The 57,456-nt window shown below is 72.2% G+C and carries 50 protein-coding genes (2 of these 50 only partly in view); 20 read left to right on the top strand and 30 right to left on the bottom strand.

Annotated elements, in window-relative coordinates; translation table 11 throughout:
- From ACIQPT_RS23305 to ACIQPT_RS23295, 3 genes are all read left to right on the top strand, one after another.
- Positions 1–191, top strand: the 3' portion of a protein-coding gene (locus ACIQPT_RS23305) for a gamma-glutamylcyclotransferase (protein WP_007458837.1). It extends 247 nt beyond the left edge of the window; 191 of the gene's 438 nt are visible here — the last part of the coding sequence; its start codon lies beyond the left edge, outside the window; its stop codon occupies positions 189–191.
- 127 nt (positions 192–318) lie between these two features.
- The gene (locus ACIQPT_RS23300) at positions 319–1,143 is read left to right on the top strand and encodes a purine-nucleoside phosphorylase (RefSeq protein ID WP_401158033.1); all 825 of its coding nucleotides are present in this window, start codon (positions 319–321) and stop codon (positions 1,141–1,143) included.
- A 296-nt stretch (positions 1,144–1,439) separates the two neighbouring features.
- A complete protein-coding gene (locus ACIQPT_RS23295; RefSeq protein ID WP_401158031.1) occupies positions 1,440–3,080 on the top strand; it encodes a phospho-sugar mutase in 1,641 nt (546 codons plus the stop codon).
- A 91-nt stretch (positions 3,081–3,171) separates the two neighbouring features.
- On the opposite strand, the gene ACIQPT_RS23290 is transcribed toward ACIQPT_RS23295, so the two are convergent.
- From ACIQPT_RS23290 to ACIQPT_RS23245, 10 genes are all read right to left on the bottom strand, one after another.
- Positions 3,172–4,044, bottom strand: coding sequence for a phosphate ABC transporter ATP-binding protein (locus ACIQPT_RS23290; protein WP_401158030.1), 873 nt, complete (start codon positions 4,042–4,044; stop codon positions 3,172–3,174).
- A gap of 55 nt (positions 4,045–4,099) precedes the next feature.
- On the bottom strand, positions 4,100–5,047 hold the full coding sequence (locus ACIQPT_RS23285; protein ID WP_401158028.1) for a sortase: 948 nt from the start codon (positions 5,045–5,047) through the stop codon (positions 4,100–4,102).
- Between the two features lie 116 nt (positions 5,048–5,163).
- Positions 5,164–6,645: a hypothetical protein gene (locus ACIQPT_RS23280; RefSeq protein ID WP_401158026.1), complete on the bottom strand. Its 1,482-nt coding sequence runs from the start codon at positions 6,643–6,645 to the stop codon at positions 5,164–5,166.
- 143 nt (positions 6,646–6,788) lie between these two features.
- Positions 6,789–7,712: a hypothetical protein gene (locus ACIQPT_RS23275; RefSeq protein ID WP_401158024.1), complete on the bottom strand. Its 924-nt coding sequence runs from the start codon at positions 7,710–7,712 to the stop codon at positions 6,789–6,791.
- A 326-nt stretch (positions 7,713–8,038) separates the two neighbouring features.
- Positions 8,039–10,570: a hypothetical protein gene (locus ACIQPT_RS23270; RefSeq protein WP_401158023.1), complete on the bottom strand. Its 2,532-nt coding sequence runs from the start codon at positions 10,568–10,570 to the stop codon at positions 8,039–8,041.
- 20 nt (positions 10,571–10,590) lie between these two features.
- On the bottom strand, positions 10,591–12,351 hold the full coding sequence (pstS, locus tag ACIQPT_RS23265; protein WP_401158021.1) for a phosphate ABC transporter substrate-binding protein PstS: 1,761 nt from the start codon (positions 12,349–12,351) through the stop codon (positions 10,591–10,593).
- Positions 12,348–13,727: a phosphate ABC transporter permease PstA gene (gene pstA, locus ACIQPT_RS23260; protein ID WP_401158019.1), complete on the bottom strand. Its 1,380-nt coding sequence runs from the start codon at positions 13,725–13,727 to the stop codon at positions 12,348–12,350. The genes pstS and pstA overlap by 4 nt, the downstream gene beginning before the upstream one ends.
- A gap of 21 nt (positions 13,728–13,748) precedes the next feature.
- Complete coding sequence (gene pstC, locus ACIQPT_RS23255; RefSeq protein ID WP_401158017.1) at positions 13,749–14,807, bottom strand: phosphate ABC transporter permease subunit PstC; 1,059 nt, start codon at positions 14,805–14,807, stop codon at positions 13,749–13,751.
- Positions 14,808–14,868: 61 nt separating this feature from the next.
- Complete coding sequence (locus tag ACIQPT_RS23250; RefSeq protein ID WP_401158016.1) at positions 14,869–15,258, bottom strand: hypothetical protein; 390 nt, start codon at positions 15,256–15,258, stop codon at positions 14,869–14,871.
- A gap of 190 nt (positions 15,259–15,448) precedes the next feature.
- On the bottom strand, positions 15,449–16,087 hold the full coding sequence (locus ACIQPT_RS23245) for a PH domain-containing protein (protein ID WP_401158014.1): 639 nt from the start codon (positions 16,085–16,087) through the stop codon (positions 15,449–15,451).
- Between the two features lie 134 nt (positions 16,088–16,221).
- Between ACIQPT_RS23245 and deoC the strand changes: the two genes are divergently transcribed.
- The 3 genes from deoC to ACIQPT_RS23230 are packed head-to-tail and all read left to right on the top strand — an operon-like array spanning position 16,222 to position 19,521.
- Positions 16,222–17,169, top strand: coding sequence for a deoxyribose-phosphate aldolase (gene deoC, locus ACIQPT_RS23240; RefSeq protein ID WP_401158222.1), 948 nt, complete (start codon positions 16,222–16,224; stop codon positions 17,167–17,169).
- A 5-nt stretch (positions 17,170–17,174) separates the two neighbouring features.
- Positions 17,175–18,611 (top strand): aldehyde dehydrogenase family protein, encoded by a 1,437-nt coding sequence (locus tag ACIQPT_RS23235; RefSeq protein ID WP_356569626.1) that lies wholly within the window; start codon positions 17,175–17,177, stop codon positions 18,609–18,611.
- A complete protein-coding gene (locus ACIQPT_RS23230) occupies positions 18,604–19,521 on the top strand; it encodes an aldehyde dehydrogenase family protein (RefSeq protein WP_401158012.1) in 918 nt (305 codons plus the stop codon). The genes ACIQPT_RS23235 and ACIQPT_RS23230 overlap by 8 nt, the downstream gene beginning before the upstream one ends.
- A gap of 69 nt (positions 19,522–19,590) precedes the next feature.
- On the opposite strand, the gene ACIQPT_RS23225 is transcribed toward ACIQPT_RS23230, so the two are convergent.
- A complete protein-coding gene (locus tag ACIQPT_RS23225; RefSeq protein WP_401158010.1) occupies positions 19,591–20,010 on the bottom strand; it encodes a hypothetical protein in 420 nt (139 codons plus the stop codon).
- A 62-nt stretch (positions 20,011–20,072) separates the two neighbouring features.
- Here ACIQPT_RS23225 and ACIQPT_RS23220 point away from each other — a divergent pair, with 62 nt between their 5' ends.
- Positions 20,073–20,780 (top strand): uridine kinase, encoded by a 708-nt coding sequence (locus tag ACIQPT_RS23220; protein ID WP_401158008.1) that lies wholly within the window; start codon positions 20,073–20,075, stop codon positions 20,778–20,780.
- Between the two features lie 253 nt (positions 20,781–21,033).
- On the opposite strand, the gene ACIQPT_RS23215 is transcribed toward ACIQPT_RS23220, so the two are convergent.
- Entirely contained in the window at positions 21,034–21,846 is an 813-nt protein-coding gene (locus tag ACIQPT_RS23215) for a SigE family RNA polymerase sigma factor (RefSeq protein ID WP_401158006.1), read from the bottom strand.
- 182 nt (positions 21,847–22,028) lie between these two features.
- On the opposite strand from ACIQPT_RS23215, the gene afsQ1 reads away from it, so the two are divergent.
- The 5 genes from afsQ1 to ACIQPT_RS23190 all read left to right on the top strand — a co-directional run bounded on the left by afsQ1 (position 22,029) and on the right by ACIQPT_RS23190 (position 25,851).
- The gene (gene afsQ1 / locus ACIQPT_RS23210) at positions 22,029–22,706 is read left to right on the top strand and encodes a two-component system response regulator AfsQ1 (protein WP_078533099.1); all 678 of its coding nucleotides are present in this window, start codon (positions 22,029–22,031) and stop codon (positions 22,704–22,706) included.
- Positions 22,703–24,232 (top strand): ATP-binding protein, encoded by a 1,530-nt coding sequence (locus ACIQPT_RS23205; RefSeq protein ID WP_401158004.1) that lies wholly within the window; start codon positions 22,703–22,705, stop codon positions 24,230–24,232. Before afsQ1 ends, ACIQPT_RS23205 begins: the two co-directional genes overlap by 4 nt.
- A complete protein-coding gene (locus tag ACIQPT_RS23200; RefSeq protein WP_401158003.1) occupies positions 24,229–24,867 on the top strand; it encodes a hypothetical protein in 639 nt (212 codons plus the stop codon). Before ACIQPT_RS23205 ends, ACIQPT_RS23200 begins: the two co-directional genes overlap by 4 nt.
- Before the next feature lie 107 nt (positions 24,868–24,974).
- Entirely contained in the window at positions 24,975–25,547 is a 573-nt protein-coding gene (locus tag ACIQPT_RS23195) for a VanZ family protein (RefSeq protein WP_401158001.1), read from the top strand.
- A 94-nt stretch (positions 25,548–25,641) separates the two neighbouring features.
- Entirely contained in the window at positions 25,642–25,851 is a 210-nt protein-coding gene (locus ACIQPT_RS23190) for a PspC domain-containing protein (protein WP_401157999.1), read from the top strand.
- Between the two features lie 122 nt (positions 25,852–25,973).
- Here ACIQPT_RS23190 and ACIQPT_RS23185 read toward each other — a convergent pair whose 3' ends face one another.
- Positions 25,974–26,276 carry a hypothetical protein gene (locus ACIQPT_RS23185; RefSeq protein WP_030084645.1) on the bottom strand — a complete coding sequence of 101 codons (303 nt, stop codon included), beginning with the start codon at positions 26,274–26,276 and terminating at the stop codon, positions 25,974–25,976.
- Positions 26,277–26,410: 134 nt separating this feature from the next.
- Positions 26,411–27,565, bottom strand: coding sequence for an adenosine deaminase (locus ACIQPT_RS23180; protein ID WP_401157997.1), 1,155 nt, complete (start codon positions 27,563–27,565; stop codon positions 26,411–26,413).
- Positions 27,566–27,680: 115 nt separating this feature from the next.
- Here ACIQPT_RS23180 and ACIQPT_RS23175 point away from each other — a divergent pair, with 115 nt between their 5' ends.
- Entirely contained in the window at positions 27,681–28,442 is a 762-nt protein-coding gene (locus ACIQPT_RS23175) for an alpha/beta hydrolase (protein WP_401158220.1), read from the top strand.
- A 22-nt stretch (positions 28,443–28,464) separates the two neighbouring features.
- On the opposite strand, the gene ACIQPT_RS23170 is transcribed toward ACIQPT_RS23175, so the two are convergent.
- Both ACIQPT_RS23170 and ACIQPT_RS23165 read right to left on the bottom strand, forming a co-directional pair.
- Positions 28,465–29,214, bottom strand: a complete 750-nt coding sequence (locus ACIQPT_RS23170) for a hypothetical protein (RefSeq protein WP_401157995.1) — start codon at positions 29,212–29,214, stop codon at positions 28,465–28,467.
- A gap of 32 nt (positions 29,215–29,246) precedes the next feature.
- Complete coding sequence (locus ACIQPT_RS23165) at positions 29,247–30,200, bottom strand: LysR family transcriptional regulator (RefSeq protein WP_401157993.1); 954 nt, start codon at positions 30,198–30,200, stop codon at positions 29,247–29,249.
- A gap of 62 nt (positions 30,201–30,262) precedes the next feature.
- Here ACIQPT_RS23165 and ACIQPT_RS23160 point away from each other — a divergent pair, with 62 nt between their 5' ends.
- The 3 genes from ACIQPT_RS23160 (at position 30,263) to ACIQPT_RS23150 (ending at position 33,604) form a co-directional block, all read left to right on the top strand.
- Positions 30,263–31,573, top strand: coding sequence for an MFS transporter (locus ACIQPT_RS23160; RefSeq protein ID WP_401157992.1), 1,311 nt, complete (start codon positions 30,263–30,265; stop codon positions 31,571–31,573).
- 119 nt (positions 31,574–31,692) lie between these two features.
- Positions 31,693–32,409, top strand: a complete 717-nt coding sequence (locus ACIQPT_RS23155; RefSeq protein WP_401157990.1) for a L,D-transpeptidase family protein — start codon at positions 31,693–31,695, stop codon at positions 32,407–32,409.
- A gap of 166 nt (positions 32,410–32,575) precedes the next feature.
- The gene (locus ACIQPT_RS23150; RefSeq protein ID WP_401157988.1) at positions 32,576–33,604 is read left to right on the top strand and encodes a sigma-70 family RNA polymerase sigma factor; all 1,029 of its coding nucleotides are present in this window, start codon (positions 32,576–32,578) and stop codon (positions 33,602–33,604) included.
- Positions 33,605–33,661: 57 nt separating this feature from the next.
- Here the strand turns inward: ACIQPT_RS23150 and ACIQPT_RS23145 are convergent, their stop codons facing one another.
- Positions 33,662–34,036: an STAS domain-containing protein gene (locus ACIQPT_RS23145; protein ID WP_401157986.1), complete on the bottom strand. Its 375-nt coding sequence runs from the start codon at positions 34,034–34,036 to the stop codon at positions 33,662–33,664.
- 259 nt (positions 34,037–34,295) lie between these two features.
- Here ACIQPT_RS23145 and ACIQPT_RS23140 point away from each other — a divergent pair, with 259 nt between their 5' ends.
- Complete coding sequence (locus ACIQPT_RS23140; RefSeq protein WP_401158217.1) at positions 34,296–37,604, top strand: S8 family peptidase; 3,309 nt, start codon at positions 34,296–34,298, stop codon at positions 37,602–37,604.
- 92 nt (positions 37,605–37,696) lie between these two features.
- Here ACIQPT_RS23140 and ACIQPT_RS23135 read toward each other — a convergent pair whose 3' ends face one another.
- The 7 genes from ACIQPT_RS23135 to ACIQPT_RS23105 form a co-directional block, all read right to left on the bottom strand.
- A complete protein-coding gene (locus tag ACIQPT_RS23135; RefSeq protein WP_401157985.1) occupies positions 37,697–38,974 on the bottom strand; it encodes a thymidine phosphorylase in 1,278 nt (425 codons plus the stop codon).
- 118 nt (positions 38,975–39,092) lie between these two features.
- Complete coding sequence (locus ACIQPT_RS23130) at positions 39,093–39,509, bottom strand: cytidine deaminase (protein ID WP_401157984.1); 417 nt, start codon at positions 39,507–39,509, stop codon at positions 39,093–39,095.
- Positions 39,506–40,771, bottom strand: coding sequence for an ABC transporter permease (locus ACIQPT_RS23125; protein WP_401157982.1), 1,266 nt, complete (start codon positions 40,769–40,771; stop codon positions 39,506–39,508). Before ACIQPT_RS23125 ends, ACIQPT_RS23130 begins: the two co-directional genes overlap by 4 nt.
- Entirely contained in the window at positions 40,768–41,886 is a 1,119-nt protein-coding gene (locus tag ACIQPT_RS23120; RefSeq protein WP_401157980.1) for an ABC transporter permease, read from the bottom strand. The genes ACIQPT_RS23125 and ACIQPT_RS23120 overlap by 4 nt, the downstream gene beginning before the upstream one ends.
- Positions 41,883–43,466, bottom strand: a complete 1,584-nt coding sequence (locus ACIQPT_RS23115) for an ABC transporter ATP-binding protein (protein WP_401158215.1) — start codon at positions 43,464–43,466, stop codon at positions 41,883–41,885. Before ACIQPT_RS23115 ends, ACIQPT_RS23120 begins: the two co-directional genes overlap by 4 nt.
- 313 nt (positions 43,467–43,779) lie before the next feature.
- Entirely contained in the window at positions 43,780–44,826 is a 1,047-nt protein-coding gene (locus ACIQPT_RS23110; protein ID WP_401157978.1) for a BMP family protein, read from the bottom strand.
- 174 nt (positions 44,827–45,000) lie between these two features.
- Complete coding sequence (locus ACIQPT_RS23105) at positions 45,001–46,236, bottom strand: amidohydrolase (RefSeq protein WP_401158213.1); 1,236 nt, start codon at positions 46,234–46,236, stop codon at positions 45,001–45,003.
- A gap of 299 nt (positions 46,237–46,535) precedes the next feature.
- Between ACIQPT_RS23105 and ACIQPT_RS23100 the strand changes: the two genes are divergently transcribed.
- Positions 46,536–47,282: a hypothetical protein gene (locus tag ACIQPT_RS23100; protein WP_401157976.1), complete on the top strand. Its 747-nt coding sequence runs from the start codon at positions 46,536–46,538 to the stop codon at positions 47,280–47,282.
- Positions 47,283–47,304: 22 nt separating this feature from the next.
- Here the strand turns inward: ACIQPT_RS23100 and ACIQPT_RS23095 are convergent, their stop codons facing one another.
- Genes ACIQPT_RS23095 through ACIQPT_RS23080 form a run of 4 tightly spaced genes read right to left on the bottom strand, consistent with a single transcriptional unit; the run spans position 47,305 to position 51,921 of the window.
- The gene (locus ACIQPT_RS23095; RefSeq protein WP_401157974.1) at positions 47,305–48,336 is read right to left on the bottom strand and encodes a hypothetical protein; all 1,032 of its coding nucleotides are present in this window, start codon (positions 48,334–48,336) and stop codon (positions 47,305–47,307) included.
- Positions 48,337–48,346: 10 nt separating this feature from the next.
- The gene (locus tag ACIQPT_RS23090; protein WP_401157972.1) at positions 48,347–49,279 is read right to left on the bottom strand and encodes an N-acetylneuraminate synthase family protein; all 933 of its coding nucleotides are present in this window, start codon (positions 49,277–49,279) and stop codon (positions 48,347–48,349) included.
- Between the two features lie 12 nt (positions 49,280–49,291).
- Complete coding sequence (locus tag ACIQPT_RS23085) at positions 49,292–50,518, bottom strand: cytidylyltransferase domain-containing protein (RefSeq protein WP_401157970.1); 1,227 nt, start codon at positions 50,516–50,518, stop codon at positions 49,292–49,294.
- 20 nt (positions 50,519–50,538) lie between these two features.
- Positions 50,539–51,921 (bottom strand): DUF6716 putative glycosyltransferase, encoded by a 1,383-nt coding sequence (locus tag ACIQPT_RS23080; RefSeq protein ID WP_401157968.1) that lies wholly within the window; start codon positions 51,919–51,921, stop codon positions 50,539–50,541.
- A gap of 208 nt (positions 51,922–52,129) precedes the next feature.
- Here ACIQPT_RS23080 and ACIQPT_RS23075 point away from each other — a divergent pair, with 208 nt between their 5' ends.
- Entirely contained in the window at positions 52,130–53,113 is a 984-nt protein-coding gene (locus ACIQPT_RS23075; RefSeq protein WP_401157966.1) for a glycosyltransferase family 2 protein, read from the top strand.
- Positions 53,110–54,504 carry a polysialyltransferase family glycosyltransferase gene (locus ACIQPT_RS23070; RefSeq protein ID WP_401157964.1) on the top strand — a complete coding sequence of 465 codons (1,395 nt, stop codon included), beginning with the start codon at positions 53,110–53,112 and terminating at the stop codon, positions 54,502–54,504. Before ACIQPT_RS23075 ends, ACIQPT_RS23070 begins: the two co-directional genes overlap by 4 nt.
- 7 nt (positions 54,505–54,511) lie before the next feature.
- Here ACIQPT_RS23070 and ACIQPT_RS23065 read toward each other — a convergent pair whose 3' ends face one another.
- Together ACIQPT_RS23065 and ACIQPT_RS23060 are read right to left on the bottom strand one after the other, a co-directional pair.
- Positions 54,512–55,603, bottom strand: a complete 1,092-nt coding sequence (locus ACIQPT_RS23065; protein ID WP_401157963.1) for an acyltransferase — start codon at positions 55,601–55,603, stop codon at positions 54,512–54,514.
- Between the two features lie 91 nt (positions 55,604–55,694).
- Positions 55,695–57,456 carry the 3' portion of a polysaccharide pyruvyl transferase family protein gene (locus ACIQPT_RS23060; protein WP_401157961.1) on the bottom strand. Its footprint extends 647 nt past the window's final position, so 1,762 of the gene's 2,409 nt are visible here — the last part of the coding sequence; its start codon lies off the right edge, out of view; the stop codon is at positions 55,695–55,697.

Here is a 57,456-nt window from a genome sequence, read left to right as displayed (position 1 = left end):
TCGACATATACCGGCGGATGCGGGTGCGGGTGCACACCCTGGACGGCGAGGAGCCGGCCTGGATGTACGTGCTGAACGGATACGAGGGCGGGCTGCCCTCGGCGCGCTATCTGGGCGAGATCGCGGATGCCGCGGAATCCGCCGGCGCACCTCACGACTATGTGATGGAACTGCGCAAGCGCCCCTGCTGACCGGGCTCCGGCCGAGGGCGTGACCGGCCCGGCCGCGTCCTCTTCGTGCGAAAACACAAAGACCTCCGGCGCGTCTTTGCGCCAGTGCATCTACGCGCGTAGGGATTCAGCGGTTACGCTCGTCCGCGTGAACGCATCTGTTATTCCGGACAACATCCAGGGCGACCCGCAGGCAGCCGCTGCCGGGGCCGCCGCCCGCCTGCGCGAGCTGACCGGCGCCGAGACCCATGACGTCGCCCTGGTCATGGGCTCCGGCTGGGCGCCCGCGGGCGAGGCACTCGGCGTCCCGGAGGCCGAGTTCCCCGTGACCGAGCTGCCCGGCTTCCCGGCGCCCGCCGTCGAGGGCCACGGCGGCACGGTCCGCTCGTACAAGATCGGCGAGAAGCGCGCACTGGTCTTCCTCGGCCGCACGCACTACTACGAGGGCCGGGGCGTCGCCGCCGTCGCCCACGGGGTCCGTACGGCGGTGGCCGCGGGCTGCAAGACCGTCGTCCTGACGAACGGCTGCGGCGGTCTGCGCGAGGGCATGCGCCCGGGACAGCCGGTCCTGATCAGCGACCACATCAACCTGACGGCCGCCTCCCCGATCATCGGCGCCAACTTCGTCGACCTGACCGACCTGTACTCCCCGCGGCTGCGCGCGCTGTGCAAGGAGATCGACGACTCCCTCGAAGAGGGCGTGTACGTCCAGTTCCCCGGCCCGCACTACGAGACCCCGGCCGAGATCAACATGGTCCGGGTGCTCGGCGGCGACCTGGTGGGCATGTCCACGGTCCTGGAGGCCATCGCGGCCCGGGAGGCGGGCGCCGAGGTGCTCGGCCTCTCCCTCGTCACCAACCTGGCGGCGGGCCTGTCCGGGGAGCCCCTCAACCACGAGGAGGTCCTCCAGGCCGGCCGCGACTCGGCGACCCGGATGGGCGCACTGCTGGCAAGGGTGCTGGAACGCATCTAGGGCCGGGCCCTTTCAGCCCGTCCGGCGGCCTTCTCGGCGGTCGGTCCGGGCGTTTTCAGCCCGTCCGGCGTTTGAGGACCGGGGTCCGGGGCGGAGCCCCGGCCTCGCCCCCCCCCCCGTACCCCCCCCCCCCCCCCCCCCCCCCCCCCCCCCCCCCCCCCCCCCCCCCCGCCCGCCCCCCCCCCCCCCCCCCCCCCCCCCCCCCCCCCCCCCCCCCCCTCGCCCCGCCCCCGTTCCGCCCGCACCCGCACCCCACCCCCGTACCCCCTTCCGCACACCCCCGAAAGGCGGCCCCCGTGCAGCACGACCTCATCGCGCAGGCCAGGACCTGGCTGGCCGAGGACCCCGACCCCGAGACGCGCGCGGAGCTGGCGGCGCTCGTCGAGGCGGGCGACACCGCCGAGCTCGCCGCCCGTTTCGCGGGCACGCTCCAGTTCGGCACCGCCGGGCTGCGCGGGGAGCTCGGGGCCGGGCCCATGCGGATGAACCGGTCCGTGGTGATCCGGGCGGCGGCGGGCCTCGCCGCCTATCTGAAGGCCCAGGGCGAGGAGGGCGGGCTCGTCGTCATCGGCTACGACGCCCGCTACAAATCGGCCGACTTCGCGCGCGACACCGCCGCCGTGATGACCGGCGCCGGACTCCGCGCCGCCGTGCTGCCCCGCCCGCTCCCCACCCCCGTACTGGCGTACGCCATACGGCATCTGGGTGCCGTCGCCGGGGTCGAGGTCACCGCCAGCCACAACCCGCCGCGCGACAACGGCTACAAGGTCTACCTCGGCGACGGCTCGCAGATCGTGCCCCCGGCCGACGGCGAGATCGCCGCCGCCATCGCCGCGGTCGGCCCGCTCGCGGGCGTCGTGCGCCCCGAGGACGGCTGGGAGACCCTCGGCGAGGAGGTGCTGGACGCCTACCTCGCCCGTACGGACGCGGTCCTGGCCGCCGGCAGCCCCCGTACCGCACGCACCGTCTACACCGCGATGCACGGCGTCGGCACCTCGGTGCTGACCGCCGCGTTCGAGCGAGCCGGTTTCCCGGCCCCGGTGCTCGTCACCGAGCAGGCCGAGCCGGACCCCGCGTTCCCCACCGTGGCCTTCCCCAACCCGGAGGAGCCCGGCGCGATGGATCTCGCCTTCGCCACCGCGCGCCGGGCGGCACCGGACCTGATCATCGCCAACGACCCGGACGCGGACCGCTGCGCCGTCGCCGTGCCCGACACCGCCACGGACGGCGGCTGGCGGATGCTGCGCGGCGACGAGGTGGGGGCGCTGCTCGCCGCGCACCTGGTGGAGCGGGGCGTCAGCGGGGTGTTCGCCGAGTCGATCGTGTCGTCCTCGCTGCTCGGCCGGATCGCCGAGAAGGCGGGCCTCGGTTACGAGGAGACCCTGACCGGCTTCAAGTGGATCGCCCGGGTGGACGGCCTGCGGTACGGCTACGAGGAGGCGCTCGGCTACTGCGTCGACCCCGAGGGCGTCCGCGACAAGGACGGCATCACCGCCGCCCTGCTCGTCGCCGAGCTCGCCTCCGTACTCAAGGAGCAGGGCCGTACGCTGCTGGACCTGCTGGACGATCTGGCGCTGGCCCACGGGTTGCACGCCACCGACCAGCTCTCGGTGCGGGTGGAGGACCTGTCGGTCATCGCGGACGCCATGGCCCGGCTCCGTGAGCAGCCGCCGACCGCGCTGGCCGGTCTCGCCGTCACCTCGGCCGAGGACCTGTCGCGGGGCACGGACCGGCTGCCGCCCACCGACGGGCTGCGCTACCACCTGGAGGGCGCCCGGGTGATCGTCCGCCCGAGCGGCACCGAGCCGAAGCTGAAGTGCTACCTGGAGGTCGTCGTCCCGGTGGCGGACGCGGCCGGGCTGCCCGCCGCGCGGGCCCGGGGCGCGGAGCTGCTCGCCGGGATCAAGCGGGACCTCGCGGCGGCGGCCGGTATCTGATACCGGTATCTGATACCGGTATCTGACGCCGGTATCTGACAGCGACGGTCATTGATGGCACGAGAACGGCCGCTTCGGACGGGCAACCGCCTTATCCGAAGCGGCCGTTGACATAGTCGGCGGTCCGCGGGTCCTGCGGCGCGCCGAACATGGCGTCGGTCGGCCCGTGCTCGACGACCAGGCCGGGCGTGCCCTGTTCGGCGAGGAAGAACGCGCAGCTGTCGGAGACCCGGGCCGCCTGTTGCATGTTGTGCGTGACGATGACGATGGTGACCTCTTCCTTGAGGTCGTGGATCGTCTCCTCGATCCGCCGGGTGGACGTGGGGTCGAGGGCGGAGCAGGGTTCGTCCATCAGCAGCACCCGGGGGCGTACGGCCAACGACCGCGCGATGCACAGGCGTTGCTGCTGGCCGCCGGAGAGCGCGCCGCCGGGCTGGCGGAGCCGGTCCTTGACCTCCTTCCACAGTCCGGCCTTGGTGAGGCACTCCTCCACCAGGTCGTCGCGGCCGTCCCGGGTCGCCTTGATGCCGTTCAGCTTCAGTCCCGCGAGGACGTTGTCGTACAGGGACATCGCGGGGAACGGGTTCGGCTTCTGGAAGACCATGCCGATCTCGCGGCGGGCGTGGGTGATCCGGCGTCCCCGGTCGTAGATGTCCCGGCCGTCCAGGAGCACCCGCCCGGCCAGCGCGGCCGAACCGATCAGCTCGTGCATCCGGTTGAGGATGCGCAGGAACGTCGACTTGCCGCAGCCGGACGGGCCGATGAGGGCGGTGACCTGCCGGGCGGGCATGGTGAGCGAGACCCGGTCGAGGACTTTGTGGTCGCCGAACCAGGCGGAGATCGCGTCCGCTTCGAGGGTCGCCGCCGTGGACCGGGGGACGATCCGGGGCTGGACGAGTGTGTCGGCTGCGTCGTCGGCGGCGGTCGTGGTGGCGTTTGCGGCGGTGTCGATGAGATCGGTCATGGGCGGGGCGCTCCTGGGTCTGGGTCGCAGCGGGGCTGTTGGTCGGGGCCGGTGTTCAGAGCAGGTTCGGCAGGAGACGGGTCAGGGCCCCGGCGAGGGCGAGGCCGAGGGCGCCGAGCACCGGTACGGCGGCGACCCAGGTCTGCCAGGTGCCCCGCCGGCGCAGGGCCCAGGCGGTGAGCAGTGCGGCCGCGAGGAGTGCCTGGGACCAGAGGAGTACGGGGAGCCAGGCGCCCTTCTCCCCGGCCAGCGCCTCCTCGTCGGGGGCGATCCAGCCGGCGGGCGGGCGCGGTGGGGCCGGCTGTACGGGGGTGGTGAGCTCGGCGTCGACGCGGAGGACCCCGGAGGGGGTGTAGGGGCCGCCGGTCGCCGTGATGAGGGTGAGCCCGCCCTTGCCCGGGGTGGTCCGTACCGGCAGCGGATCGCCGGGGCGGCGGACGCCGGTGACCGCGTAGACCGCCTTCGTCTGGCCGGTGGTGACCTCGATCCGCGCGCCGACGGGCAGCCGGTCCAGGGCGTGGAACGGGGAGCCGTAGCCCCACTGGCGCCCCATGATCACGGAGGTGCCGGCCTGTCCCGGCAGCGGGGTGTCGCGGCGGTGGCCGGGCCCGGACATCAGGACGCCCGAGGTGGTGCCCTCGCCGACGACCTCGCGCAGACCGAGTGCGGGGATGCGCAGGAGGGCCACCGGCGAGCCCGGCGCGAGGGGCTGGTCGTCGTAGGTGCGCACACCCACGGGCGCGATGCCGAGGGCGAGTTGGCGGCGCAGCTCGTCGTAGGCCGTCTGCTGGTCCCGGGAGTGCTGGAGGTGGCCGACGAGGGTGAGGTTGGCGACGAACCCGAGGAGGACGGCGGCCAGCACGCAGAGCGCCGCGCCGGTCAGGGCGAGGCCCGGGCGGGCGGGCGGCGCACCCGGCACGGCGGTCCCGGGCCCGGCGGCGGGCGGGGCGGCAGGGGCGGCCGGTGGAGCCGTCGCGGGCGGGGGCGGGGTCAGCACGGTCACGGTGGCTGCGCTCCTGGCTGCTGCGGAAGACGTACACGGGGAGGGGAGGGGGAGGAAGAGACGGCCGGGGCCGGAGGGAGGGGCTCCCGCCCCTCCCCCACAGCGGGCCGTCCCGGTCAGTGCGCCGGGCGGCCGAAGGTGAGCAGCGACTTCCGCCGGACGTGGATGACCAGCGCCGTACCGAGGCTGAGCAGTGCCAGTGCGCCGAGGCCGGCCGCCGCGATGTGGCTGCCGGTGGAGGCGAGCGGGGTCGAGGATCCGCCGGACGGGCCGCCGCTGCCGCCGCCGTCCGCTCCGCCGGTGCCGCCGCCCGAGGCGTCGGCGCCGTCCGACGTACCGCCGTCGTCGGCGCCCGAGGTGTCACTCGGGCCCGGGGTGGGGTTCGGGCCCTCGCCGGTGACGAAGGCGAACTCCACCCGGTGTCCGTCGGCGCCCTCCTCGGCGAGGGTCAGGGTGTGGTCGCCGTCCGCGATCTCCTCGGGCACGGTGAACGCGTACGCCTGTACGGTGCCGTCGGCGTCGGCGGTGGCGTCGGCGAGGTCCGCGTCCGTGTCGTCGTCGAGGGTGACGGCGACCGTGGCGTCGGGCTCGAAGCCGCGCGCGGTGACCAGGACCTGCTGGCCCGGCTCCAGGGTCGGGTTGGCGTCGAGGGTGTTGCCGTCGGCGTCGGTGACGTCGAGGTCGGCGGGCTCGGTGGGGCCGTCCGTGGGGCCGTCGGTGGGCCCGTCCGTGGGGTTGCCGGTGGGGTCCGTGGGGTCGGGGCTCGGCGCGGTCCCGGCGACCTGGACCGTGGCCCGGCCCACCGAGCCGCCGAACGCCTCCGGGTCGTCCGGGACGAAGTCCGCCCGGTAGTAGACGTATCCGGGTGCGGCCGGTGCGGTGACGGTCAGTTCGGCCTTGCCGCCGGTCACGCCGGCCGTGCCCGCCTCGGTGAACGGGCCGCCGGAGTCGGCGCTCGCGGCGAAGGTCACCGTGCCCGCGGCGGCCGCCGGGGAGACGCTCGCCGTCAGCTTCAGCGGGGCGCCGACGACGGCCCCTCCGCTGTCACCGCCGGTCAGTACGAGGGTGGTGGCCCGGGACTCCACCAGGGTCCAGGTCTCGCCGGTGACCCGGACGCTCGCCGAGAAGTAGTCGAACGTGCCGACGCTGACCGCCGTGTCGCAGTGCAGCCGGATCTCGTACGTCCCGTCCAGCGGGCCCGCCTTGATGTACTTGCGCAGGACCGTCTCCAGCGAGTCCTTGGGCGGCAGCTGCACGGTGAACGGGCCGGAGTCCAGCGGTGCGCCCTTCTCCGATGTGGTCAGCGGGAACGAGGGCAGCCCGCCGGTCGCGGCGGCGGGCTTGGGCAGCCGCAGCCCCGCCCGTACGTAGGGCGCGTCCGGGTCCGTGGGGGCGGGGCAGGCGGCGTCCGAGGTGGCCGTGTCGGCCAGTTGGGCGTCCGCGATGTTCCCGGTCGCGGGTGACAGGGTGAACGAGCCCACCCGGGTGGACGCGGCGTGCGCCTCGGTGGCGGTCAGGGCGAGGACGGCGGCGAGCAGACCGCAGACCAGCGCGAAGGCGCTGAGCAGCGCCACGGGCGACCGGAAGCGGGCGCGCATACGGGATACGCGCGTACGGGATACGAGTGGTGCGGGGTGGTGCATGGTGGTCCCCCCTGGGGTCGTGGTGGGCGTCGGACAACGACGTGGGGCCGGGCGCCCGTGGGGCGCCCGGCTGTCGCACGGTTACGGGGCGGCGGTGATCAGCGCTCGCCCTTGAGGATGGTGTCGCCGCAGTTGGCGACGGTGGTGAAGCCGAAGTACTCGATGACGTCGGTCTCGGTGCAGACCTTGGAGCCGGCGCCGACGAACGCCCCGGCGATGACCGGGTCGCTGAGCTTCGCGGTCGGCACGACGTTGTAGACGTCGCGGGCGATCACGCCGCCGTCGATCTTGCCGAGCACGGTGTCGCCGTGGCGGTCGGTGACGGCGCCGCCGACCTGGGCGTTGTACTGGGAGACGGAGTACGGGGCGATGTCGCCCGCGCTGTCGAGCTCGACGCCGTTGTGCTCCTGCATGGTGCCGACGCAGGTGCCGGGCACCGAGACGCCGATCTGCTCCAGGAAGAAGGTCCGGGTGCCGGAGCCGGCCTGGGGCAGCAGCGGGGTCAGCGTGACGCCGTTGATCGAGGTCAGGCCGCACTCGTAGACGGCCTTGAGCTGGGTGGCGGTCAGGTCGAGGTTGGCGTTGAGGGCGCTGTCGTCGCGGACCGCGACCGTGATCTGGTCCTCGGCGAAGGGGATGAAGGTGAGGTCGCTGGAGGAGGCGTCCGCCGGGCCCCGGGAGGAGCGGGCGAAGTCGAGACAGCCGGTGGAGCCGTCGACGGCCGCGTTGAGCGCGTCGATGCCGGCCGAGGAGCCGTTGGGGCGGTTGATGACACAGCCGGCCGCCCGGGTCTTGACGGTGGCGCTGCCGGTCGCGTCGTAGGAGGCGATCAGGCTGCCGCCGTCGATGGAGTCGCCGAGGCCGTTGGTGACGTCCTGCGTGGTGTCCGAGCCGACGCCGGCGAGGGTGCGGTAGTCGGTCGGGTCGGCGGGGTCGGCGAAGGCGGCGGGGGCCATGATGCCGAGGCCGAGTGCGGCGGCGCCGGCCGCGGCACCCAGACGAACACGCGTCGTGACGTTCATTTCTGTTCTCCTCCGTGAATACGGAACGCAGGGAATGCATGGAGCGCAGGGAATGCGCGAAGTGCGGGTAATTCAGGAAGTGCGCGAAGTGCAGAGGATGCAGGGAATGGGCGCATCAGCGGAATCCGGATTTCGTCACCGCCGACCCGTCGGCCGGCCACCGCATACCTTTCCGGAGACGGGGCGGCGGCGACCACCACATCCAGTTGCCGGTCAGGTTACGGATTCCTTTCCTGGGCGCCTCCTGGGGAATTCGCCGACGGCCGGACGAAATCCTCGGAGGCCGACCTCCGCCTCCGAGGTGTCCGACGACCGCCGGCCGGCGGTCATACCCCCTGGCCGGCCACCGCCCTCCGTGCGGACAGCCGCAGCATCACGGGCCCCGCGCACGCGGCGCCGCCGCCCGCGACGAGCACCCCGAGGAGCACCCAGCGGATCAGCCCGAGGACCTGGGAGGGGGTCAGTCCGCCGGGGCCGCCGGAGGAGACGTTCGCCGTCGCCGGGCCGCCCGGGCCGGAGCCCGCCGTTCCGCCGGTGGTGTCCGTTCCGGCTCCCGCCGCCGCGCCGTCCGTGCCGCCCGCGCCGCTCGTGTCGGAGCCGCCGGGGCCGCCTGCGCCCGCTGCCGGACCGCCCGCGCCCGTGCCGCCGTCGCCGCTCCCGCCCGTATCGCCCGGTGTTCCGGTCCCGCCGCCCGCGTCCGCTCCGGGTCCGGGGGCGGGAGGCGGCGGCACGACGCCCCGCTCCAGGCCGTCCGCCGCGCGGAGCGCCTGGGTGCGCAGTTCCTGGGGCAGCGGCGCGTAGCCGGGCGGCAGTTGGCCCGGGGTGAGGCCCGGGGTCTGGCCGGGCCCGGCGGCGTAACGGATCATCCGCGCGTAGTCCTTGCGGGCGTCGGCGGGCTGGTCGACGGGGGCGGCCGCGTAGGCGATCGCGGTCAGCGGGTAGGCGCCGTCCTTCGCCCCGACGGGGCCCGGGGCCTTCACTCCGGGCACGGCCGAGTCCTTCATCTGCCCGACCGCCTTGAGCAGCGCGTCGGGTGTCGGCGCGACGTACCGGCCGGTCGCGTCGGGCAGGGCGGCGATGTCCAGTTCGTACCGGTCGGCCGAGGGGGCGTCGACGAGACCGATGATTCTGCGGAAGCCCTGCGGTTCCCGTTCGCCCTTCAGCCGGGCCCCGGTGGCGCACTCGGCGCAGGCCTCCGCGTCGGTCGTCCGGCCGCCGTAGCCGCGCCGGATGCGCAGGGCGCCGTCGTGCATGTTCTCGACGTAGGGCACGACCTCGGCGCCGGTGTACTCCACCCACACGTCCGGGGCGATCTCCAGCCGGGTTCCGGTGGGGTCGGCCTTGGGGAAATGGTCGAGCGCTTCCTTCGCGAGATCCAGGTCGAGGTAATGGGGGTTGATCTTCATCCCCCAGGGGTCGGCCTTTCCGGCCAGGAATTCCCGGGCACCCTTGTCCGCCTGGAGGTATTTCCAGAGGAGGCGGCTGGTGTCGGAATTCTCGCCGGAGACGGTGAGGCCGAAAGGAGCGGATCGTGCGGTCCGGTCGGCCAGCCCGGGATTGAGTTCCAGGAATTCGGGGTCGCGGACCACGGTCTCCGGATTCCCCTTCAGATGGGCGGGGGCGGGGATGGACGCGTTCCAGAGGCTCACGCTGCTGATGTAGGACTGGGTGAGCAGTTTGGCCAGGAGTCGCGGGGTGAGTCTCAGGTTCCGTACGCGCTCCAGCGGCACCCCGGTCTCCTCCCACAGGAACCCGACCGCGATCCCGCTCACCGCGAGCGGTGCGTGCACCACCCCGGGGCCGTCCTCGCCGGTCTCGACCGGGTCGACGGTGACCGCGAGCCCGGGTGAGGCGTCGGTGGGGGCGGTGACGACGGAGCGGGCGCGGTCCTCGCCGGACTGGCTGTAGGTGAACCGGGCGTCGGACCCGGCGCACAGGACGGACTGCCAGGACGACATGGCGTCGGTGAGCAGTTCGGAGCCGATGACGCGCCGTTCGGCCTTGTCGGGTTCGCAGGTCTCGCCGACCGGGTCGAAGCCGAGGGGGAAGACGATCCGCCGGTCCCAGTTGGCCGTGCTCAGCGCGGAGGTGTCGAGGCTGCCGTTGGGGTGCGGCTCGATCTCGTGGTCGCCGCGCGGGACGACGACCAGCCAGCAGGGGCGGGGCTCCGGCCGGCCGCCGGCGATGTCCACCGCTCCGCAGCCCAGGTGGGGCGCCTGGAGGGCCGTCTGCACCTCGAAGACCGCCTCGCCCGTGCCGTCGCTCTGGGTCTTGCGGAGCGGCTCGGTGTTGGCGTCCCCCGGGCTGAAGTACGTCCAGTCGGTGGCGGTTTCGGTCGGCTCGCCCTCCACCGGCCGGAACGGCACGAACGGGTTGTCGTGACCCTTCCCCTCGGTGTACTCGGTCTCCAGCGGATCCTGGCCCACCGGCAGGCTGCGCCGGGAGCTGTTGCCGCTGCCGCCGCCGATCGCGCCGAAGACGCACTGCTCGCGGTCGGGGCCCTGCGGGTCGTCGCCCCAGCACTGCATGATCTGTACGTAGTTGACGTACCGGACCCCGGCGGGCGTCGGCTTCCCGCCGGTCCAGGAGACCCGGACGCCCTGCGCCCGCAGGTGCTGCGTCTGGTGGACGGTCACGCGCATGCCGGAGAAGTCGTCGTACGGGCCCTTCGACCCGCTCTTCGTCACCGCCGAGCCGCTCTCCGGTCCGGCCGCCCGCGCCTCGCCCGTACCCGGGGGCCACGGCAGCAGGGCCAGCAGGACGGCGGCGAGCAGGGCGGCGACACCGGCGACGGTGGTACGTCGGCGCGCGGGGCGGGATGCGGTCCGGCGCGCGGGGCGCGGTCGTACAGCGGTCATGTCAGGTCCTCCCTCCGGTCTCATGACAGGTCGTCCCCCTTCCGGCGGGAACGGGCCGCCAGCGCACGGGCGGTGAGCGGCGGGCCGACGACCACGCCCGCCAGGAGCAGGGCGGAGAGGGCCATCAGCGCGCCGCGCAGGCCGACCGCGTCGTCGGCGGCGAGACCGACCGGGTTGGCGACGACCGAGCTGTCGCCGCCGGTGGTCCCGGCCGCGATGACCTCGCCGGTGTCGGGGTCGACGGCCCCGCCGCCGGAGGCCGCCGCTCCGGCCTCCTGCTCGTCCGGGGTGCCGTCCCCGTCGGCGTCGCTCCCGCCGCCGGTGGATCCGGTGGCGCCCGGCGTACCGGACGGGCCGGCGCTGCCGCCACCGCCTCCGCCGGTGCCGCCGTTCGGGCCGCTCGTGCCACCCGTACCCCCGCCCGTACCGGAGCCGCCGCCCCCGCCGGGCCCCTGCGCCGACGGCTTCACCGGGGTCTCGCTCTTCGCTCCGGCGGTGCCGGTCGAGCACTGGGTGGGACCGCGCTTGTCGCAGTCCTTCGGGTAAGGGGCCTTCTTGGCGAGGGTGTTGCTGCCGTCCGAGGAGAAGGTGGGGTTGCGGCAGGAGTTGATGTTGACCTGTCCGGCCGGGGCGCCGGGGATGCGGCGGACCTGGTCGAAGCCGGCGAGCACCAGGTTCTTCGGGAGCGGCGAGTAGCCGAGTTCGTCGGCCTGTTGCTGGCCGTCGCAGAGGAAGTAGTTGGCGAAGGCCCCGAGCGTCCGGCCCTTGGCCTCGGTCATCGGGTTCTTCTCCCCGTCGAGCGAGGTCGGCACGACCATGTAGCTGTAGCTGGAGAGCGGATAGGCGCGGCGGTCGCCCGAGCGGTAGACCCCGTCGAGGATCTGCGTCAGATAGTCGGTGGAGTCCTTGTTCGTGTTGATCTTCGCCGCCATCAGGCCCACGGCGACGCCCGCGGCGGTGGGTTCGACGTAGTAGCCGGACCGGTTGAGCACCTTGGCCACCGGGAAGCCGGTCTTGATGGCGTACGAGTACTCGACGTAGGTGATGGCCCCCTCGGCGTGGTTCTGCCGCACGTAGCCGGAGACGCCCAGCGAACCGGACTTGGCGATCTGGGAGGTGCCCTGCGCGGTCGGGAAGTACGAGGTCATCCGGCACGGTGTGGAGCGTCCCGCGCGGCGGCAGAAGTCGTCCCAGGTGGGGCCGTGCTCCTTGGCCAGCCAGGTGGTGAACTGGGCCGTGGTGCCGGAGCCGTCCGAGCGGACGACGGGGATGATCTGCCGGCCGGGCAGGGTGAGTCCGGGGTTGTCGGCCTTGATCTCGGGCGCGTCCCAGCGGGTGATCTTCGAGGTGAAGATCTTGGCCAGGACCTCGCCGGAGAGCCGGAGGTTGGTGACCTTGCGGCCGCCGATGGTGAGGTTGTACATGAAGGCCGTGCCACCGGCGACGATCGGCATGTAGGCGTAGCCGCGCCGGGGGGCCGGTTCGGTGACGCCGCCCTCGACCAGTCCGTACGGGATCTCCGAGACGGCGAAGTCGACCGTGCCGTTGCGGAACTGCTGGCGCCCGTCGGAGGAGCCGGTGGCGGCGAAGTTGACGGTCATGCCGAGGTTGGAGGCGACGTTGCGCCGCCACTGGTCCAGCGCGTTGGAGCTCCAGGTGGACCCCGCTCCGGTGATCTTGCTGTACGAGGCCGCCTCGGCGGGCGGTGGGCCGAGGGCCAGGAGCGCGCAGAGCAGCGCCGCCAGGGCCATGGCCGTACGGGACACGGTCGCGGGTCTCACGGGGTACTCCTGGGGTTCGTGGCGTCGTCGTCGGGCGGAGCCGTACGGGAGGAGGGGGTGTCGGCCGGAGCCGTACGGGAAGAGGTCTCGGGTCCGGCCGTACGGGCGGTGGCGTCGGGCGGAGCCGTACGGGAAGGGGCTCGGGCGGCGAAGCGTTCCGCGTCGCGGCGCGAGGCGAGGACCCTGCGGTGGGTCTGGCCCTTCGTCAGCCGCCCCGGGTCGCGGCCGCCGATGATCCGGGCGATCACGAAGAGCAGCAGCACGAGGGCCATCAGGGTCGCCGCGGTGCCGAACCCGCGCGCGATCATGTCCGGTTCGGGGGATTTGACGAACTCGAAGGTGGCCAGCGGGAGGGAGACCTGCGGCCCTTCGAGCGGGTTGGCGTTCAGTTCGGCGGTGAAGCCCGCGGTGAGCAGCACCGGCGAGGTCTCGCCGACCCCGCGCGCCGTGCCGAGGATCACCGAGGTGGTCAGCCCGGACCGGGCGGTGGGCAGCACCACGTGGCGGACGGTGCGCCAGCGGGAGGTGCCGAGCGCGTACGAGGCCTCGCGCAGGGTGCCGGGGACCAGGCGGAGGACGACGTCGGAGGCCCGGATGATGATCGGCAGCATCATGACGGCCAGCGCCAGGGAAGCGGCGAGGCCGGACTTGCCCGCGCCGAGGGCGAGGATGACGGTGGCGTAGACGAACAGGCCCGCCACGATCGAGGGCAGCGCCGTCATCGCCTCGACGATGGTGCGCACGAAGCGGGCGAACCGGCCGGGCACCTCGTTGAGGAAGACCGCGCAGACGATCCCGGTCGGCACGGTGACGACGAGGGCCAGCGTGATCTGCTGGAGCGTGCCGATCACGGCGTGCAGGATGCCGCCGACGCCGAGGCCGTCCAGCGGACCGGCCAGCTTCATGTCCTGGGTGAAGAAGTTGCCGTGCGGCAGCGCCTTGCGGCCCTCCCAGAGGGTGAAGGCGATCACGAAGGCCAGGGCCACGATCATGACCAGGCCCAGGCTGCGGACGACGACCCCGGCCAGCCGGTCGCGGATCACCGGGCCGTCCTCGTCGAAGGAGACCAGCAGGGCGTAGAGGCCGAGGAAGAGGACGTAGGCGACCAGGACGAACCCGACCGCGCCGTCGAAGGGCAGGATCCGGGCGAAGAGCAGCCAGGTGAGCCCGAGCGCGGCGGCCGCCGCTCCGGCCAGGGCGAAGGTGTCCGAGGGCCGGGTGAGGGCGACGGACCGGCGGACCTCCCCGACGGCACCGCCCGGGCGGACGGTTCGGGCGGGCAGCACGGTGCGCGGCAGGGGCCCGGGGGCGGGTGCGGGTACAGGGGCCGCAGGTCCACCGGGTGTGGGACGGGGTGTCTCGGGGGCGAGGGTCATGGCAGCAAGATCCCTTGGCGTCTAGGCGTCGCTGGACGCGCCGGAGCGGCTGCGGGCGACGATCGACGAGGCGGCGAAGTTGACGACGAGCGTCATGAGGAAGAGCGCGAGGCCGGCGGCCATCAGCGCGGACATGCCGAACGGGCTGGCCTCGCCGTAGCGCAGGGCGATCAGCGCGGCGACGGAGGACGCCCCGTTCTGGAGCACGTGCCACTGGATCTCGAAGACGGGCGAGATGATCAGGTAGACGGCGATGGTCTCGCCGAGCGCCCGCCCCAGCCCGAGCATGGTGCCGCCGATCATGCCGCCCTTGCCGAACGGCAGGACGACGCTGCGGATCATGCCCCAGCGGGTGGCGCCGAGGGCGTAGGCGCCCTCCCGTTCCCCGGCGGGGGCCTGGGAGAACACCTCCCGCATCACCGAGCAGATGATGGGGGCGACCATCAGGGCGACCACGACCCCCGCGATGAGCGTCGAGGAGGTGTAGACGGTCTCCGGGGCGAGCGGGTCGCGCGGATCGGCCCCGTCGACGGCGAACAGGGGGATCCAGCCGAGGTAGGTGGCGATCCAGCGGGCGGTCGGCAGGACCGCGCCCTCCAGGAAGAACAGCCCCCAGAGCCCGTAGACCACGGACGGCACCGCCGCCATCAGGTCGACCACGCTGATCAGCGTGCGCCGGAGCTTCGGGGACGCGTACTCGGAGATGTAGAGGGCGCCGCCGATGGCGAGCGGCACCGCGAGGACGATCGCGGTGACCGCGATGAGGACGGTCCCGGTGAGGACGGCCGCGATGCCGAAGCGCCCGGCGTCCGGCTCCCAGGCCTCGGTGGTCAGGAACGACCAGCCGGCCCGGTCGAGCGCCTGCCAGGCCCGGTACAGCAGGAACCCGCCGACCAGCAGCATCACCGTCAGGACGAACGCACCGCCGCTCCGGGCCACCCCCCGGAAGATCCGGTCGGGCAGTCCCGGGTCGGTGTGCAGCCGGCGCGGGGCGTCGGCCGCGGCACCGGACTCCGCGCCGTATGCCGCTCCGGACTCCGCACCGGACGGCGGTGGTCGCTCCTGTGTTCGTGTGGTCACGCGGACGACGGTCGTGGGGGGTGATGAACCGGTGCGACCCGCGATGTGAATGAGGTGCGCCCTAAAGGCAACTTCCGGTGACGTCCCCGATACCGGCGAGCAGCCCGCGGAAGCGTTGGTAGGCGGCGCGGCAGGTCGAGTGACGTTCGTAGGCGCGGGCGGAGACGGCCGTGGCCCGGCCGTCCGCCTCCCGCAGCAGCCATATCCAGCCGCTGCCGGACGGCGTGTGCTGCACGCCGCCCGCCTGGCCGTGGTGGTTCCCGCGCAGTTCGTCGAAGGCGCGGCGGCAGTCGCCGTACGCGGGGAACGCCTGCGCCGAGACGGCGACCACGCGGCCGTTCTGCGCGATCATGCGCCAGGCGTACCGGCCGTCCGCGTCGATGTCGATCCGGCAGCGCACCCGGGCCGCCCCCGCGCTCCCGGCTCTCTCGTCGCCATCAGTGCCGTTCATCGTGCCCCACCCCCCGCCGCCCCATCGGAAGTCGGGCGGCAGGCGCAATTTATTGAGACGGGCGTGACAACAGGGACCGCAAACCGGCCGAGCGGTCGGTTTTCATCGGGATGTAGTCCTTAGGGTGCCCGGCATACACCGCGAGGGCCCGGCGCCACCCGAACGGCCCCGGGCCCGCCCCTGGAGCGCCTCAGCCGGTCGCCCCCACCACCACGAGCAGGACGGCGCCGGCGACGGCCGGGGCGATCACCTCGTAGGCCCAGCGCACGGAGCCCCGGTCCGCGCCCTCGGCGGTCGTGTCGCCGGCACGCTCGGCCAGGTCCCGCAGATCGCGGACGGTCTGGTCGGCGGAGGCGGTGCGCGCGGCGGAGTCGCGGACGTCGGCGCTGACCGACGTACGGCCGTAGGGGTCGTCGTGCGCCGCGCGGGCGGCCGTGCGCGCCGCGCGCTTGCGGGCGCGCAGCGAGACGGGGATCGCCCACAGCTGGTACTTCGTGCCGTCCCGGGCGAGCAGCTCGGAGGAGTACGAGGCCCGTACGTCGGCGACCTCGGTCCAGGGGAGCTGGATCGTCCGGAACGGGTTGCGGATCCGGATGCGCTCGTCGCTCGTGAAGACGGCGGGCCGCAGGGTGAAGGCCACGACCAGCGGCACCACGAGGAGCAGCGCGGCCGCCGCGAACCACGGCGTCCGCCCCTCGCCCCGGATCATGGCGTCCCCGGCCATCCAGGCGACCAGCAGGAGCAGCAGCGTCCCGCAGACCAGTGCGGCGACGGAACGGTGGGTCCGTGTCGCGGGGGGCGGCTCTGCGGGAGGTGTGGGGCTCGTCATGGGGCCGATTCTGCCTGACGGGCGTCCGCCCCGGCGGAGCGCCCGCCCGCGTTCGCGCCCCCGCGGCGGATCGCACGGACGGCCCGGCCCCCTGTACAGGTCGCTACGCGCGTAGATATGCTCCTCTGGTGACCATGCCCACCACTGCTCCCGCATTTTCCGACGCGACGGCGTCCGACAGTGCGCTGCGCCGCTTCCTGTTCGGGCTGCCCGGCGTCGACGCCGTCGGCCTCGAAGCGCGCGCCGCCTCCCTCGGAACCCGTTCGATCAAGACGACGGCCAAGGCGTACGCCATCGATCTCGCCATCTCGATGATCGACCTGACGACGCTGGAAGGCGCGGACACCCCGGGCAAGGTCCGGGCTCTCGCCGCCAAGGCCGTCAACCCCGACCCGACCGACCGCACGACTCCGCGCACCGCCGCGGTCTGCGTCTATCCCGACATGGCGGCCACGGCGGCCGCCGCGGTGGCCGGCTCCGGCGTGAAGGTGGCGTCCGTGGCGACCGCCTTCCCGGCCGGCCGTGCCGCGCTGGACGTCAAGCTCGCGGACGTCCGCGACGCCGTGGCGGCCGGGGCCGACGAGATCGACATGGTGATCGACCGGGGGGCGTTCCTCTCCGGCCGGTTCCTGAAGGTGTACGAGGAGATCCTCGCCGTGAAGGCGGAGTGCGGGACCGCCCGCCTCAAGGTGATCTTCGAGACCGGCGAGCTGTCCACGTACGACAACATCCGCCGGGCCTCCTGGATCGGGATGCTGGCGGGCGCGGACTTCATCAAGACCTCGACCGGCAAGGTGGCCACCAACGCCACCCCGGCCAACACGCTCCTGATGCTGGAGGCCGTCCGCGACTTCCGGGCGCAGACCGGCGTACAGATCGGCGTGAAGCCGGCCGGCGGCATCCGCACCACCAAGGACGCGGTGAAGTTCCTGGTCCTGGTGAACGAGACGGCGGGCGAGGACTGGCTGGACCCGCACTGGTTCAGGTTCGGTGCGTCCAGCCTGCTCAACGACCTGCTGATGCAGCGCCAGAAGCTCAGCACCGGCCGTTACTCCGGCCCCGATTACGTGACGGTGGACTGATAGCCATGGCATCCGCATTCGAGTACGCACCGGCGCCGGAGTCCCGTTCCGTCGTCGACATCGCCCCGTCCTACGGGCTGTTCATCGACGGCGAGTTCACCGAGGCCGCCGACGGCAAGGTCTTCAAGACCGTCTCGCCGAGCAGCGAGGAAGTCCTCTCCGAGGTCGCCCAGGCGGGCGCGGCGGACGTGGACCGGGCCGTGAAGGCGGCACGGAAGGCGTTCGAGAAGTGGTCGGCGCTGCCCGGCTCCGAGCGCGCGAAGTATCTCTTCCGGATCGCGCGGATCATCCAGGAGCGCAGCCGCGAGCTCGCCGTTCTCGAAACCCTCGACAACGGCAAGCCGATCAAGGAGACCCGCGACGCGGACCTCCCGCTGGTCGCCGCGCACTTCTTCTACTACGCGGGCTGGGCCGACAAGCTCGACCACGCGGGCTACGGGGCGAACCCCCGTCCGCTGGGCGTGGCCGGGCAGGTCATCCCGTGGAACTTCCCGCTGCTGATGCTCGCGTGGAAGATCGCCCCGGCGCTCGCCACGGGCAACACGGTGGTGCTGAAGCCCGCCGAGACGACCCCGCTGAGCGCCCTGTTCTTCGCGGACATCTGCCGCCAGGCGGGTCTGCCGAAGGGTGTCGTCAACATCCTGACCGGTTACGGGGACGCGGGCGAGGCGCTCGTCACGCACCCCGACGTCAACAAGGTCGCCTTCACCGGTTCGACCGCCGTCGGCAAGGCCATCGCGCGCTCCGTCGCCGGGACGGACAAGAAGGTCACCCTGGAGCTGGGCGGCAAGGGCGCGAACATCGTGTTCGACGACGCCCCGATCGACCAGGCCGTCGAGGGCATCGTCACCGGCATCTTCTTCAACCAGGGCCAGGTCTGCTGCGCGGGCTCCCGGCTGCTGGTCCAGGAGTCGGTCCAGGACGAGGTGCTGGACGCGCTGAAGCGCCGGCTGTCCACGCTGCGTCTGGGCGACCCGCTGGACAAGAACACCGACATCGGCGCGATCAACTCCGCCGAGCAGCTGGCCCGGATCACCTCTCTGGTGGAGACCGGCGAGGCGGAGGGCGCGGAGCGCTGGAGCGCCCCCTGCGAACTGCCGTCGTCGGGTTACTGGTTCGCGCCGACGCTCTTCACGAACGTCACCCAGGCGCACACGGTGGCCCGGGACGAGATCTTCGGCCCGGTGCTCTCCGTGCTCTCGTTCCGCACCCCGGACGAGGCGGTCGCCAAGGCGAACAACAGTCAGTACGGCCTCTCGGCCGGCATCTGGACGGAGAAGGGCTCCCGCATCCTCGCGGTGGCGAACAAGCTCCGCGCGGGCGTCGTCTGGGCCAACACGTTCAACAAGTTCGACCCGACGTCGCCGTTCGGCGGCTACAAGGAGTCGGGCTACGGCCGCGAGGGCGGCCGCCACGGCCTGGAGGCGTACCTCGATGTCTGACCAGAACCGTCTTGGCGTCTTCAAGACCTACAAGCTGTACGTCGGGGGCAAGTTCCCCCGCTCCGAGAGCGGCCGGGTGTACGAGGTGACGGACTCCAAGGGCCAGTGGCTCGCCAACGCGCCGCAGTCCTCCCGCAAGGACGCGCGTGACGCGGTCGTGGCCGCGCGCAAGGCGTTCGGCGGCTGGTCGGGCGCGACCGCGTACAACCGGGGCCAGGTCCTCTACCGCGTCGCGGAGATGCTGGAGGGCCGCAAGGACCAGTTCGTCCGTGAGGTCGCCGCGTCCGAGGGGCTGTCGAAGTCCAAGGCGGCGGCCGTGGTGGACGCGGCGATCGACCGCTGGGTCTGGTACGCGGGCTGGACCGACAAGATCGGGCAGATCTCCGGCGGGGCGAACCCGGTCGCGGGCCCGTTCTTCAACCTCTCCACGCCGGAGCCGACCGGTGTCGTCACGGTCCTCGCGCCGCAGAAGTCCTCGTTCCTCGGGCTGGTCTCGGTGATCGCCCCGGTGATCGCGACCGGCAACACGGCGGTCGTCATCGCCTCGGCGGACGCCCCGCTGCCCGCGCTGTCGCTGGGCGAGGTGCTGGCCACCTCGGACGTCCCCGGCGGCGTGGTCAACATCCTGTCCGGCGGCACGGCGGAGCTCGCCGCCCCGCTCGCCGCCCACCAGGACGTCAACGCGATCGACCTCACCGGTGCGGACACCGCACTGGCCAAGGAGCTGGAGATCGCGGCGGCCGACAACCTCAAGCGGGTGCTCCGTCCACAGCCTGTGGACGCGGACGGCGCGTCGGACTCCGCCGACTGGTCGGCCTCCCCCGGCACGCACCGCCTGACGGCCTTCCTGGAGACCAAGACGGTGTGGCACCCCACCGGGGCGCTGGGAGCCGCGGGCTCCTCCTACTGAGCCCGCCAGGTGCCCGGACGGGGCCGCCCTCCCACCCCGGGGCGGCCCCGTTCGCCGTTCTCCGGCGCGTCAGCCGGTGATGAGCTTGGTGGCCGTCCCCACCACGGGCAGATCGCTCAGCGCGCCGCCGCTGGTGATCGGGTCGGTGACGATCGCCGTGGTCAGCGGCTTGAAGTCGGCGATCTGCGTGCCCACGGCGTTGTCCAGCGGGTCCACCCCGGTGTTGGCCAGCGGGTCCAGCTGAAGGTCGGTGATCGGGGCGACGCTGCTGGCCAGCGAGGTCCCGAGCGCGCTCGTCACCGCGGGACCGGCCGTCTCGCCGACGGCCTGGAGGGCGGAGACGCCCTGCTCCGGGACCTCGGCGGCGGCGGGCAGCTGGACGGCCTGCGCGGCGCCCGCACCGGCCCCCAGGGCGGCCCCCAGCGCGGTGAAGGTCAGACCGGCGCGCAGCAGGGCGCGACGTTCGGGCTTACGTGCATGAAGTGCCATGTTTTCCACCTGATCGAGCCTGGTCGGGTAATCGTCCGTACGCGCAGAGTAGTTGAGGTGTGATGCTGGATACCAACAGGAGGCCCGAGTGGTCCCCTGCGCGGCTCAATGCCTCACACTTCTGTCCTGTGAGTTCCCAACCGATCCCGACCCGCGTCGTGCTGCTCGCGGGCCCCTCCGGCTCCGGCAAGTCCGTCCTGGCCGCCCGCACCGGCCTTCCGGTGCTGCGCCTGGACGACTTCTACAAGGAGACGGGTGACCCGACGCTGCCCCGGGTCCCCGGCTCCACGGACATCGACTGGGACTCCGCCGGGTCCTGGGACGCGGACGCGGCGGTGGCCGCCATCGCCGAGCTGTGCCGCTGCGGCCGTACGGACGTTCCGGTGTACGACATCGCCACCAGCTCCCGTACGGACCACGAGACCTTCCACATCGAGCGGTCACCGCTGTTCGTGGCGGAGGGCATCTTCGCGGCGGACATCGTGCAGCGCTGCCAGGAACTGGGGCTGCTGGCGGACGCGCTGTGCCTGCGCGGCCGCCCGTCCACGACGTTCCGGCGGCGGCTGGTGCGGGATCTGCGGGAGGGCCGCAAGTCGGTTCCGTTCCTGCTGCGGCGCGGCTGGCGGCTGATGCGGGCCGAGCGGCGCATCGTGGCCCGGCAGACGGCGCTGGGGGCGTATCCCTGCGGCAAGGAGGAGGCGTTGGGGCGGTTCGCCGCGGCGGCGGCGGGGCGGTGTCGGCGGGGGGCTCCTGCGGCGCGGACGTCGTAACCGGGGCTCCGCCCCGGACCCCGCTCCTCAAACGCCGGAGGGGCTGGAAGTGCGGCGGAGGAGCTGGAAGTGCGGCCCTCAATGACCAGCGGGGCCGTACAGGACCCCCCGGCCCGTACGACCCCGCTGTGTTTCCCCCGTGTTTCCCCCGTGTTTCCCCCGGGTCCCCTCGGTCCCCGTTTTTACTGCTCCCCCGTTGCTCCCCCGTATTTCCCCCGTGGCCCTCGCCTCCCCCGAAGCGAAGGGCCCAGCCTCAGGCCACCAGCTCGCCGAAGGACTCCTGCTCGTCACGTCCGAAGCTGAGGACCTCGTCCTCGCGCAGCCGGCGCAGGGAGCGCCAGATGCTGGACTTCACCGTGCCGACACTGATGTCGAGGATCGACGCGATCTCCGGGTCGGTGCGGCCCTCGTAGTACCGCAGGACCAGCATCGTGCGCTGGAGTTCGGGCAGCCGGGCGAGTGCCTGCCACAGCACCGCCCGCAGCTCCGTGCCGCGCATCGCGTCCGTGTCGCCCACCGTCTCCGGCAGCTCCTCGGTCGGGTATTCGTTCAGCTTGCGCCGGCGCCAGGCGCTGATGTGCAGGTTGGTCATGGTGCGGCGCAGATAGCCGCCGACCGCCGCCTTGTCGCTGATGCGGTCCCACGCCCGGTAGGTCGAGAAGAGGGCGCTCTGCAGCAGATCCTCGGCCTCGAACCGGTCGCCGGTCAGGTGATAGGCGGTCGCGTACAGGGAGGCCCGTCGCTCCTGGACGTAGGCCGTGAACGCCGCTTCGGCGTCCGCGTTCTCCGTCCGGGTGGTGCGATCCCCCGTGGCCTCCCCGTACGCACTTCCCCCGTTGCCCCCCTTGGGCGCGTCAACCACCGCCATGTACGGCATGCGCACCTGCTCCGCAGCCGCCTGGTGCTGACGCCCGGCGCTCCGAACACACCCCCGCACTCCCCCAAGCTCTCGGCTGCGCTCGAGCAGGGAGGTACCCCCTGTCACACCGGACTTCTCCGTGCTCCGGCCGACGTCGTGGAGACGCGTGACAACTGCGCTTGAGCTGGTGCTGTGCAGTGCGTTCATCTCGCGCCCCCTATCGGTGGAGTCCGTTCGTTCCCTGCTGACCAAGAGCTTGCCGGGGCAGTTTCATGGCGCTGTCCCCCGACTGTCACAGGCCTGTCACAGGGGTAGTTGTGGCCGTGCCCGGACAATCGGACCGGACCGCAGGTCGAACTGAAGCGCCACCATGGGCCAGAATGACGTTCGTGCCTTTCCTGTTGCTGATCGAGGACGACGACGCCATCCGCACGGCCCTCGAACTCTCGCTGTCTCGCCAGGGCCACCGTGTGGCCACCGCGGCGACGGGAGAGGACGGCCTCGAGCTGCTGCGCGAGCAGCGGCCCGACCTGGTCGTGCTGGATGTGATGCTGCCCGGGATCGACGGTTTCGAGGTGTGCCGGCGGATCCGCCGCACCGACCAGCTGCCGATCATTCTGCTGACCGCGCGCAGCGACGATATCGACGTCGTGGTGGGACTGGAGTCCGGCGCGGACGACTATGTGGTGAAACCTGTCCAGGGCCGGGTGCTGGACGCCCGGATCCGGGCGGTGCTGCGCCGTGGGGAGCGCGAGTCGACCGACTCGGCGACCTTCGGCAACGTGGTGATCGACCGCTCCGCCATGACCGTCACCAAGGGCGGTGAGGATCTGCAGCTCACGCCGACCGAGCTGCGGCTCCTGCTGGAGCTGAGCCGCCGGCCCGGCCAGGCCCTGTCCCGGCAGCAGTTGCTGCGTCTGGTGTGGGAGCACGACTACCTGGGCGACTCCCGTCTGGTGGACGCCTGTGTGCAGCGGCTGCGCGCGAAGGTGGAGGACGTGCCGTCCTCGCCGACCCTGATCCGTACGGTGCGGGGCGTGGGTTACCGGCTGGACTCGCCTCAGTGACCGAAACCGCCAAGCGGACCCTGCGTGCCGGTCTGCGCTGGACCAGTCTGCGGATGCGCCTCGTCGTGGTGTTCGCGCTGGTGGCGCTGGTGGCCGCGGTGTCCGCTTCGGGGATCGCGTACTGGCTGAACCGCGAGGCCGTGCTGACCCGTACCCAGGACACCGCGCTCGACGACTTCCGTCGGCAGATGCAAGACACCGCGGCCGGTCTGCCGACGCGTCCCACCAAGGACGACCTCCAGCGGGCCGCCGGGGAGATGGCGTCCAGCAGCCCGGGCTACAGCGTGCTGCTGGAGGCCGAGCGGGAGCGCGGCAAGCCGATCGTGGGCTACTCCGACCTGGACACCTTCACCCGGGCCGATGTGCCGGACTCGCTGCAGAAGCAGGTGGCCCGCAAGCAGCCGCTGACATCGAGCAACGAGCACGAGTACCACCTGTTCTGGCAGCGGACGAGCATCGCGGGCACCCCGTATCTGGTCGCCGGTACGCGGATCATCGGCGGCGGCCCGACCGGGTACATGCTCAAGTCCCTCGACCAGGAGCGGCAGGACCTCAACTCGCTGGCCTGGTCGCTGGGGATCGCCACCGCCCTCGCGCTGGTCGGCTCGGCGCTGCTCGCGCAGGCCGCCGCGACGACGGTGCTGCGCCCGGTGCAGCGGCTCGGCGACGCGGCCCGCAAGCTCGGCGAGGGCAAGCTCGACACCCGGCTCACCGTCTCCGGCACGGACGAACTCGCCGATCTCTCCCGTACGTTCAACAGAACGGCGAGCTCGCTGGAGAAGAAGGTCGCGGACATGAGCGCGCGGGAGGAGGCGAGCCGCCGGTTCGTCGCCGACATGTCGCACGAGCTGCGCACCCCGCTGACCGCGATCACCGCGGTGGCCGAGGTGCTGGAGGACGAGGCGGACACCCTCGACCCGATGATCGCGCCCGCCGTGCATCTGGTGGTCAGCGAGACCCGGCGGCTGAACGACCTGGTGGAGAACCTGATGGAGGTGACCCGCTTCGACGCGGGCACGGCCCGTCTGGTGCTGGACACCGTCGACGTCGCCGACCAGGTGACGGCGTGCATCGACGCGCGGGCCTGGCTGGACGCGGTGGACCTGGACGCGGAGCGCGGCATGATGGTCCGGCTCGATCCGCGCCGGCTGGACGTGATCCTGGCCAATCTCATCGGCAACGCCCTCAAGCACGGGGGTTCGCCGGTGGGCGTCCGGGTGCGGACCGAGGGCGAGGAGCTGGTCATCGAGGTACGGGACCACGGTCCGGGCATCCCCGAGGACGTCCTGCCGCACGTCTTCGACCGGTTCTACAAGGCGAGCGCCTCCCGGCCGCGGTCGGAGGGCAGCGGGCTCGGCCTCTCGATCGCCATGGAGAACGCGCACATCCACGGCGGCGACATCACGGCGTCGAACTCCCCGGACGGCGGTGCCGTCTTCGAACTGCGGCTGCCGCGCGACGCCGAGAAGCTCGCACGGCGCGACGATCAAGGTGCGCAGGCGCCGGACGAGGACGGGGCGACGTGAAGCGCGGCGATGTGACGTTCCGGAGGCGGAGCCCGCTGCGGCGGCGCACGGCCGTCACCCTGGCCGTCCTGCTGGCGGGCGCGGCGCTGGCCTCGGGGTGCGGGATCCGTACGACCACGGTGCCGGTGGACGCGGGCGCCGCGCCCTCCCGGGTGCCGTGCCGGCTGTCCTCCTCGGACGTCACCACCCGGTCGCCGGACAGTCTGAGCGCCGAGGTGTATCTGGTGTGCGCCTCGCAGCTGGTCACCGTGGACCGTCCGGTGACGGCGGACGCGGTCGGCACCGACCCGGTGGTGGTCGCCCGCGCGCTGCTGAAGGAGGTCCAGCAGGCGCCGCCCGCGAGCGAGCGGCGGGCCGGGTTCACCACCGCGGTTCCGGCGGGGCTGCGGGTGGATCCGGCCCGGGACGGCGACCCGGCGGGCACACTGCGGCTGAGCAGCCAGCCGGAGGACCTCTCGGCGGAGGCGCTGGCCCAGCTGGTGTGCACGTACGCGGAGAGCCAGACGCTGGTCCGGGACGGCTCGGTGTTCCTGGGCGGGCCCGGGGACTACCCGCCGCGCGGCTATCTGTGCACCTCGCAGACGAAGTCCCGGCCGGGGGACGCGGCCACGCCGGACGCGGTCCGGCTGCACTGACGCGGGCCCAGGACGGCCCTCGCGCGGTTCGCGGGGGCGCCCGGCAGGGCCGTCCGTGCGGCGGAGGGCGTCAGCACGGAACCGATCCTGCTGGTCGTGGCGTCTTGGTGGACGTGCGTCACAGTTCGGACGGCCAGACCGTCATCCACTTCCGCGCGGCGGGCGTCACTCTCCTTCTCGCGCACCTTCTCTTCGTCGGGTGGCTGACGCTGCGCCCGTTGGACGTTCCCTGGATCACGGCGGCGAATTTCGAGCCGCTCGCCGGGATCAGGGCGGATCTCGCGCTGGGACCGGCCGAGGCGGCCCGCCGGATCGGCGGTGCGCTGCTGCTGCTGGCCCCGCTCGGAGTGCTGCTGCCGATGGCCGGGGGCCGGATCTTCGTCTCGCCCTGGATCTCGCTGCTGCGTACGGTCGCCGCCGGGGCGCTGATCTCGCTGGCCATCGAGCTGGGCCAGACCGGCGTGCCCGGTCAGGTCGTCGACATCGACTCGATGCTGCTGAACACCACCGGGGTGCTGCTGGCCCATCTGCTGGTCGTCCCGGTCTGCCGGGCGCGGCTGCGCCGCGCGGGACTGCCGGGGGTACGGGACCTGCCGTACTTCCGCCAGGAGACCCGACTCAGGGACGAGGCCCCTGGGGGAGCGACCCCGACGATTACCGGGGTCGGTCTCGCACCGTAGAGCGATGCTTTGTCCCCCTTCGGCGCGGCACCATGGATACATCGGGGAGCACGGAAAGCTGCTCCCGCCGCTACGGTTCGCGAAGGAGCCCGCCATGGCTGCCGCACTTGTCCGCCCCCGCGAAGGCCGCATGATCGGTGGAGTGTGCGCGGGCCTCGCCCGGCGCTTCGGTACCTCCGCAAGCACGATGCGCGTCATCTTCGTCGTGTCCTGTCTGCTGCCCGGTCCGCAGTTCCTGATCTATCTGGCGCTGTGGGCGCTGCTGCCCTCGGAGAAGTCCGCCTCCTCCGCGACGGCCTGGTGACGCGCCGCGACACGGGGAGCGGGAACGCGTACGAGAACGCGCAGTGGGGCGCACACCCTGGAATCGGGTGTGCGCCCCACTGGCATGTGCGGGTGGCGCCGGAGGCCCGGCGCTGGGGGTGATCAGCCGCCGAGCGGGATCCCGTTGGCGGAGAGGCCCTGGGTGGGCAGTCCGCCGAGCAGACCGGTGACCGGGGCGGCCGCGTCGGTGGCGTCGCCGCCGAGGACCTTGCCGACGGTGTCCTGGACCGGCGCGTTCTGGGCCGCCTTGGCGACGGTGTCCAGCGCCATCGTCGAGACGGGGAGCGCCCCGGCCGCGGTGTCCAGTGGCAGCGACGGGGCGGCGGAGGCGCTGCCGGCGGCGGCAGCGGCGAAAGCGGCACCGAGGGCGGCGACACCGAGAGTCTTGGCAGCAGACTTCTTCATGGAGAATTCATCCTTGGGGAAGGGGATGTGAGCGGCTCTGCAAGCTAGCCATCCCGCAGCTCGCTCCGCAAACATCCCGACACGCGGAAAAGGGCCGGGATTTCGCCTCCCGGCCCTTTCCCCTGTCGTGTCCCTCAGCCTCCGGAGACCACAGAACCACTGGTCACAGCGGTCTGGCGGAAAAGCCACTCCGACTTCAGCTCGGCGTATCCGGGCTTGACGACGTCATTGATCATCGCGAGACGTTCGTCGAAAGGAATGAATGCTGATTTCATCGCATTGACGGTGAACCACTGCATGTCGTCGAGCGTGTATCCGAAGGCCTCGGTCAGCCGCTCGAATTCCCCGCTCATGCTCGTCCCGCTCATCAGCCGGTTGTCCGTGTTCACGGTGATCCGGAAGTGCAGCTTGCGCAGCAGCCCGATGGGGTGCTCGGCGTACGAGGTGGCCGCGCCGGTCTGCAGGTTGGAGGTCGGGCACATCTCCAGCGGGATGCGCTTGTCGCGTACGTAGGAGGCGAGGCGGCCGAGGGAGACCGAGCCGTCATCGGCGACCTCGATGTCGTCGATGATCCGCACCCCGTGGCCGAGCCGGTCGGCGCCGCACCACTGGAGGGCCTGCCAGATCGACGGCAGGCCGAAGGCCTCGCCCGCGTGGATCGTGAAGTGGTTGTTCTCCCGCTTGAGGTACTCGAACGCGTCGAGGTGGCGGGTGGGCGGAAACCCGGCCTCGGCGCCCGCGATGTCGAAGCCGACGACGCCCTGGTCGCGGTAGCTGTTGGCGAGCTCGGCGATCTCCAGCGCGCGGGCGGCGTGCCGCATCGCGGTGAGGAGGGCGCCGACGCGGATGCGGTGGCCGTTGGCGCGGGCGATGCGCTCGCCCTCGCGGAAGCCCTCGTTGACGGCCTCGACGACCTCTTCGAGGGTCAGGCCGCCTTCCAGGTGCTGCTCGGGTGCGTAGCGGATCTCGGCGTAGACGACGCCGTCCTCGGCGAGGTCCTCGGCGCACTCGGCGGCCACCCGGAACAGCGCGTCACGGGTCTGCATGACGGCGCAGGTGTGGGCGAACGTCTCGAGGTAGCGCTCCAGCGAACCGGAGTCCGCGGCCTCGCGGAACCAGATGCCGAGCTTGTCGGCCTCGGTCTCGGGGAGGGAGTCGTAACCCTGCGCGCGGGCCAGCTCGACGATGGTGCCCGGCCGGAGGCCGCCGTCGAGGTGGTCGTGGAGCAGCACCTTGGGGGCGCGCCGGATCTGGTCGGAATCAGGGACATTCGGGGTCTGGCTCGTCATCTTGGCACTCTAGCGCCTACGCGCGTAGAGCGCCTGGTGTCGATGCGTAACAGTGACCGCGAAGTCGGGTGGAGTACACCTCACCTTCTGACACTGTTCTGTCATGGGATCTGTCATGGGACAGCGCGCACTCCCCCTGCCTGAAGCCAGGCTGGGACGGGCCGTTCGGACGGCCGGAGCAACGGACGAGGTCAGCGGCGTGGTTCTGCTGCTCCCGGACGGCCGGGCCGATTCGCACCGTCGCCCCTCCGCCCTGTCGTACGCGGCACAGCTGCCGTTCGCCCGTTCGCTGGCCCGTGCCGGGGTGGGCGACGGGCTCGCGGTGCACGTGCTGCGCTACCGCTGCCGCGGCTGGAACGCGGACGACGCGCATCCCGCCGAGGACGCCGCGTGGGCGGCCGACGAGGTCCAGCGGCGGTACGGCGATGTGCCGGTCTGTCTGGTCGGGCACGGGATGGGCGGACGGGCGGCGCTGCGGGCCGCCGGGCACGGTGCGGTCACCTCGGTGCTGGCGATGGCCCCGTGGCTGCCGGAGCGGGCGACGGACGGACCGGAGCCGGTGAAGCAGTTGATGGGGCGGCGGGTGCTGATCGTGCACGGCACCAACGACGAGCACACCGACCCGGAGTTGTCCTACCGGCTGGCCGAGCGGGCGAAGAAGTCCAACCGGGACACCTGCCGCTTCGAAGTCCACTCCGACGGGCACGCGTTGCGCCAGCACCGCCCCGAAGTGGTGGCGCTGGCCGCCGACTTCGTCCGGGGCTCGCTCTTCGCCCGGTCCTACGCCCGCCCGGTCGCGGACGCGCTCGCCGCGCCGCCGCCGCTGGGGCTGCGGATGCCGCTGGCGGCCGGGTTCGGGAAGTCGCTGCGGCACTGAGGGGACGCCGGATCGGGCCGGGTCAGGCCGTCCGCCGCCGCGCCAGGCCCCGGAGCAGCAGCGCCGTGGCCGTCCACGCGGCCGCGCAGCCGGCGGCGGCGACCAGCAGGACGAGCCAGAGGGTGTCCGTGGCGGTGGCGGCGGTGGCGGCGATACCGGCCGCCAGCAGGGTCGCCGCCATCACCACGACGACCTGTGCCGTGGGGGTGTCCGTGGCACGGGTGGCACGGCGGCGGTGCAGCCACCCCGCGCCCCGCAGGAAGACGCTGCCGACGATCAACAGGGCGAGCCCCACGGCCAGTCGGACGGTCGCGTGGCGGCCCGGCTCGTCGGTCGTGTCCTGGCGCAGCTCCCCCGCTTCCACCGCCCACACCACGTCGCGCCAGGACAGCACGGTGACCCGGTCCCCGGGCGCCAGCTTCTCCCAGACGGGTCCGTGGCCCCGCATCCGTACCCTGAACGGCGGTTCCTCGGCCTCGCCGTCGAGCGTGACCCAGTTGGTGACGGCCTTGTTCGACCGGCCGGTCCCGGTGGAGACGACGGTGGCGGGCCACTCGGAGAGGCAGTCGCCGCTCTCGGGCGCGGAGACCTCCGAGCACGGTCGCGCGGCCCGGAAGTCGGCGGCCTCGGAGAGCGCCCCGGGCAGCAGCGCGAACAGGACGGCGGCGGCGAGCACCAGCACCGAGCCGACGACGGACGCGAAGACGACGCCCTTCAGGCTCGGGAGCCCGGTCGGCTGCTGCTGAGGCCAAGGATCGGGAGACTGATTCACCGGCCCATTCTCGCTCGCCCGTTCCCCTCAGTTCAGTCCGGCAACAGGTTCCCCCGGCGCGAGAGCAGGAACCGCTTGAAGGCGGCGACCGGCGGGGTGTCGGGGTGCCCGTCCAGCCAGGCGACGCCGATCTCGCGGGCCGCGCGCGGTGCGGTGACCGTCAGTTCGACGACTCCGGGGCGGGCGACCGCGGGCGGCGGCAGCAGGGCCACCCCGAGCCCGGCGGCGACCAGTCCGCGCAGGGTCTCCGCCTCCTCGCCCTCGAAGGCGACCCGGGGTGTGAAGCCCGCCTCCGCGCAGAGGTCGTCGGTGATCCGGCGCAGCCCGTAACCCGGCTCCAGCGTCACGAACGTTTCGTCGGCGGCCTCCGCGAGCCGGATCCGGCGGCGGGAGGCCAGGCGGTGGTCGTCGGGGACCACCAGCCGCAGCCGCTGTTCGTCGAGGCGGCGGGCGACCAGGTCGGGGGCGTCGGGCACGGGTGAGGTGAGGCAGAGGTCGAGGCCGCCCGCGCGCAGCCGTTCGATCATCGCCTCGCCGTAGTTCTGCACGAGCTGGAAGCGGACCTTGGGGTGGTCGACCCGGAAGGCGCGGATCAGGGCGGGCACGGTCTCCGAGCCCATGGTGTGCAGAAAGCCGAAGGAGACCCGGCCCGATGTCGGGTCGGCGTCCGCCCGGACCGAGTCGGCGGCCTTCTCCACCTCGGCCAGGGCCCGTTCCGCCGAGCCGAGGAAGGTGCGGCCCGCCGGGGTGAGCGAGACGGTGCGGCCCTTGCGGGCGAACAGGGCGACGCCCAGGTCCGTTTCGAGCCGGACCATGGCGCGCGAGAGCGTGGACTGCGGAACGCCGAGCTCGTGTGCGGCGCGGGTCACATGCTCGTGGCGGGCGACCGCCTCGAAGTACGCGAGGCGGGGAGCGAGCACGGCCCGGATGTCTTCTTCGTAACTACTCGGTGACAGCCGAGGCCCTGAGCTGCGTTCATGCACCATGGGATCGATTATGGCAGTTTCATGCATTGGACGCATGAAACGTCTCGCTCTACTTTCGACGTATGCCTCCCGCCAGTACCGGGGCATCCACCATCGTCGTGGATGCCTCTGCCCCGTCGTCCCCCGTCACCACCACCGCCGCGCCGGCCGCCGCCACCCATGAGCGCCTGGAGCCCGGCCGCCCCGGCTACCGCCGGATGAGCTTCGCCCTCTTCGCCGCCGGTGTCGCGGCCTTCGCCCTCCTGTACTCCACCCAGGCGCTGCTGCCCGCCGTCTCCGCCTCGTTCGACGCGACCGCCGGGCAGGCGAGCTGGACGGTCTCGGCGGCGACCGGGGCGCTGGCCCTGTTCGTGCTGCCGCTGAGCGCGCTCTCGGAGCGGTTCGGGCGGCGGCAGATGATGACGGCGTCGCTGGCGATCGCGGTACTGGTCGGGCTGCTGGTGCCCCTCGCCCCGTCGATGGGCGCGCTGATCGCGCTGCGCGCCGTCCAGGGCGCGGCGCTCGCCGGGCTTCCGGCCTCCGCGATGGCGTATCTGGCGGAGGAGGTGCGGCCCAAGGCGCTGATCGCCGCGATCGGGCTGTTCGTCGCGGGCAACAGCATCGGCGGTATGAGCGGCCGCATCCTCACCGGCTGGGTCGCCCAGGCCTGGGGCTGGCGCGCCGCGCTCGCGGCGGTCGGGCTGCTCGCGCTGGCGTGCGCCGTCGTGTTCCATTTCCTCATCCCGAAGGCGAAGAACTTCCACCCCGGTTCGCTGAACCCGAAGGCGCTCGCGAAGACCGTCGCCGGTCATCTGGCCGATCCGCTGCTGGTGCGGCTGTACGCGATCGGCGCGCTGTTCATGACGGTGTTCGGCGCGGTCTACACGGTGATCGGCTACCGGCTGGTCGAGGAGCCGTTCAGCCTGCCGCAGGGCGTCATCGGGTCGATCTTCCTGGTCTACCTGGTCGGTACGGTCTCCTCCGCCGCCGCCGGACGTCTGGTGGCCCGCCTCGGCCGCCGGGGCGCGCTCTACCTCGCGGTCTCCACCACGACCGCCGGACTACTGCTCTCGCTGGCCGACCAGCTGGCCGCCGTGCTGCTGGGCCTGGTGCTGATCACGGCCGGCTTCTTCGCCGGGCACGCGGTCGCCTCGTCCTCGGTGAGCCGCACCGCGACGACGGGCCGGGCGCAGGCCTCGGCGCTCTACCAGTCGGCGTACTACCTGGGCTCCAGCGCGGGCGGCACGCTCGGCGCGGTCGCCTTCCACGCCGGGGGCTGGGCGGCGACGGTGGCCCTGGGCCTGCTCGCGGTCCTCGGCGTCGTCTCGATCACCCTGTACGGGACCCGGGTGGCGCGTGCGAAGCGGCGGGCGCTCGTCCCGGCCACCCGCTGACCCGCTCCGCCGGCCGCTGAAGCGCAACCGAGACATACCGGCGCGCAACCACCGCTCCCCTTCGCTCGTCTACCAGGCGTAACCAACAACGCACTGTGGGCGAAGGGGAGTTGGCGCGCATGCGAGTCACGGCGAAAAGACCCGGAAGTCGGTTGCGGCGTGGGGTGGCACTGTCCGTCGCCGGACTGGTGGCCGCCCCGGCCCTGGTCCTGGGCACCGGCACCGCCGCCCACGCGGCGTCCTGCACGAAGTCGGTGGGACCGCACCAGAAGCAGGTCGAGAAGTTCCTGAAGCGGCCCGTGGACGGCAAGCAGTCGACGGCCGACTGCAAGGCGACCCAGAAGTTCCAGAAGAAGCACGGGATCACCCCGACCATCGGCTACGCCGGTCCGCTGACCTGGCGCACGATGAACACGATGCTCGCCCAGAAGGCAGCCGGGAAGAACCCCAACAAGGCGAAGAAGTGCCCCACCAACAAGGGGCGCATCGCCTGTGTCGACCTGACGCGGCAGCTGAGCTGGATCCAGGACGGCAAGAAGCTGAAATACGGGCCGGTGCCGGTGCGGACCGGCCGGGACGGCGTGGAGACCCGGACCGGGGCCAAGAAGATCTACTGGCGCAACATCAAGCACTGGTCGACCATCTACAAGGTCTGGATGCCGCACTCCCAGTTCTTCGACGGCGGCCAGGCGTTCCACTCGGTGACCAAGTCCATGTACAACCCGCCGGGCTCCGGCGGCTGCGTCAACATGCGCCCCGCCGACGCGAAGGCATACTGGAAGCTGCTGAAGAACGGCGACGACGTGTACGTGTACGGGCGCAAGCCCGGGACCTGAGCGAGGCGCTGAGCATCCCGAGGGGTGCCGGACGGATCGTGGCCGGAGCCACGGCGTCCGGTGCCCCTTGTCCTCTTTCCGCCCCGACTGTCAGTGGCCTGCGGTAGCTTCCGACGTACCGGGTGACGGATGCCACAGCGCGGCTGCGCGCGACAGGGGTGGAGCGATGAGCGATCTGACCACGACGACGGACGCGGGTGCGGCGGCGGGCGCCGGGGAGGCCGATGCGACCCCGATCGACAGCCGTCTCGAAGGGCACCGGATCGAGCTGACCGGCTACTGCTACCGGATGCTCGGCTCGGCCTTCGAGGCCGAGGACGCGGTGCAGGACACCCTGGTCCGGGCCTGGCGCAACTTCGACAAGTTCGAGGGCCGCTCCTCGCTGCGCTCCTGGCTCTACCGGATCGCCACCAACGTCTGCCTGGACATGCTGAACGCGGGCAACAAGCGGGCCCGCCCGGTCGATCTGACCGGCCCGACCCCGCTCGCCCAGGCCGCGCTGAGCCCCCGCCCGGAGAACGTCTGGCTGGAGCCGATGCCCGACGGCCGGATCCTGCCCTCCGTCCAGGACCCGGCGGAGGCGGCCGTGGCGCGCGAGTCGGTGCGCCTGGCGTTCGTCGCCGCCCTCCAGCACCTGCCGCCCAAGCAGCGCGCGGTGCTGATCCTGCGCGAGGTGCTCGCCTGGAAGGCCGCGGAGGTCGCCGAGCTGCTGGAGACCTCCGTCGCCTCGGTCAACAGCGCCCTGCAGCGGGCCCGCGCCACGCTGACCGAGACGGAGAGCCGGCCGGGCGACGCGGCGGACCCGCTCGACGAGGAGCAGCAGAAGCTTCTGGAGCGCTATGTGAAGGCGTTCGAGGGCTATGACATGGCCGCCCTCACCGCGCTGCTCCACGAGGACGCGGTGATGACGATGCCGCCGTTCGACCTGTGGCTGCGGGGCACCGGGGACATCACCGGCTTCATGACCTCCATCGGCGCTGCCTGCGCGGGCTCCAAGCTGGTGCCCGTCTCGGCCAACGGCTCCCCCGCGTTCGCGCACTACAAGCCCGCCGAGGACGGGGACGGGTTCGTGCCGTGGGCGGTCCAGGTCATCGACGTACAGGACGGGGCGATCACCGGGATGCACTGCTTCCTGGACGTCCCGCGCTGGTTCCCGCTGTTCGGCCTGCCGGACCGGCTCCCGGCCGACGCGTAGCCGCCGTCGGCCGTACGCACGCGCCCGTACGGGTCCGGCACGCGCCGGACCCGTACGTCAGCGCGGGTCCGGCACCCGTTCCTCCGGGCCCTCCTCCAGGGTCACCACATCGGCCAGCCCCACCAGGTCCAGCAGCGCCCGGAGTTCCGGCGGTACGCGGCACAGCCGCAGGGTGCGTCCGGACCGGCGGGCGACGAGTCCCAGCCGGGCCACCGCTTCGACGAGGGTCAGATCCGGCCGGATCACCCCGCCCACATCGCAGTCCACCGCCGCGCCCGGGGCGGGGGCGGCCCCGCCGGTGCGGGCCAGAGCACGCTCCAGCTCGGCGCAGAGTTCGGGTACGACGGCACGGCTGACCCGGCCGGTCACGGTCAGGGCGATCGGATTTTCGGCATCCACACCAGGCAGACCGGACCGGCGGGCGAAATTCATCGGCCCTTCCGCGCGAAAGCCGCCGCGGAGGGGCCGTTTTCCGTCAACTGCGGACTTTCTGTGCAGCCGCTGTGAACCAATCCCCCCAGCTTTCCCTCTAGTTCGGTGAACCGACGGCCGCAGCCGTCATTCCTGCGTCTCTGCGGACCGGCGGGTTGAGGATCCATCGAGTTCTCGAGGGGGAGAGTTGCGCAGACACGTGAGAAGCGCGTACATACCCGCGGTCGCCGCGGCCGTGGCCGTGGCGCTGGCGGCGGGCATGACCCAGACCGCCGTCGCCCAGCCGGATCCGAGGGGGGCGTCCGGCGCCCGGGCCCTGGGCCAAGGCCAGGAACAGGGCCAGGGCCAGGACCGGGAGTTGCGCCATCTGACGCTCGTCACCGGTGACCGGGTCACCGTCGACGCCCAGGGCACGCCGGTCGCCTTCCGGCCCGCGAAGGGCCGGGAGAAGATCCCGGTCCAGCGGATGAGCGGCAAGGGGCACACGCTCGTCGTCCCGGCCGACGCCCATCGGCTGATCGCCTCCGGCAAGCTCGACCGGCGGCTGTTCGACGTCACCGAGCTGAGCCGCCCGGAGAACCTGCGGGCCCAGCGGGACGGTCTGAAGCTGATCGTCGGCTACCGGGGCAAGCAGGCCGCGGCCGCGAAGGCGCAGGTCCGCGACGCGGGCTCCACCGAGGTCGGCCGGAGCCTCACCTCGCTGAACGCCGAGTCGGTGACCACGCCGACCGCCGACGCGCCGGACATCTGGAAGGCGCTCACCGACCGGGGCACGGACGGTGAGCGGGTCACCACCGCGGCCGGCATCGACCGGGTCTGGCTGGACGGGGTGCGCCGGGCGAGCCTCGACAAGAGCGTCCCGCAGATCGGCGCCCCGGCGGCCTGGAAGGCCGGGTTCACCGGGAAGGGCGTCACGATCGCGGTCCTGGACACCGGGACGGACGCCACCCACCCGGACCTCAAGGGCCAGATCCTCGCCGAGAAGAACTTCAGCGACGCCAAGGACACCGAGGACCGGGTCGGCCACGGCACGCACGTCGCGTCGATCGCGGCGGGCACCGGCGCCAAGTCGGGCGGGAAGTTCAAGGGCGTGGCCCCGGACGCCAAGCTGCTCTCGGGCAAGGTGCTCGACGACGACGGGTACGGCGAGGACTCCGGCATCCTGGCCGGAATGGAGTGGGCGGTCGCCCAGGGCGCCGACATCGTCAACCTGAGCCTCGGCGGGCCCGACACCCCGGAGGTGGACCCGCTGGAGGCGGCGGTCGACAAGCTGTCGGCCGAGAAGGGCGTGCTGTTCGCCATCGCCGCGGGCAACGAGGGCGACGGCGCGGGCACGGTCGGCTCACCGGGCAGCGCGAACGCCGCGCTGACCGTGGGCGCGGTCGACGACAAGGACAAGCTGGCGGACTTCTCCAGCCGGGGCCCGCGCATCGGTGACGGTGCGATCAAGCCGGATGTGACGGCCCCCGGCGTGGACACCACGGCGGCCATCCCGCCCGGCTCGCTGATCGCGCGGGAGGTGGGCGAGAAGCCCGCCGGTTACGCGACGATCTCGGGTACGTCGATGGCCACCCCGCATGTCGCGGGCGCGGCCGCCCTGCTCAAGCAGCAGCACCCCGACTGGGCGTACACGGAGCTGAAGGGTGCGCTGACCGCGTCCACGAAGCCCGGTGCGTACAACCCGTTCCAGCAGGGCTCCGGCCGGATCGCGGTGGACCGGGCGATCGCCCAGACCGTCGTCGCCGACCCGGTCTCGGTGAGCTTCGGGGTGCAGCAGTGGCCGCACACCGACGACCAGCCGGTCACCGAGAAGGTCACGTACCGCAACCTCGGCACGAGCGACGCCACCCTCGATCTGAAGGCGACGGGCACCGGCCCGAAGGGCAAGCCCGCTCCGGCCGGCTTCTTCACGCTCGGCGCGGACAAGGTGACCGTCCCGGCGGGCGGCACGGCGGAGGTCACGCTGACCGCCGACACCCGGCTCGGTGGCACGGTCGACGGCACGTACTCCGCGTATCTGGTGGCCACCGGCGGCGGGCAGACCGTGCGCACGGCCGCCGCGGTCGAGCGTGAGGTGGAGAGCTACGACGTCACCGTCAAGCACCTCGGGCGGGACGGCCGTCCGGCCGCCTACGTGGACAGCACGCTCTTCCGCTTCGGCGTCGAGTCCGGCTTCCCGTTCCTGGACCCGCAGGTGGTCGACGGCACGGCGAAGATCCGGGTGCCCAAGGGCACGTACGTGGTCAACTCCACGGTGTACAAGGACCCGGACGACGTCACCAAGGGCGCCGACTGGATCTCCCGGCCCAAGGTCGCGGTCACCAAGAACACCTCGCTGACGTTCGACGCCCGCCTGGCGAAGCCGGTGAAGATCGCGCTGCCGGACGCCAAGGCGAAGAGCGTGCTGTTCTCCCCGGACTACTCGGTGGAGTCGGCGAACGACGCGGTCACCTTCGGCTGGCTGATGGAGTCGCCGGCCGGTATCCGCACGCTCCACGTCGGCCCGAAGATCACCGACGGTTCGCTCGCCCAGCACTGGTCGGGCACCTGGACCAAGGGCGCGTCGACGGAGTACGACATCGCGGTCGGCGGCTACGTCAAGCAGCTCGCCACCGGTTACAGCCGGAAGTTCACCACCGCGCAGCTGGCCAAGGTGAAGATCGCCATGGGCTCGGCCGCGCCGAAGAAGAAGGGCGAGGTCACCGCCTGGCCCTTCCTGCCTTCCCAGGGCGGCGGCTGGGCCACCTCGGTCGAGCAGAAGCTCCCCGGCACCCGCACGCTGTATCTCTCCACCGCGGACAAGGTGGAGTGGGGCTTCGACTTCAACCAGCTGGGCCCGGTCGACGCGGACGGCTGGCCGACGTACGAGGCCAACTACGAGGTCGCCGAGGAGGCCAGGTACAAGGCGGGCAAGACGTACGCCAAGACCGTGAACACCGGGGTATTCGGGCCGCTGGTCAACAAGAACTACGGCATCGCCCGTGAGGGCAACGAGATCACCGGCTCCCTCCCGCTGCTGGCGGACGGCCGGGGCAACCCGGGCGGGATCGCATTCACCTCGGCCAAGACGGTCCTCTACCGCAACGGCAAGAAGCTCGGCCAGAACGGCGACCCGGTGACCGGCGGCGAGTCCTTCCGGGTTCCGGCGGGCGCGGCCGACTACAGGCTGACGACCACGGTCAAGCACAGCGCGAAGGTCAACCCGCTCTCCACCCGGGTGGACGCGGCCTGGACGTTCCGCTCGAAGAAGACCGAGTTCAGGATGGAGCCCATCTCCACCGTCCGGTTCACCCCGGCCGTGGGCGCCGACGGCCGGGTCAAGGCGGGCAAGACCGTCTCGGTCCCGGTGAAGGTGCAGGGCGCGGCCGCGGGCAAGAACCTGAAGTCGCTGAAGACGTACGTCAGTTACAACGGCGGCAAGACCTGGAAGAAGGTCACGGTCAAGAAGGGCAAGATCACCGTCAAGAACCCGGCCAAGGGTAAGGCGATCTCCTTCTCCGCCAAGGTCACCGACAAGAAGGGCAACACCTCGTCGGTGAAGATCTACCACGCGTACCTGGGCAAGTGACCGGGCACAGCGAGTAGTTCACCCTCGCACGACGGCGGCCCGCCGCACGGATCCTCTCCGTGCGGCGGGCCGCTCGTGTGTTTCCCGTGCCGTTACGCGATACGTTCCCGCACCACCGGCAGCGGTGCGAACGACGTGCCGGCCGGGGCGATGTCGTACGCCTCGGGCAGCGCCTTGAGGGCGTAGTCGAACTTCTCCGGGGTGTCCGTGTGCAGCGTCATCAGGGGCTGGCCCTCGGTGACGGTGTCGCCGGGCTTGGCGTGCAGTTCGACGCCCGCGCCCGCCTGCACCGGGTCCTCCTTGCGGGCGCGGCCCGCGCCGAGGCGCCAGGCGGCGACGCCGACGTCGTACGCGTCCAGGCGGGTGAGGACGCCGGAGGAGCGCGCGGTCACCACGTGCTGCTCGCGGGCGGTCGGGAGGGTGGCGTCCGGGTCGCCGCCCTGGGCGGAGATCATCCGGCGCCAGACGTCCATCGCGGAGCCGTCGGCGAGCGCCTTCTCCGGGTCGGCGTCCTTGAGGCCCGCCGCGTCCAGCATCTCGCGGGCGAGGGCGAGGGTCAGGTCGATGACGTCCTGCGGGCCGCCGCCGGCCAGCACCTCGACCGATTCGCGGACCTCCAGCGCGTTGCCCGCGGTGAGGCCGAGCGGGGTCGACATGTCGGTGAGCAGCGCGACCGTGCGCACGCCGCTGTCGGTGCCGAGCGCGACCATCGTGGAGGCCAGTTCGCGGGCGTCCTCGATGGTCTTCATGAAGGCGCCGGAGCCGACCTTGACGTCCAGGACGAGCGCCCCGGTGCCCTCGGCGATCTTCTTGGACATGATCGAGCTGGCGATCAGCGGGATCGCCTCGACGGTGCCGGTGACATCGCGCAGCGCGTACAGCTTCTTGTCGGCGGGGGCGAGTCCGTCACCGGCGGCGCAGATGACCGCGCCGGTGGTGTCGAGGACGTTGAGCATCTCCGCGTTGGAGAGGTGGGCCCGCCAGCCGGGGATGGACTCCAGCTTGTCCAGGGTGCCGCCGGTGTGGCCGAGGCCCCGGCCGCTGAGCTGCGGCACGGCCGCGCCGCAGGCGGCGACCAGCGGGGCGAGCGGCAGGGTGATCTTGTCGCCGACGCCGCCGGTGGAGTGCTTGTCGGTGGTGGGGCGGGACAGCGCGTCGAAGTTCATCCGCTCGCCGGAGGCGATCATCGCGGCGGTCCAGCGGGCGATCTCGGTGCGGTTCATCCCGTTGAGCAGGATCGCCATGGCGAGGGCGGACATCTGCTCGTCGGCGACCTCGCCGCGGGTGTACGCGTCGATGACCCAGTCGATCTGCTCGGGGGTCAGTTCGCCTCGGTCCCGCTTGGTGCGGATGACGGAGATGGCGTCCATGGGAATCCTTCCGGCCGGGTACGTACGCAAGAGTCCGAAGTGACTCTACGCGCATAGAGAGGAAAGAGCCGTGGCCCTTCCGCGAAAGGGGAAGGGCCACGGCCGGGAGGTACGGGGGTCAGCCGAGGTGCTGCGGGCCGAACGACTGGGGCAGCATCTCGTCGAGCGTGCGCCGCCCGTCGGGCGTCTCCAGGAGGAGTTCCGGGCCGCCGAACTCGTACAGGAGCTGCCGGCACCTGCCGCACGGCACCAGGATCGCCCCGGTGCCGTCCACGCAGGTGAAGTGGGTCAGCCGACCGCCGCCGGTGGCCTGGAGCGTGGAGACCAGACCGCATTCGGCGCAGAGGGAGAGGCCGTAACTGGCGTTCTCCACATTGCAGCCGGTGATCGTGCGGCCGTCGTCCACGCGGGCGGCGACACCGACCGGGAAGCCCGAGTAGGGGGCGTACGCCCGGGACATGGCGTCCCGGGCCGCGACCCGCAGGGCCTCCCAGTCGGCCTCGCCGAACGGCACGGCGGCGGGCGGCGGGGTCACTTGCCCTCGCCCTTGCGGTACGGCACACCGTTGGCCTTGGGCATCCGCAGCCGTTGCGCGGAGAGCGAGAGGACCAGCAGCGTGGTGACGTACGGAGCGGCGTCGACGAACTGGCTCGGCACCTGGTCGGTCAGGAAGTACCAGGTGAACAGCAGCGCCGAGACGGCCGCCGCGATCACCGCGGAGATGTACTTCTTCTTGTACAGCTGCCAGAACACCGCGATGACCAGCAGGATCGCCAGCAGGAGCAGCATCGCGTGGACGTTCTCCGCGCCGCCGCGCAGCTTGAGGCTGTCGGTGAAGCCGAAGAGCCCGGCGCCCAGGGCCATGCCGCCCGGCATCCAGTTGCCGAAGATCATGGCGGCGAGGCCGATGTAGCCGCGGCCGCCGGTCTGGCCCTCCTGGTAGATGCCGGTGGCGACGATCGCGAGGAACGCGCCGCCGAGGCCCGCCAGACCGCCGGAGATGGTGACGGCGATGTACTTGTACTTGTACACGTTGACGCCGAGGGTCTCGGCGGCCACCGGGCTCTCGCCGCAGGAGCGCAGCCGCAGCCCGAACGGGGTGCGCCACAGGATCCACCAGGTGGCGGGGATCAGCAGCAGGGCGACGACGGTGAGCAGGGACAGGCCGGTGACCAGGCCGCCGACGATGCCCGCGATGTCGGAGATCAGGAACCAGTGGTGTTGCTGGAGGTCCTGGAGCCAGTCCGAGAGCCCCGGGATGGTGATCTTGTCGATCGGATCGATCCGCGGGGACTGCTTGGAGGAGCCTCCCTGGATGCCGTCGAAGGCGAAGTTGGAGAGGTAGCGGGTGACGCCGACGGCGAGGATGTTGATGGCCACACCGGAGACGATGTGGTTCACGCCGAAGGTGACGGTGATGATCGCGTGCAGCAGACCGCCGATGCAGCCGCCGAGGATGCCGAAGAGGACACCCATCCACGGGCCCCACTGGAACCCGGCCCAGGCGCCGAACCAGGTGCCGAGGATCATCATGCCTTCGAGGCCGATGTTGATGACGCCCGCGCGCTCGGCCCACAGGCCGCCGAGTCCGGCGAGGCCGATCGGCACGGCGAGTTCCAGGGCGCCGGCGACCTGGCCGACCGAGGTGATGTCCTCGGCGCCGCTGATCAGGCGGACCAGCGAGACCAGGGCGAGCGCGGCCGCGATGATCAGCAGGACGACGGGCAGGGTGAGCTTGCGGCGGCCGTTGCCCTTCTTGGGGGCGGGGCGTGCGGCGATGGTTTTGCTGGTGCTCACAGGGCCGCCTCCTTCTCGGTCGTGAGGGCGTGTCCGGCGGCGAGCTCCTCGCCGACCTTCTGCTGCTGGCGGCGGATGCCGTAACGGCGGACCAGCTCGTAGGAGACGACGACCGAGATCACGATCAGGCCCTGCATGATCGTGGCGATCTCCTTCTCGTACCCGTACTGGTCGAGGGAGGCGGAGGACTTGTCCAGGAACGCGATCAGCAGGGCGCTGAGGGCGATGCCGAGCGGGTTGTTCCGGCCCAGCAGCGCGATGGTGATGCCGGTGAAGCCGATGCCCGTGGGGAAGTCGAGGCTGTACGTGTGGGTGTCGCCGAGCAGCGTCGGCATGCCGGCCAGGCCCGCGACCGCGCCGGAGATCAGCATCGAGGTGAGGATCATCTTCTTGGCGTCCACACCGGAGGCCTGGGCGGCGCTCTCGCTGGCGCCGGTGGCGCGCAGGTCGAAGCCGAACCGGGTGCGGTTCAGCACGAACCAGTACAGGAGACCGCAGCCGGCGGCGACGAAGGTGAAGCCGTAGATCTCTCCGGCCTGGTCGCCCATCGGCAGCCCCGGGAACCAGCCGGACTCCGGGATCTCACCGGTGGTCAGGTTGTTGGAGCCGACCGGCTGCTCGCCGAAGTTCTTCGGCAGGATCAGCCAGGCGACCAGCGCGGTGGCGATCGAGTTGAGCATGATCGTCGAGACGACCTCGCTCACCCCGCGGGTGGTCTTGAGGAAGCCCGCGATGCCGGACCAGAACGCGCCCACGAGCATCGCGACGATCACGATCAGCGCGATGTGCAGCGGCCCTGGCAGGTTGACGCTCGCGCCGACCAGCGCGGCCATCATGGCGGCGAGGCGGTACTGCCCGTCGACGCCGATGTTGAAGAGGTTCATCCGGAAGCCGACGGCCACCGCGAGTGCGGCGAGGTAGTACGTGCCGGCCTGGTTGATGATCAGGACCTGTACGTCGGCGTAGCTGGCCGACTCGAACATGATCCGGTACGGCTCGAAGGGGTTCTGTCCGGAGGCGAGCAGCACCACGGTCGTCAGCGCGATGGCGACGACCAGGGCGAGCGCCGGGCCGGCGAAGCCCAGGATCAGCCGGTCCTTGTCGAATTTCTTCATCGGGCCTCGTCCTCCGGGCTTTCGAGGTGACCGGTGGCGGCGCCGGTCATGGCCGAGCCCAGTTCCTCCGGGGTGATGGTGGCCGGGTCGGCGTCGGCGACCAGTCGGCCGCGGTACATGACGCGCAGGGTGTCGGAGAGCCCGATCAGCTCGTCCAGGTCGGCCGAGATCAGCAGGACGGCGAGCCCTTCGCGGCGGGCCTCGCGGATCTGGTCCCAGATCTGGGCCTGCGCGCCGACGTCCACACCACGGGTGGGGTGGGCGGCGATCAGGAACTTGGGCGCGTGGCTCATCTCGCGGCCGACGATCAGCTTCTGCTGGTTGCCGCCGGAGAGGGAGGCGGCGGTGACCTCGATGCCGGGGGTGCGCACGTCGTACTCGCGGACGATCCGCTCGGTGTCGGTGCGGGCCGCGCCGTTGTCCAGCAGCCAGCCGCGGCTGTTGGGCTTCTCGGTGACGTGGCCGAGGATGCGGTTCTCCCACAGCGGGGCGTTCAGCAGGACGCCGTGGCGGTGGCGGTCCTCGGGGATGTAGCCGATGCCGGCCTCGCGCCGCTTGCGGGTCGGTGCGTGCGAGATGTCGTCCGTGCCGAGCGTGATCACTCCGGCGTCCGGGTCGCGCATGCCCATGAGGGCCTCGATGAGCTCGGTCTGGCCGTTGCCCTCGACTCCGGCGATCCCCAGGACCTCGCCCTGGTGGATGGTGAAGTCGATGCCGGCGAGCACGTCGCGGACGGTGCCGTCGGGGTCGGTGACGGTGAGCTTCAGGTCCTGGACCCGCAGCATCGGCACGTCGGTGACGGTGGACTCGCGGGTCTCCGGCGAGGGCAGCTCGCTGCCGACCATCAGTTCGGCGAGCTGCTTGGTCGTGGTGGAGGCCGGGTCGGCGGTGCCGACCGTCGTACCGCGGCGGATCACCGTGATGTCGTCGGCGACCGAGAGCACCTCGCCCAGCTTGTGCGAGATGAAGATGACGGTCAGTCCCTCGGCCTTGAGCTCGCGCAGGTTGGCGAAGAGCGCGTCGACCTCCTGCGGCACGAGGACCGCGGTCGGCTCGTCCAGGATCAGGATGCGGGCGCCCCGGTAGAGGACCTTGAGGATCTCCACGCGCTGCCGGTCGGCGACCCCGAGGTCCTCCACGAGCGCGTCGGGCCGGATGCCCAGGCCGTACGCGTCGGAGATCTCCTTGATCTTCTTCCGGGCGCCGGAGCCGATGCCGTACAGCTTCTCGCCGCCGAGGACGACGTTCTCCAGGACGGTGAAGTTGTCGGCGAGCATGAAGTGCTGGTGCACCATGCCGATGCCGCGCTCGATGGCGTCGCCCGGGTTGGCGAACGAGACCTGCTCGCCGTCGATCGCGATGGTGCCCTCGTCCGGCTTCTGCATGCCGTAGAGGATCTTCATCAGGGTCGACTTGCCGGCACCGTTCTCACCGACGAGCGCGTGGACCGTGCCCTTGCCGATGGTGATGTCGATGTCGTGGTTGGCGACGACGCCGGGGAAGCGCTTGGTGATGCCGTGCAGTTCTACGGCAGGGGGACTGCTGGACGCGTTGATGACGCACTCTCCTTGGCCGGACAGGAGCGGGGGCGGAGGGGCTGGGGGGCTCTGGGTGGCGGGGGTGAAGTTATCGCGCCGGAGGGCTGTCTACACGCGTAGCGCTGCCGAATCGTGAAACACAGGTGCACGTCACGGTCCGGACGCGCGGTCCGGACCGGGTGGGAGAGCACTGCGAGAGGCGGATCTTCTTCGAAGGGTGCTGCGGGAGGCCCGGCCGTCGGGCGGGGATGGACCCGCGGCCCCGTCCGTCCGCCGGCCGGAGTGCGGCGCGGGGGACGGACAGGGCCTGGGGAAACCAGCCGTTCGGCAGGAAGTACAGGAAGAGACAGACTGCTTACGGAGCGGTCTTGACGGTGATCTTGCCGTCGATGATCTCCTGCTTGGCCTTGTCCACGGCCTCGATGACCTCGGTCATCTTGGTGAAGGCCGGGTTGGACATCGACAGGCCGACGCCGTCCTCGTCCAGGCCGTAGCGGATCTCACCGGTCTCCGGCTTGTCGTCCTGGACCGACTTGATCAGGTTGAACACCGAGTCCTCGACGTCCTTGGTGACCGAGGTCAGGATGGACTCCTTGTAGGCCGCGAGGCCCTTCTGCTTGTACTGGTCGGAGTCGACGCCGATGTTCCACTTGCCGGCCTTCGAGACGGCCTCGATGGCACCGGAACCGGCCAGACCGGCGGCCGAGTAGATCACGTCGGCCTTCTTGTCGAGCTGGCCCTGGGCGGCGGCCTTGCCGAGGTCGGGCTTGGAGAAGCCACCGAAGTCCGGCGGCTGCGTCAGGTACTGCGGAAGGACGTTGACCGAGGCGTCGGTGTCCTTGACGCCCTGGATGAAGCCGGCCTCGAACTTCTTGATCAGCGGGGTCTCGACACCGCCGATGAAGCCGACCGTCTTGGTCTTGGTGACCTTGGCGGCGGCGACGCCCGCGAGGTAGGAGCCCTGCTCCTCGTTGAAGACGATGTTGGCGATGTTGTCGCCGGTCACCGAGGCGTCGTCGATGATGCCGAAGGTGGTCTTCGGGAACTTCGGCGCGACCTTCTTGATGGCGGGCGCGTAGGCGAAGCCGACGCCGATCACCGGGTTGTTGCCGGAGCGGGCGAGCTCGGTGAGGCGCTGGACCTTGTCCGCGTCGCCCTCACCGTCGGAGGGCTCGGCCTCGCTGCCGGAGACGTCGAGTTCCTTCTCCGCCTTGGCGAGACCGGCGTAGGCGGCGTCGTTGAACGACTGGTCGCCGCGGCCGCCGATGTCGTAGGCGATGGCGGCCTTGTCGCCGCCCGATCCGGACCCGGAGTCCGACGAGCTGTCGCCACACGAGGTGACGCTGAGGGCAAGCGCCGCGGACGCAATGCCCACGGTGGTGATCCTGGTGATCCGGCGCAAGGGAAGGCTCCTTCAAACCTGACCGAAGCGCCTCTTCCGGCGCTGGTTTCGCGGCGATCGTAACGCGCGTAGATGTCAGATAAGAGCACGTACGGAAGCCGTTATCGGATCGTCGTGAACAGAAGGCGGCCCGCAGGTCCACGAACGGCCTACGAAGAGTGTGTCAACGCTCCGCTAACGGTTCCCGTCGAGCAGCGCCGAGGCGGTGAACAGCTCGACTCCCACGGTGATGGCCTCTTCGTCCACGTCGAAGTTGCCGCGGTGCAGGTCGAGCCCGCGCGTGTCGCCCGGGGTCCGGACGCCGAGCCGGGCCATCGCGCCGGGCACCTGCTCCAGGTACCAGGAGAAGTCCTCGCCGCCCAGGCTCTGCTCGGTGTCCTCGATCGCATACGATCCGCGGCGCTCGGTCATCGCGGCGTCCAGCAGGCCGATGGACTCGGCGTCGTTCACCACGGGCGGCACACCGCGTACGTAGTTGATGACGGTCTTGGCCCGGTGCATTCCGGCCACCTCGTCCACGGCGGCGTGCACCAGGTCGGGGGCCTCGCGCCAGGCGTCCAGATTCAGGCAGCGGACGGTGCCGGACAGCTCGGCGTGTTGCGGGATGACGTTGGGGGCGTGCCCGGTCTCCAGCCGGCCCCAGGTCAGCGCGAGCCCGGAGCGGGCGTCGACCCGGCGGGCCAGCAGCGCGGGCACGTCGACGGCGATCCGGGCGGCGGCGGTGACCAGGTCGGTGGTCAGATGCGGCCGGGCGGTGTGCCCGCCGGGTCCGTCGAGCGTGATCTCCAGCCGGTCGCAGGCCGAGGTGATGGCCCCGATCCGCAGCCCGATCCGCCCGACATCCACCTTCGGGTCGCAGTGCACGCCGATGATCCGCCCGACGCCCTCCAGCACCCCGGACTCGATCGCGTCGACCGCGCCGCCGGGGAGGACCTCCTCGGCGGGCTGGAAGATCAGCCGCACGGCGTGGGGCAGCAGCCCCTGCCGGTCGAGCCCGGCGAGCACGAGGCCCGCCCCGAGCACGGTGGTGGTGTGCACGTCGTGCCCGCAGGCGTGCGCCCGGTCGGGCACGGTGGACCGGTAGGGCACGCCCGCCTTGGTGTCCGGGATCGGCAGCGCGTCGATGTCCGCCCGCAACGCCAGCATGGGCGTCACGCCGTCCCACTCCCCCACGTCACACATGAGCCCGGTCCCGACGGCGAGCACCTGCGGCTTCAGCCCGGCCTTCTCCAGCCGGTCCTTGATGGCGGCGGTGGTGCGGAACTCCTGGTTGCCGAGCTCGGGGTGCATGTGCAGGTCGCGGCGGAAGGCGATCAGCTCGGCACGCAGTTCGTCGGAGAGCCTGCCGGGCAGCGCACCTCCCCCGGGCTGGCCGGCCGGGTTGTGGGGGCGGGAGGCGCGGGACTTCAACTGGTTCACCTTATGAAGCGTAGGCCCCTTGCCCCCTCAACTGGCCACAGATCAACAAAACTTCAGCCGCTCAGGCGAACAAATTTCCTGTGAGGACGTGTGACGCTGGGTGGTTGCGGGTATACCCGTTCGTCTTCCGCACCGGGGTCCGCGCCCTGGTGGGAAAGACCCGGGACGCCACGACGGGAGCCCTCATAGGATCGCGAAGAAGTACTGGATCTTCTGTGAGGAGTCCCGTGAACAGTTCGCCGAATTCTGCCCCTGAGAGACGAAGAACGTTCCGCCGCGGTCCGGTCCTGGTGGCCGCGGCCGCCTCGCTCGCCGCCGTCGCGGCCCTGGCCTCACCCGCCGCGGCCACGGCGAAGGGTGGCGGGGACACCGCGTCGGCCGTGCGCGCCGCTCCCGCGAACACGCCTCCGGAGATACCGGACCGTCTGGCCACGTCCCCCGCGACCGACTGCGCCGGCGGCACCATCGGCAATACCCCGGTCACGCTCATGGCCGGGGTGGAGGACGCCGACTCGGTCAGCCTCACCGCGCGGTTCCAGGTGTTCGACGGTGACGGCACGGACCCGGTCACCGACGTCTCGGTGAGCGCGATGACGGGCGGCACCGCCACCGCCCACGGGATCGACCTGCCGTCGGGCGACTACCGCTGGCGGGTCCGGGCCACGGACTCCGCAGGAGCCGCCTCCGCCTGGACCGCCTTCTGCGTCTTCTCCGTGGACCGCGTACGGCCGGACCTGCCGCCGACGGTCTCGTCCGTGGAGTTCCCCGACGGGGACGCCGGATGGCCGGCGGACACCGGGGACGCCGGTACCCCCGGCATCTTCACCCTGGGCGCGAACGGCGTCGAGGACGTCGTCTCCTACCTCTGGTACTCCTCCTTCGACCCGACCCGACACGAAGGGTCCGTCCCGCCGGGAGGAGCGGCGGAGGTGACCATCACACCGCCGTTCAGGGGGCCGCACGTGCTGTACGTCCAGAGCCTGGACGCGGCGGGCAACCCCTCGGACACCAGGGAGTACCTCTTCTACGCGAACTGATCCGCCGGACACGCCCCGGCCCTCAGGTCGCCACCGACGACAGTCGCTGCACCCCCCGCGCCGTCTCCGTGACCCCGCTCAGGAAGCCCTGCGCACGGGGTGAGGCCGTGGCGCGGAGCCATTCCGGGGCGATGTCGCAGACCGCGACGTTCACGCCCGTGCCGGCCAGGGCCAGCGGGAGGGTGTGGACGACCGTGGACGGGAAGCTGACGATCGTGCGGCCGATGGGGCCGCGGCGGGCGATCAGTTCCAGGGGGAGGTCCGGGCGGACGATCTCCAGGCCGGTGGCGGCTTCCAGGGCGTGGAGTTTTTCGGCGGACTCGCGGCGGTGGGCGAAGTAGCGGGTGGCTCCGTGGGTGCGGGCCAGGGCGGTGACCGCTTCCTGGTACGGGACGGGGTCGACGACGCCCGTCTCGACCAGGGAGGTGCCGACCAGGTCCGCGCCCTTGCCGATGCTCGGCGGGCCGAAGCGGGCGCGGGTCCAGGCGAAGGTGTTCGGGGTGACCGTGATGCCGGGCGGAGCCTCGACCGGCATCGCGGTGAACACCTGGACCGTGTGGTGCGCCGTCGGGGTGAAGCGGCGGCGGGCCGTGGCGGTGACCGGGGCCAGGACCAGTTCGCGCGGTCCGGTGCGGCCCCGGCGGTGCCAGCGGGTCAGCCGCTCGCCCCGGGCCAGTTGGGCGACGAACTCCATGGTGGCCGTCCCGTCGTCGACCACGGTGAGGTGGTCGGCGCGGACCAGGGTCAGCAGGAGCTGGACGTAACGGGAGAACGGGTCGCCGATCACTATGTGGTCCGCGCGCCGGACCAGTCCGGCCAGGGCGCGCAGGGCCTTCAGGGGCGCGCCGGACTCCCCGCGCGCCTCCTGCCAGCGGACGGCGATGCCCTCGTCGCGGGCCAGCTCCGCCATCCGGCGCAGCTGACCGCGCGACATCGGGTCGACCGGGGGGAGGACGACGACCGTGGTGGCGGCCGGATCGTCTCCCCCCTGGGTGTGAACCCACTCCAGGACGTTCAGGAGCTGGACCGGGCTCTCGACGAAGGCGAGGTTCACCGGTCGGCGCTCAGACCGCGACCGGCTCGGGGGCCGGCGCGTTCTCGGTCTCGGCGATGACGCCCGCGACGCGGCGGAGCTTCTTCATCGGGCCGAGCTCGGACTCGTACACCTTCTTGACGCCGTCGCCGAGCGACTGCTCGATGGTGCGGATGTCGCGGACCAGGCGGGTCAGGCCCTGCGGCTCGACGGAGGCGGCCTGGTCGGAGCCCCACATGGCGCGGTCCAGGGTGATGTGGCGCTCGACGAACGTGGCGCCGAGCGCGACGGCGGCGAGGGTGGTCTGCAGGCCGGTCTCGTGGCCGGAGTAGCCGATCGGGACGTTCGGGTACTCCTGCTGGAGGGTGTTGATGACCCGGAGGTTCAGCTCCTCGGCCTTCGCCGGGTACGTGGAGGTGGCGTGGCAGAGCAGGATGTTGTCGCTGCCCAGGACCTCGACCGCGTGGCGGATCTGCTTCGGGGTCGACATGCCGGTGGAGAGGATCACCGTGCGGCCGGTGGCGCGCAGGGCGCGCAGCAGCTCGTCGTCGGTGAGGGACGCGGAGGCCACCTTGTGGGCGGGGACGTCGAACTTCTCCAGGAAGGCGACGGCCTCGGTGTCCCACGGGGAGGCGAACCAGTCGATGCCGCGCTTGGCGCAGTGCTCGGAGATGGCCTGGTACTCGGCCTCGCCGAACTCGACGCGGTGGCGGTAGTCGATGTACGTCATCCGGCCCCAGGGGGTGTCGCGCTCGATGTCCCACTGGTCGCGCGGGGTGCAGATCTCCGGGGTGCGCTTCTGGAACTTGACGGCGTCGCAGCCGGCTTCGGCGGCCGCGTCGATCAGCGCGATGGCGTTGTCGAGGTCGCCGTTGTGGTTGATGCCGATCTCGCCCGTGATGTAGACGGGGTTGCCGGGGCCGGCGGTACGGGTGCCGAAGGTGCGCAGGCGGGAGGTGCTCATGGTGGTGCTTCCTTACTTGGTGGGGACAGCAGGGGTGGTGGTGAGGGTGGGGCCCAGCAGCCAGGCCGCGATCTCGCGGATGGCGCCGTGGCCCCCGGCGGTGGTCGTGACGGCGCGCGCCGCGGCGCGTACCGAGTCGTGGGCGCTCGCGACGGCGACGGGCCAGCCGGCGAGCGAGAAACAGGGAAGGTCGTTGACGTCGTTGCCGACGTAGAGGACCCGGTCGGGTGCGATGGAGTGCTCTTCGCACCACCGCTTCAGCGCCTCGTCCTTGCGGTCGATGCCGTGCAGGACGGGGATCCGGAGCTTCCGGGCCCGGGCGGCGACGACCGGGTTCTGCTCGGTGGAGAGGATCAGGAGGGGGACCCCCGCCTTGCGCAGCGCGGCGATCCCGAGTCCGTCGCCCCGGTGGACGGCGACCGTCTCGCGGCCCTCGGAGTCGATCATGACCCGGTCGTCGGTCTGGGTGCCGTCGAAGTCCAGGACGACCGCGTCCACGTCCGCGAGGGAGGGCAGCGGGGAGGGGTCCAGGAGCGGGGCCAGCGCGCGGGCCCGGGCCAGGTCGTGCGGGTCGTCGATCTCCAGCACCCGCGCCGGGTCGGTGGGGACCAGGGCGGTGTGGCCGAAGAAGCGGTGCCGGTGGGTGCGGAAGCCCGCCGCGTCCATCGCGTAGGCCGCGCCGGTCTCCAGGTGGTCCTGGGGGCGGTCCTGGCGGCGGGGGCGTACGGACTTGTCGTGGTTGACGCCGTACGTTCCTTCCTCGACCGCGTGCCCGTCGCGCCAGACGAAGCCGTGGAACGGGGCGACCGTCACGGCCGTGTCCGCGCCCTCGTGGGCGACCGCCCTGGCCACCCCGTCGATGTCCTCGCGGGAGACGAACGGGCTGGTGCACTGGACGAGGAGGACCACGTCGACGCTCCGGGCGCGCTCGGCCTCGTAGACGTCCATGGCGTGCAGCACGGCCGCTTCGCTGGTCGCCGTGTCGCCCGCGATGGCGGCGGGGCGCTCGACGCAGTGCAGCCGGTGGGCCGCCTGGAGGTCGGCGGCGGCGCTCCGGGCGGCCTCGGCGATCGCCCCGTCGTCGGTGGTGACGACGACGCCGGTGACCTCGGGGGCACCGAGTGCGGCGCGGACGGCCCGGGCGACCAGGGGGATGCCGCCGACCTCGGCGAGGTTCTTGGCGGGGACGCCCTTGGATCCGCCGCGGGCGGGGATCACGGCGAGGACGGTCGGGGTCATCGAAGCTCCTGAAGTAGTGGTCACAGCTCCCCCATCCGGCGGATCACCGGCGCGACGCGCTGGACGCCCTGGCGGTAGGCGCCGCGCGCGGCGTTGCGGACGGTCTCGCGCACCGCGCCCCGGACCCGGCCGGGCTCCTGCGGTGCGGCCGCGCCGGGCAGGGGCGTGCCGTCGGGGGCCAGGTGGTGGCGGGCGAGGATGCCGGGGAGGTAGCCGGGGGCGGTCGCCGGTGTGTAGTAGGGGGCGAGCGGCGGGAGTTGGCCGGTGTCGAGGAGTGCGGTGACCCTGGCGCGGGCGGTGTCGTAGGCCGTGCCGTACGAGCCGTCGGCGGCGACGCCCTGGCCGGCCACCCATTCCCCGTCGGGCCGGGGCCGGATCCCGCCGTCGAGCCGGTCCCAGGAGGTGAGGAGCCCGGAGCCGACGAAATGGTGGTTGCCGAGGGTCTCCCGTACGCCGAGGTCGGTGAGGATCGCGGTGGGGATGCGGCGGTGCAGGGACTCCAGGGCGGCGGTCGAGGAGACGGTGACCAGGAGGTCGGTGCGGTCCAGGACTTCGCCCATGTGCCCGTACACCAGGCGGAAGTTGGGCGGCAGGCCGCCGGGCAGCTTCTGCGCGAGCTTCTGGTAGGGCAGTTCCTCGATGTGCGTGGTGTGCTCGCCGGGCTTGGAGCGCAGCTTCAGCAGCACCTCGCGGCGCGGGTGCAGCCGGGCGTGCTCGACGAGCCGGCGGAGCAGATACGTACGGTCGGCGCGGGAGGCCGGTACGGAGGGCTGGGCGGCGAACACCACGGTGTCGCGGCCCTCTTCGGCGCGGTACGGGGCTCCGCCGAGGAAGGGCAGCGCGGCCTCCGTGACGGCCGAGGCGTCGGCGCCCACCCCCTCGTACACCGCGCGGAAACGCTCCGCGTCGTGGGCCGAGTTGGCGAGGACGACGTCCGCGCCGTGGCGGAGCAGCAGCCCGTCGGCGAGCTTCTCGTAGACGACGCCCACATATCCGGTGACGACGACGGGCCGGCGCGGCAGGTCCAGGGCGGCGAGGCCGTGCAGCATGGCCTGGACGCCGCCGCCGACGAGGGCGAGGACGACGAGGTCGTAACGCTCCTCGCGCACGGTGTGCAGGAACTCGACGGCGGTGACCTCGCGGACCCGCTCGGCGTCGATCCCGACCTCGCCGACCTCCGCGAGCTGGCGGGGTGTCGGGGTGGCCCGGCCGCGCAGCAGCAGCCCGCTGACCTCGACGGGCCGCGCGTCCGGACCGTCCGCCCCGGCGGTCAGGCGGCGCGCGGTGAGCGCGCCCCATTTCCACCGGGTGTCGGAGTCGGCGAGGACGGCGACCCGGAGCGCCGGTCGGGGCGCGGCGGGGGTTTCGGCCGGTTCGGCCTCATTGCTGGTACGTGGGGGCACGTCCTAGAAGTTAGGAAGGCATTTCGATGCGCGGCCCAACGTGATGGCAACAGATGGTTAACAGCGAGCCGACGATTGGGGGGAGGGCCCGAATGCGCCCTCAATTCCTGCTTCGGAAAGGGTGATTCACCTGGACGTCGGACGTTGTTCACCTGCCGGGCGCATTGCGGAAAAGGAATGGGCCGGGGCCGCACCTAACGTGATGCGCGTGGTTAAGCTCTCCGTCATCGTGCCGTTCTTCAACGTGCAGGCCTACGCGCCCGACACCCTCAGAAGTCTGCGGGCCAACGCCCGCGAGGACTTCGAGTTCCTTCTCGTCGACGACTGTTCGACCGACGGGACACGGGAGCTGCTGGACCGGGCCGCCGCCGAGATCCCCGGGGCCGTGCTGCTGCGGCACGAGGTGAACGGCGGTCTGGCGACCGCCCGCAACACCGGTCTGGACGCCGCCCGCGGCGAGTACATCGCCTTCCTGGACGGCGACGACTGGCTGGCCCCCGGCCACTACGAGCGGCTGGTGGCCCGCACCGAGGCGCTGGGCTGCGACTTCGTGCGCACCGACCACGTCCAGGTGAACGGCGCATCGCGGACCGTACGCCGGGTTCCGCACGGGCCGCACGGCGTGGTGAGCGACCCCCGGGCGGCGATCCTGCCCGCCCACCGCACCACATCGGTGGACTACGCGTTCGCCTGGGCGGGCCTCCACCACCGGCGGCTGCTGGACCGGGGGCTGCTGCACTTCACGGACGGGCTGCGCACGGCGGAGGACCGGCCGTGGATCTGGCGGCTGCACCGGGAGGCGGAATCCTTCGCCGTCCTCGGGCTCCTCGGCCATTTCTACCGGCGCGGTGTGGCCACTTCCCTGACCCGGATCGGGGACGCCCGCCAGCTCGATTTCCTGCGCGCTTTCGACCAGGTGGTCGCCGAGACCGCCGCCGACCGCGACGCGGAGATGTTTCTGCCGAAGGCCGTACGTACGTACTGCGCGGTGATCGCCCACCATCTGGGCGATCTCGAGAAATTCGAACCGGCCGTGGCCCGCGAACTGAAATCGCGCGGCGCGGCGGCCCTGGGACGCCTGCCGCAGCCGCTGCTCGACGAGGCGCTCGACTCCATGGACGTGACACGGGCGACCCGGGTGCGCAGGCTGCGCCGCCGCCCGGCCGCCGCGAAAGGGGCCTCGGCCGCATGACCATCCGGATCTTCCACGCCTCCTCGGCCGACGCGACGGTGCTGCTCGCCGCGGCGATCGACGCGGGCTGCTTCACCGAGCCCGACCGCCGGATCCTGCTGCTGTCCCGGACCGGGCCCGCCCCGGAGGCCGTCGCCGACGTCTCGGAGACCGCCGGTTTCGAGCGGCTGCGCGCCCGGTTCGACGAGGTCCTCTCGTGGAACGACGCGATCCGCCCCTTCCACCCGGCCGGCTGGCTGCCCCGGGCCGACGACGCCCCGCTGTGGGAGCGCCACTTCCGGCGCGCCTGGGGTCTCGGCGACGAGCCGCTGGAGCTCGTCGTGGAGTCCCCGCACACCGGGGCGGCCCGGGCCCTCACCCAGGTCTTCGCCGGGGTGCCGGTCGATGTGTACGCCGAGGGGCCCGGCGGCTACGGCCCGACCGGGGAGAAGATCCCCCCGCCGACCGGGACCCGGGTGCGGCGGCTGCTCCATCCGGACCTGGTCCCCGGGGTGCGCCCGTTGCTCCTGGGCGAGTACGGGGTGGAGCAGCGGACCGTGCCGGCCGAGGCGATCGCCAAGGTGGTCGGCGAACTGGCCGACAGCGATGCGGCGTTGCCCGGAATGGATCGGCCGGCTGTGGAGCTGCCCGGCGTCGAGGCTCCCGCGCTGCTGCTCGGGCAGGATCTCGCGGGGGCCGGGCTGATCCCGGCGGCCGACGAGGCGGGGCTGCGGCTGGAGATGGTGCGCGGGGCCGCGGCCCTCGGCCACACCCGGCAGGTCTTCGTACCGGATCCGTACGCGCCGTGGGAGAACCCGGCGCCGCTGCTCGCCGAGGCGGACCGGCTGGGCGTCGAGCTGACCGTCCTCGACACTCCGCAGCCCGTCGTGGCGGATGTGCTGCTGCACCGGCTGCGGCCCGCGCTGGTCGTCGGCTGCACCTCGACCGCGCTGTTCCGGGCGGCCCGGTTCCACGGCCTCCCGGTGGCGACCGTCGGCACGGGGCTGCTCCTGGAGCGGCTGACCCCGTACGAGAACGCCGAGCGGATACCGGCGACGCTCGCCGACGCGCTGCTGCCCACACTGGCCGCGCTGCCCGCACTGCCCGCGCTGGCCGACGCGGATGCGGTGGGCGGACAACACCCGGGCGGTGAGGCGGAGTTGGCCGGTCTCCTGGCGGCCGTCGGCTTCGCGATGCGGCCGAGGGTCCGCCCCGATCTGCGCCCGGCCGCCGAACGCTATCTCTCCGCCCACCTGGACGACCGCACCTGGCGCTACTTCAAGCGCCGCCGCCTGGCCTCGCTCGCGCTTCCCGGGGCGGTGCCCGCCCGGCTGGCCTTCCTCCGCCGCAGTCCGGCGCTGCGCCGGATGGCCCGGCGGGCCCGGGCGCTGAAGCCCTCCGCGCCCCGCTGACGCGGCCTCAGCCGAGCAGTCGCGCCAGGCCGATCCGTCGCCACAGCAGGGCGGACGCGAACGACAGCACGGTGATCGCCGCCGACACCGCCAGCAGGAGCGCCACCGCGGCCGGCCACCCCACGTCGGCCCGGACCAGCCGGTCGGCCACCACGTCCTCGAACAGGACGTGGACCACGTAGACCCCGAACGTCGCATCGACGAGGCGCGTCACCACGGGGCGGAACCGGTCCGGGAGCCGCACCCGGTGGAGCGAGAGCACAAAACCGCCGGTGAGCAGCGCGATGCCCAGACTCGCGTTCGGGATGACGTAGTGGATCTTGTGCTGGTACACGATCACGACGACCAGGCTCGCCGCGAAGAGCAGCAGCCAGGGCAGCCGGCGCCGGCCGAACGCCCCGGCGGGCACCGCCAGCAGCAGGGCGCCCAGCACCGCGTATATCACCTGGTACGCGGCGAAGCTCCAGCCGAAGCGCGGCACGTCCCAGTCGGTGACCCGGGCCACATCGCCGGCCAGCGTCGGGGCGGCCGCGATGACCAGGAGCACGGCCCCGACGCCCCAGGGGCGCTTGCCCGCCCGCACCATCGGGATCAGGGCCAACACCATGATCAGCGGGATGTAGGCGTAGAGGTACCAGAGGTGGTACGCGGGCCGGACGGAGGCGAACAGCGAGTCCAGTGCCAGGTCTCCGACCGGCCCGTCGTTGGTACCCCGCCACCGCCCCCACAGCAGATAGACGGCCGTCCACACCGCGAGCGGCACCAGGAGCCGGACCATCCGCTGCCACAGCCGGGCGGCGTCCTTGGGCGGGGCTCCGACCAGGACGGCCCAGCCCGCTATGGCGAAGAACGTCGGTACGGCGAAGCTGCCGAGGGAATCCGCGGTCAGGCCGATCCAGTAGGCGGGCGCGCCGCCGGAGGGCTTGCGGCCGGCGGCGTCCATGAACGTGGCGCCCGCGTGCGAGACGATCACGCCGACGGAGCAGAGCAGCCGGATCAGGTCGATGTCGTAGCGGTGCTCACGGGCGGGGCGGGCGGTCTCCGCGGACGTCTGCGCGGTCGTCTGCGCCGGGGCGGGCGCGGGGGGCGTGGTCGGCATGGTCCTCAGGGGGTGGGCGGGCGGGTGCTGGACGGTACGGGCGGGGGCGACGGTTCGGGCGGGGGCGACGGTTCGGGTGGGGGCACGGTCGTCACGCGCGGTCCCGGCGGGCGGCGTTCTCCCAGCGGGCAGTGCTCTCCCGGTCGGCAGCGCCCTCCCGGTCGGCAGCGGACCGGGGCGCGGGGAGCACGACTCCGGCACCGGATCCGCCGAACGGGTCGGGGAGGCCGGTGAGTTCGCGCAGCCGGGCGAGGTTGTCCCGGGTCACCGACCACAGCATCCGCTGCCGGTCGTGGACGTCGGACACCGCCGCCGGGTGGTCGGCCAGGACCGCGTGGGCCCGCTCCGCGAGCCGGGCGCCGAGGGCGCGTTCATGGACGGAGACACCCCAGTCGGGCCGGTCGATGTCGGCCAGGAAGTAGGCCAGTTTGGGGTGCGAGACCAGGCTGATGACGGGGGTGCCGCAGCCGAACGGGATCATCCCGGCGTGCCCGCGCATGCCGATCACCAGCCGGGTGCGCCGGTAGAGGTCGCGGATGGCGTCGTTGGAGAACAGGTAGAGCGGCTCCACGGGGAGGGTGAGGCCGTGCTCCCGGCGCAGATCGTCGACGAAGCGTTCGTCGGCGGGCATGTGCGCGGCGTACCGGACCTCCGCCGCGACGGAGACGGCCCGGATCGCCGCGGCCATCTCACCGAGGAAGTGCCCGTAGTCGTGGCCGAAGCGGAGCCCGGCCCGGTCGTACGCGCAGTTGATCAGCACGGTGTCCTCGCGCACCGCCGGTTCGGCGAGGCGGGGGTCGAGATGGCGGGCGACCGTGGTGGGACAGGGCTGGTAGCGGACCTTGTCACGGAGGGATGCGGGCAGCAGTTCCCTGACGCGGGCGACGGAGCCGTGGTTGCGCAGCCCGAAGAACGCGGACCGTTCGACCAGGGCCCGCAGGGAGGCCGCGAACCGCTCGCGGCGGTAGCGCTGGCCGTCGAAGACGTTGTAGCCGACGGCGAAGACCGCCAGGGGGGCGGTGATCCGGGCGAGCACGTCGTCGGGGATGTTCCACTGCCAGCCGCTGTTGCCGTTGGGCGCGGTGTCGGGGAGGAAGAGCCCGCCGCCGCCCACGATCACCGCCCGCCGGGCGTTGAGGCGTTCGAGGCCGGCTTCGTCGACCAGCAGGTGCGCGTGCTGCTGGTGCCAGCGGTCCGGTCCGGTGTCGGCGGTGAAGCAGCTGCGGACCGCCTCGGGCAGGACCTTGTCGCCCGCGTTCTCCTCGCCGTCGGCGAACAGGGCGACGTGGGCGAGCTGTTCACCGGGCGGCGCGGCCGTAGCGGCCCGGTCAGGGATGCCGCTCTCCGTCGTACGGGTGTACCAGGCACGGCAGTTGGCGTCTGTGGGGTCGGACTCCAGGCCGGCGAGCGCATAACCGCGGGCGTCCTCGGTGCGGCCCAGCAGCCAGGCCAGACGGGCGAGCTGGCCGAAGGCGCGCGGGGCGAAGTCCGGTGAGGCGGTCGCCAGCAGCAGGTGCGTCTCGGCCTCCTCGTACCGGGACAGCGCCATCAGGCAGACGCCGAGCGTCTCGTGGCAGCGCGGCAGGTCGGGGCGGCCCGCGACGGCCTCGCCCAGCAGGGCGACGGCCTCGTCGTGCCGGCCGCGCCCCCGGTGGATCTCGGCGATCTGCCGGACCAGGTCGATCGGCGGCCGGGCCCCGGCGGGGAAGGGAAGCGCGAGGTGCGGCAGCAGATCGGGGTGCTTGGGTCCTGGCAGGGCGAGGTAGGCGGCCCGGAACGCCTCGTCGTCCAGGTCGAAGCGGTCCCGCGCGGCGTGGGCGGGGGCGAGGCCGGTGCGGGCGGGGGCGGGGGCG

It is taken from the genome of Streptomyces sp. NPDC091289, from assembly GCF_044757365.1.
Taxonomy (GTDB): Bacteria; Actinomycetota; Actinomycetes; order Streptomycetales; family Streptomycetaceae; genus Streptomyces.
Note: the sequence above shows the minus strand (reverse complement) of the source record. Positions and strands in the feature narration are given on the sequence as shown.

Coding starts and splice junctions, on each gene's coding strand:
- ACIQPT_RS23290 (WP_401158030.1), bottom strand. CDS start 4,044: ATGACCGATCTCATCGACACCGCCGCAAACGCCACCACGACCGCCGCC.
- ACIQPT_RS23280 (WP_401158026.1), bottom strand. CDS start 6,645: ATGCGCGCCCGCTTCCGGTCGCCCGTGGCGCTGCTCAGCGCCTTCGCG.
- ACIQPT_RS23275 (WP_401158024.1), bottom strand. CDS start 7,712: ATGAACGTCACGACGCGTGTTCGTCTGGGTGCCGCGGCCGGCGCCGCC.
- ACIQPT_RS23270 (WP_401158023.1), bottom strand. CDS start 10,570: ATGACCGCTGTACGACCGCGCCCCGCGCGCCGGACCGCATCCCGCCCC.
- pstA (WP_401158019.1), bottom strand. CDS start 13,727: ATGACCCTCGCCCCCGAGACACCCCGTCCCACACCCGGTGGACCTGCG.
- ACIQPT_RS23250 (WP_401158016.1), bottom strand. CDS start 15,258: ATGAACGGCACTGATGGCGACGAGAGAGCCGGGAGCGCGGGGGCGGCC.
- ACIQPT_RS23245 (WP_401158014.1), bottom strand. CDS start 16,087: ATGACGAGCCCCACACCTCCCGCAGAGCCGCCCCCCGCGACACGGACC.
- deoC (WP_401158222.1), top strand. CDS start 16,222: ATGCCCACCACTGCTCCCGCATTTTCCGACGCGACGGCGTCCGACAGT.
- ACIQPT_RS23235 (WP_356569626.1), top strand. CDS start 17,175: ATGGCATCCGCATTCGAGTACGCACCGGCGCCGGAGTCCCGTTCCGTC.
- ACIQPT_RS23230 (WP_401158012.1), top strand. CDS start 18,604: ATGTCTGACCAGAACCGTCTTGGCGTCTTCAAGACCTACAAGCTGTAC.
- ACIQPT_RS23225 (WP_401158010.1), bottom strand. CDS start 20,010: ATGGCACTTCATGCACGTAAGCCCGAACGTCGCGCCCTGCTGCGCGCC.
- ACIQPT_RS23220 (WP_401158008.1), top strand. CDS start 20,073: ATGCTGGATACCAACAGGAGGCCCGAGTGGTCCCCTGCGCGGCTCAAT.
- ACIQPT_RS23215 (WP_401158006.1), bottom strand. CDS start 21,846: ATGAACGCACTGCACAGCACCAGCTCAAGCGCAGTTGTCACGCGTCTC.
- ACIQPT_RS23190 (WP_401157999.1), top strand. CDS start 25,642: ATGGCTGCCGCACTTGTCCGCCCCCGCGAAGGCCGCATGATCGGTGGA.
- ACIQPT_RS23185 (WP_030084645.1), bottom strand. CDS start 26,276: ATGAAGAAGTCTGCTGCCAAGACTCTCGGTGTCGCCGCCCTCGGTGCC.
- ACIQPT_RS23180 (WP_401157997.1), bottom strand. CDS start 27,565: ATGACGAGCCAGACCCCGAATGTCCCTGATTCCGACCAGATCCGGCGC.
- ACIQPT_RS23175 (WP_401158220.1), top strand. CDS start 27,681: ATGGGACAGCGCGCACTCCCCCTGCCTGAAGCCAGGCTGGGACGGGCC.
- ACIQPT_RS23165 (WP_401157993.1), bottom strand. CDS start 30,200: ATGGTGCATGAACGCAGCTCAGGGCCTCGGCTGTCACCGAGTAGTTAC.
- ACIQPT_RS23160 (WP_401157992.1), top strand. CDS start 30,263: ATGCCTCCCGCCAGTACCGGGGCATCCACCATCGTCGTGGATGCCTCT.
- ACIQPT_RS23155 (WP_401157990.1), top strand. CDS start 31,693: ATGCGAGTCACGGCGAAAAGACCCGGAAGTCGGTTGCGGCGTGGGGTG.
- ACIQPT_RS23150 (WP_401157988.1), top strand. CDS start 32,576: ATGAGCGATCTGACCACGACGACGGACGCGGGTGCGGCGGCGGGCGCC.
- ACIQPT_RS23145 (WP_401157986.1), bottom strand. CDS start 34,036: ATGAATTTCGCCCGCCGGTCCGGTCTGCCTGGTGTGGATGCCGAAAAT.
- ACIQPT_RS23140 (WP_401158217.1), top strand. CDS start 34,296: ATGACCCAGACCGCCGTCGCCCAGCCGGATCCGAGGGGGGCGTCCGGC.
- ACIQPT_RS23135 (WP_401157985.1), bottom strand. CDS start 38,974: ATGGACGCCATCTCCGTCATCCGCACCAAGCGGGACCGAGGCGAACTG.
- ACIQPT_RS23120 (WP_401157980.1), bottom strand. CDS start 41,886: ATGAAGAAATTCGACAAGGACCGGCTGATCCTGGGCTTCGCCGGCCCG.
- ACIQPT_RS23090 (WP_401157972.1), bottom strand. CDS start 49,279: ATGAGCACCTCCCGCCTGCGCACCTTCGGCACCCGTACCGCCGGCCCC.
- ACIQPT_RS23085 (WP_401157970.1), bottom strand. CDS start 50,518: ATGACCCCGACCGTCCTCGCCGTGATCCCCGCCCGCGGCGGATCCAAG.
- ACIQPT_RS23070 (WP_401157964.1), top strand. CDS start 53,110: ATGACCATCCGGATCTTCCACGCCTCCTCGGCCGACGCGACGGTGCTG.
- ACIQPT_RS23065 (WP_401157963.1), bottom strand. CDS start 55,603: ATGCCGACCACGCCCCCCGCGCCCGCCCCGGCGCAGACGACCGCGCAG.